The sequence below is a fragment of the Flavobacterium petrolei genome, from assembly GCF_003314435.2.
Classification (GTDB): Bacteria; Bacteroidota; Bacteroidia; order Flavobacteriales; family Flavobacteriaceae; genus Flavobacterium; species Flavobacterium petrolei.
In genome coordinates, this window is record NZ_QNVY02000001.1 from 1,384,114 (window position 1) to 1,441,784 (window position 57,671).

50 protein-coding genes and 2 riboswitches (2 of these 52 only partly in view) are annotated in these 57,671 nt (G+C 34.5%); of the genes, 27 read left to right on the plus strand and 23 right to left on the minus strand.

Features of this window, described 5'->3' with window-relative positions:
• The 3 genes from lpxB to surE all read right to left on the minus strand — a co-directional run.
• Positions 1-913 carry the 5' portion of a lipid-A-disaccharide synthase gene (lpxB, locus tag DR871_RS06010; RefSeq protein WP_113665422.1) on the minus strand. It extends 200 nt beyond the left edge of the window, so 913 of the gene's 1,113 nt are visible here — the first part of the coding sequence; the start codon lies at positions 911-913; its stop codon lies beyond the left edge, outside the window.
• An 82-nt stretch (positions 914-995) separates the two neighbouring features.
• Complete coding sequence (locus DR871_RS06015; protein WP_113664410.1) at positions 996-1,268, minus strand: hypothetical protein; 273 nt, start codon at positions 1,266-1,268, stop codon at positions 996-998.
• Positions 1,261-2,040 carry a 5'/3'-nucleotidase SurE gene (gene surE, locus DR871_RS06020; protein WP_113664409.1) on the minus strand — a complete coding sequence of 260 codons (780 nt, stop codon included), beginning with the start codon at positions 2,038-2,040 and terminating at the stop codon, positions 1,261-1,263. Before surE ends, DR871_RS06015 begins: the two co-directional genes overlap by 8 nt.
• Before the next feature lie 207 nt (positions 2,041-2,247).
• Here surE and DR871_RS06025 point away from each other — a divergent pair, with 207 nt between their 5' ends.
• Both DR871_RS06025 and DR871_RS06030 read left to right on the plus strand, forming a co-directional pair.
• A complete protein-coding gene (locus tag DR871_RS06025; RefSeq protein WP_113664408.1) occupies positions 2,248-4,428 on the plus strand; it encodes a carboxy terminal-processing peptidase in 2,181 nt (726 codons plus the stop codon).
• Positions 4,429-4,603: 175 nt separating this feature from the next.
• The gene (locus DR871_RS06030) at positions 4,604-5,455 is read left to right on the plus strand and encodes a DNA/RNA non-specific endonuclease (protein WP_113664407.1); all 852 of its coding nucleotides are present in this window, start codon (positions 4,604-4,606) and stop codon (positions 5,453-5,455) included.
• A gap of 143 nt (positions 5,456-5,598) precedes the next feature.
• Here the strand turns inward: DR871_RS06030 and rodA are convergent, their stop codons facing one another.
• The 6 genes from rodA to purH form a co-directional block, all read right to left on the minus strand.
• A complete protein-coding gene (gene rodA / locus DR871_RS06035; RefSeq protein WP_113664406.1) occupies positions 5,599-6,834 on the minus strand; it encodes a rod shape-determining protein RodA in 1,236 nt (411 codons plus the stop codon).
• 5 nt (positions 6,835-6,839) lie between these two features.
• The gene (gene mrdA, locus DR871_RS06040) at positions 6,840-8,792 is read right to left on the minus strand and encodes a penicillin-binding protein 2 (RefSeq protein ID WP_113664405.1); all 1,953 of its coding nucleotides are present in this window, start codon (positions 8,790-8,792) and stop codon (positions 6,840-6,842) included.
• Complete coding sequence (locus DR871_RS06045; protein ID WP_113664404.1) at positions 8,789-9,295, minus strand: rod shape-determining protein MreD; 507 nt, start codon at positions 9,293-9,295, stop codon at positions 8,789-8,791. Before DR871_RS06045 ends, mrdA begins: the two co-directional genes overlap by 4 nt.
• Positions 9,288-10,112, minus strand: a complete 825-nt coding sequence (gene mreC, locus DR871_RS06050) for a rod shape-determining protein MreC (RefSeq protein WP_113664403.1) — start codon at positions 10,110-10,112, stop codon at positions 9,288-9,290. Before mreC ends, DR871_RS06045 begins: the two co-directional genes overlap by 8 nt.
• A 92-nt stretch (positions 10,113-10,204) precedes the next feature.
• Positions 10,205-11,233: a rod shape-determining protein gene (locus DR871_RS06055; RefSeq protein WP_113664402.1), complete on the minus strand. Its 1,029-nt coding sequence runs from the start codon at positions 11,231-11,233 to the stop codon at positions 10,205-10,207.
• 54 nt (positions 11,234-11,287) lie between these two features.
• Positions 11,288-12,814 carry a bifunctional phosphoribosylaminoimidazolecarboxamide formyltransferase/IMP cyclohydrolase gene (purH, locus tag DR871_RS06060; RefSeq protein WP_113664401.1) on the minus strand — a complete coding sequence of 509 codons (1,527 nt, stop codon included), beginning with the start codon at positions 12,812-12,814 and terminating at the stop codon, positions 11,288-11,290.
• A gap of 194 nt (positions 12,815-13,008) precedes the next feature.
• Here purH and DR871_RS06065 point away from each other — a divergent pair, with 194 nt between their 5' ends.
• Entirely contained in the window at positions 13,009-14,259 is a 1,251-nt protein-coding gene (locus DR871_RS06065) for an ABC transporter permease (RefSeq protein WP_113664400.1), read from the plus strand.
• A gap of 162 nt (positions 14,260-14,421) precedes the next feature.
• Here DR871_RS06065 and accD read toward each other — a convergent pair whose 3' ends face one another.
• From accD to tamL, 3 genes are all read right to left on the minus strand, one after another.
• The gene (gene accD, locus DR871_RS06070) at positions 14,422-15,276 is read right to left on the minus strand and encodes an acetyl-CoA carboxylase, carboxyltransferase subunit beta (RefSeq protein WP_113664399.1); all 855 of its coding nucleotides are present in this window, start codon (positions 15,274-15,276) and stop codon (positions 14,422-14,424) included.
• Positions 15,277-15,350: 74 nt separating this feature from the next.
• A complete protein-coding gene (fbaA, locus tag DR871_RS06075) occupies positions 15,351-16,418 on the minus strand; it encodes a class II fructose-bisphosphate aldolase (protein ID WP_113664398.1) in 1,068 nt (355 codons plus the stop codon).
• Between the two features lie 60 nt (positions 16,419-16,478).
• Positions 16,479-19,046 (minus strand): translocation and assembly module lipoprotein TamL, encoded by a 2,568-nt coding sequence (gene tamL, locus DR871_RS06080; RefSeq protein ID WP_113664397.1) that lies wholly within the window; start codon positions 19,044-19,046, stop codon positions 16,479-16,481.
• Between the two features lie 37 nt (positions 19,047-19,083).
• Here tamL and DR871_RS06085 point away from each other — a divergent pair, with 37 nt between their 5' ends.
• Complete coding sequence (locus tag DR871_RS06085; protein ID WP_113664396.1) at positions 19,084-19,809, plus strand: TrmH family RNA methyltransferase; 726 nt, start codon at positions 19,084-19,086, stop codon at positions 19,807-19,809.
• 52 nt (positions 19,810-19,861) lie between these two features.
• Here the strand turns inward: DR871_RS06085 and porT are convergent, their stop codons facing one another.
• The 4 genes from porT to DR871_RS06110 all read right to left on the minus strand — a co-directional run bounded on the left by porT (position 19,862) and on the right by DR871_RS06110 (position 22,719).
• Complete coding sequence (gene porT, locus DR871_RS06090; protein ID WP_113664395.1) at positions 19,862-20,566, minus strand: type IX secretion/gliding motility protein PorT/SprT; 705 nt, start codon at positions 20,564-20,566, stop codon at positions 19,862-19,864.
• 1 nt (position 20,567) lies between these two features.
• Complete coding sequence (ubiE, locus tag DR871_RS06095) at positions 20,568-21,299, minus strand: bifunctional demethylmenaquinone methyltransferase/2-methoxy-6-polyprenyl-1,4-benzoquinol methylase UbiE (protein WP_113664394.1); 732 nt, start codon at positions 21,297-21,299, stop codon at positions 20,568-20,570.
• Between the two features lie 592 nt (positions 21,300-21,891).
• A complete protein-coding gene (locus tag DR871_RS06105; protein ID WP_113664393.1) occupies positions 21,892-22,374 on the minus strand; it encodes a dihydrofolate reductase in 483 nt (160 codons plus the stop codon).
• A 9-nt stretch (positions 22,375-22,383) separates the two neighbouring features.
• Complete coding sequence (locus DR871_RS06110; RefSeq protein ID WP_113664392.1) at positions 22,384-22,719, minus strand: 2TM domain-containing protein; 336 nt, start codon at positions 22,717-22,719, stop codon at positions 22,384-22,386.
• 238 nt (positions 22,720-22,957) lie between these two features.
• Between DR871_RS06110 and DR871_RS06115 the strand changes: the two genes are divergently transcribed.
• The gene (locus DR871_RS06115) at positions 22,958-23,254 is read left to right on the plus strand and encodes an isoamylase early set domain-containing protein (RefSeq protein WP_113664391.1); all 297 of its coding nucleotides are present in this window, start codon (positions 22,958-22,960) and stop codon (positions 23,252-23,254) included.
• 25 nt (positions 23,255-23,279) lie between these two features.
• Here DR871_RS06115 and DR871_RS06120 read toward each other — a convergent pair whose 3' ends face one another.
• From DR871_RS06120 to DR871_RS06135, 4 genes are all read right to left on the minus strand, one after another.
• Positions 23,280-24,104, minus strand: a complete 825-nt coding sequence (locus tag DR871_RS06120; RefSeq protein WP_113664390.1) for a thymidylate synthase — start codon at positions 24,102-24,104, stop codon at positions 23,280-23,282.
• A gap of 69 nt (positions 24,105-24,173) precedes the next feature.
• Positions 24,174-24,803 carry a bifunctional nuclease family protein gene (locus tag DR871_RS06125; RefSeq protein WP_113664389.1) on the minus strand — a complete coding sequence of 210 codons (630 nt, stop codon included), beginning with the start codon at positions 24,801-24,803 and terminating at the stop codon, positions 24,174-24,176.
• A gap of 138 nt (positions 24,804-24,941) precedes the next feature.
• Entirely contained in the window at positions 24,942-25,910 is a 969-nt protein-coding gene (locus tag DR871_RS06130; RefSeq protein ID WP_113664388.1) for an electron transfer flavoprotein subunit alpha/FixB family protein, read from the minus strand.
• Positions 25,911-25,993: 83 nt separating this feature from the next.
• The gene (locus tag DR871_RS06135) at positions 25,994-26,740 is read right to left on the minus strand and encodes an electron transfer flavoprotein subunit beta/FixA family protein (protein ID WP_113664387.1); all 747 of its coding nucleotides are present in this window, start codon (positions 26,738-26,740) and stop codon (positions 25,994-25,996) included.
• 290 nt (positions 26,741-27,030) lie between these two features.
• Between DR871_RS06135 and DR871_RS06140 the strand changes: the two genes are divergently transcribed.
• The 5 genes from DR871_RS06140 (at position 27,031) to DR871_RS06160 (ending at position 34,577) form a co-directional block, all read left to right on the plus strand.
• Entirely contained in the window at positions 27,031-28,011 is a 981-nt protein-coding gene (locus tag DR871_RS06140; RefSeq protein WP_113664386.1) for a pyruvate dehydrogenase complex E1 component subunit beta, read from the plus strand.
• Positions 28,012-28,137: 126 nt separating this feature from the next.
• Entirely contained in the window at positions 28,138-30,624 is a 2,487-nt protein-coding gene (locus DR871_RS06145; protein ID WP_113665420.1) for a DUF5686 and carboxypeptidase-like regulatory domain-containing protein, read from the plus strand.
• Between the two features lie 141 nt (positions 30,625-30,765).
• Positions 30,766-31,368, plus strand: coding sequence for a DNA-3-methyladenine glycosylase family protein (locus DR871_RS06150; RefSeq protein WP_113664385.1), 603 nt, complete (start codon positions 30,766-30,768; stop codon positions 31,366-31,368).
• Positions 31,369-31,475: 107 nt separating this feature from the next.
• Positions 31,476-32,006, plus strand: a complete 531-nt coding sequence (locus tag DR871_RS06155; RefSeq protein WP_113637499.1) for an inorganic diphosphatase — start codon at positions 31,476-31,478, stop codon at positions 32,004-32,006.
• 111 nt (positions 32,007-32,117) lie between these two features.
• Positions 32,118-34,577, plus strand: coding sequence for a sodium-translocating pyrophosphatase (locus DR871_RS06160; protein ID WP_113664384.1), 2,460 nt, complete (start codon positions 32,118-32,120; stop codon positions 34,575-34,577).
• 83 nt (positions 34,578-34,660) lie between these two features.
• Here DR871_RS06160 and DR871_RS06165 read toward each other — a convergent pair whose 3' ends face one another.
• Complete coding sequence (locus DR871_RS06165) at positions 34,661-35,275, minus strand: deoxynucleoside kinase (RefSeq protein ID WP_113664383.1); 615 nt, start codon at positions 35,273-35,275, stop codon at positions 34,661-34,663.
• A complete protein-coding gene (locus DR871_RS06170) occupies positions 35,275-36,066 on the minus strand; it encodes a hypothetical protein (protein ID WP_113664382.1) in 792 nt (263 codons plus the stop codon). Before DR871_RS06170 ends, DR871_RS06165 begins: the two co-directional genes overlap by 1 nt.
• 114 nt (positions 36,067-36,180) lie before the next feature.
• Between DR871_RS06170 and DR871_RS06175 the strand changes: the two genes are divergently transcribed.
• A complete protein-coding gene (locus DR871_RS06175; RefSeq protein WP_113664381.1) occupies positions 36,181-37,080 on the plus strand; it encodes a GLPGLI family protein in 900 nt (299 codons plus the stop codon).
• Between the two features lie 26 nt (positions 37,081-37,106).
• Positions 37,107-39,857: a carboxypeptidase-like regulatory domain-containing protein gene (locus tag DR871_RS06180; protein ID WP_113664380.1), complete on the plus strand. Its 2,751-nt coding sequence runs from the start codon at positions 37,107-37,109 to the stop codon at positions 39,855-39,857.
• 72 nt (positions 39,858-39,929) lie between these two features.
• Here the strand turns inward: DR871_RS06180 and metK are convergent, their stop codons facing one another.
• On the minus strand, positions 39,930-41,180 hold the full coding sequence (gene metK, locus DR871_RS06185; RefSeq protein ID WP_113664379.1) for a methionine adenosyltransferase: 1,251 nt from the start codon (positions 41,178-41,180) through the stop codon (positions 39,930-39,932).
• 748 nt (positions 41,181-41,928) lie between these two features.
• Between metK and DR871_RS06190 the strand changes: the two genes are divergently transcribed.
• The 15 genes from DR871_RS06190 to DR871_RS06260 all read left to right on the plus strand — a co-directional run.
• Positions 41,929-42,138, plus strand: coding sequence for a hypothetical protein (locus tag DR871_RS06190; RefSeq protein WP_129752528.1), 210 nt, complete (start codon positions 41,929-41,931; stop codon positions 42,136-42,138).
• 232 nt (positions 42,139-42,370) lie between these two features.
• Positions 42,371-42,478: riboswitch (SAM riboswitch) on the plus strand.
• 78 nt (positions 42,479-42,556) lie between these two features.
• On the plus strand, positions 42,557-43,519 hold the full coding sequence (locus tag DR871_RS06195) for an alpha/beta fold hydrolase (protein ID WP_317125673.1): 963 nt from the start codon (positions 42,557-42,559) through the stop codon (positions 43,517-43,519).
• An 18-nt stretch (positions 43,520-43,537) separates the two neighbouring features.
• Positions 43,538-45,952 carry a bifunctional aspartate kinase/homoserine dehydrogenase I gene (thrA, locus tag DR871_RS06200; protein WP_129752530.1) on the plus strand — a complete coding sequence of 805 codons (2,415 nt, stop codon included), beginning with the start codon at positions 43,538-43,540 and terminating at the stop codon, positions 45,950-45,952.
• 178 nt (positions 45,953-46,130) lie between these two features.
• A complete protein-coding gene (locus DR871_RS06205; protein ID WP_113664377.1) occupies positions 46,131-46,556 on the plus strand; it encodes an OsmC family protein in 426 nt (141 codons plus the stop codon).
• A 66-nt stretch (positions 46,557-46,622) separates the two neighbouring features.
• Entirely contained in the window at positions 46,623-47,795 is a 1,173-nt protein-coding gene (locus DR871_RS06210) for a trans-sulfuration enzyme family protein (protein ID WP_113664376.1), read from the plus strand.
• A gap of 73 nt (positions 47,796-47,868) precedes the next feature.
• Positions 47,869-48,279: an RrF2 family transcriptional regulator gene (locus DR871_RS06215; protein ID WP_113664375.1), complete on the plus strand. Its 411-nt coding sequence runs from the start codon at positions 47,869-47,871 to the stop codon at positions 48,277-48,279.
• A 115-nt stretch (positions 48,280-48,394) separates the two neighbouring features.
• The gene (locus tag DR871_RS06220) at positions 48,395-49,297 is read left to right on the plus strand and encodes a sulfite exporter TauE/SafE family protein (RefSeq protein ID WP_113637740.1); all 903 of its coding nucleotides are present in this window, start codon (positions 48,395-48,397) and stop codon (positions 49,295-49,297) included.
• 15 nt (positions 49,298-49,312) lie between these two features.
• A complete protein-coding gene (locus DR871_RS06225; protein ID WP_113664374.1) occupies positions 49,313-50,014 on the plus strand; it encodes a phosphoadenylyl-sulfate reductase in 702 nt (233 codons plus the stop codon).
• Between the two features lie 110 nt (positions 50,015-50,124).
• The gene (gene cysD / locus DR871_RS06230; protein ID WP_113637736.1) at positions 50,125-51,024 is read left to right on the plus strand and encodes a sulfate adenylyltransferase subunit CysD; all 900 of its coding nucleotides are present in this window, start codon (positions 50,125-50,127) and stop codon (positions 51,022-51,024) included.
• A 179-nt stretch (positions 51,025-51,203) separates the two neighbouring features.
• The gene (locus DR871_RS06235; RefSeq protein ID WP_113664373.1) at positions 51,204-52,448 is read left to right on the plus strand and encodes a sulfate adenylyltransferase subunit 1; all 1,245 of its coding nucleotides are present in this window, start codon (positions 51,204-51,206) and stop codon (positions 52,446-52,448) included.
• Positions 52,449-52,477: 29 nt separating this feature from the next.
• Positions 52,478-54,568: a nitrite/sulfite reductase gene (locus DR871_RS06240; RefSeq protein WP_113664372.1), complete on the plus strand. Its 2,091-nt coding sequence runs from the start codon at positions 52,478-52,480 to the stop codon at positions 54,566-54,568.
• Positions 54,561-55,334, plus strand: a complete 774-nt coding sequence (gene cobA, locus DR871_RS06245) for a uroporphyrinogen-III C-methyltransferase (RefSeq protein WP_113664371.1) — start codon at positions 54,561-54,563, stop codon at positions 55,332-55,334. The genes DR871_RS06240 and cobA overlap by 8 nt, the downstream gene beginning before the upstream one ends.
• A 2-nt stretch (positions 55,335-55,336) precedes the next feature.
• Positions 55,337-55,927 carry a precorrin-2 dehydrogenase/sirohydrochlorin ferrochelatase family protein gene (locus tag DR871_RS06250; RefSeq protein ID WP_113664370.1) on the plus strand — a complete coding sequence of 197 codons (591 nt, stop codon included), beginning with the start codon at positions 55,337-55,339 and terminating at the stop codon, positions 55,925-55,927.
• A 110-nt stretch (positions 55,928-56,037) separates the two neighbouring features.
• Complete coding sequence (locus tag DR871_RS06255) at positions 56,038-57,090, plus strand: NAD(P)/FAD-dependent oxidoreductase (protein ID WP_091173268.1); 1,053 nt, start codon at positions 56,038-56,040, stop codon at positions 57,088-57,090.
• Between the two features lie 92 nt (positions 57,091-57,182).
• Positions 57,183-57,301: riboswitch (SAM riboswitch) on the plus strand.
• Between the two features lie 308 nt (positions 57,302-57,609).
• Positions 57,610-57,671: the beginning of a homocysteine S-methyltransferase family protein gene (locus DR871_RS06260; protein WP_113664369.1), read on the plus strand. It continues 940 nt past the right edge of the window; 62 of the gene's 1,002 nt are visible here — the first part of the coding sequence; it begins with the start codon at positions 57,610-57,612; the stop codon falls past the right edge of the window.

The following is a 57,671-nucleotide window of genomic DNA, read 5'->3' on the forward strand; positions in this document are numbered from 1 at the left end:
AATTTACTAATGAAATGTATTTCAGCGTGATAATTCGTTTCGCAATTTGATAGGAAGCCCAACTGCCTTTATAACAAACTACTTCAGGAACTTTGAATAATGCGGTTTCCAGTGTTGCAGTTCCGGATGTGACTAGCGCTGCAGTCGCATTTCGTAATAAATCATAGGTTTTATTAGAAATGAATTTTATATTTTCCTGAGTGATAAAATTTTGATAAAAAGAAAATTCCTGACTTGGAGCACCCGCAATTACAAATTGATACTCCGGAAAATCTTTTACAACGCTTAGCATTACGGCTAACATTTTTGTAATTTCCTGTTTTCTGCTACCCGGTAAAATAGCGATAATTGGTTTGTCGTTTAATTGGTTTTCTTTTCTGAAAAGAACCGGATCAACTGCTGGTTGGTTATGAATAGCATCAATCAGTGGATGACCAACAAATTCCACGGGAAATTTATGTTTCTCTTCGTAAAACTTTTTTTCGAAAGGCAAAATCACATACATTTTGTCAATATCGCGCTTGATGTCTGTTATCCTGCTTTCTTTCCAAGCCCAAATTTGTGGAGAAATATAGTAATGAGTTTTCATTCCCAATGCTTTTGCCCATTTAGCAATGCGCAAATTAAAACCAGGGTAATCAATAAAAATAAGTACATCAGGCTGAAATTCAAGAATGTCTTTTTTGCAGATTTTGATATTGTTCAAAATCGTTTTTAGATTGAAAATCACTTCAATAAAACCCATAAATGCTAGCTCACGATAGTGTTTCACTAAAGTTCCGCCAACATTTTTCATTAAATCACCACCCCAAAATCGGATATCAGCAGTTGGATCTTTTTTATACAGCTCTTTCATTAAATTAGAACCATGCAAATCACCAGATGCTTCTCCTGCAATTATATAATATTTCATTTTTTTTCGATTTGGAATTTTTACAATCAAACAGATAAAATCATTTTCGCTGCAATCATTGTATTCTGTTGCAAAGATAAACTTAAATAAATATAGTAATAATCGCCAAGGCAATGACTGCCAAAACCACACCGCGAGCCATCATTTCTTTATTCATTTTAAGTAAAATTCCAAATGCTATTAATGTCAGAATAGATCCTAATGTGATTATTTTGCCCAAGTTGCCTTGTGATTTCATGATTTGAATACCGGCGATAAATCTGAACTCCGTAAAAAAGCTTATAAAAATATATGACCCAAGCAGCGTAGCTGCAATCCCTATTAAAAATCCGAGTAATAAGTCTTTTTTATTCATTCCATTTCCAGGTATTAAGTTGTTGTATGGCGTGGTGTGCGGTCAAGTCAAATTGAACAGGAACTACGGATATAAACCCATTTTCTAAAGCCCATTCATCTGTATCTTCTCCTTTGTCTTGGTTTACAAATTCTCCCGCAAGCCAGTAATAGTCTCTTCCCTGCGGCGTTTTTCTTTTATCAAATTTCTCTACCCAGATTGCTTTCGCTTGACGACTAATGCGAATCCCTTTGATATCTTCTTCTTTTAATTTTGGAAAATTGACATTCAAAACTACGCCTTCCGGAAGTCCGTTTTCTAAAACTTCCATTGAAATTTTGCGGATAAAAGATTTTATAGTGTCAAAATCGGCATTCCAATCGTAATCCAATAACGAAAAACCAATGGCGGGGATTCCTTCGATTCCAGCTTCGACAGCCGCGCTCATTGTTCCAGAATAAATCACGTTTATCGAAGAATTTGAGCCGTGATTCACACCGGAAACACACAAGTCAGGTTTTCGTTTTAAAATTTCGTTAACGGCTAGTTTTACACAATCGACGGGTGTTCCGGAACAACTATATTCCAGAAAAGGATCGTTGTCTTTTGAAATTTTATTGAGGTATAAAGTGCTGTTTATAGTAATAGCATGGCCCATTGCGCTTTGTGGAGTGTCTGGTGCGACCACTACGATTTCTCCCAGTTCAGCCATTACAGATATTAATGCTCGAATTCCAGGCGCTGAAACACCGTCATCATTCGTTATTAAAATTAAAGGTCTATTTTTTTTCATTAGTAATATGGCAAAAAAAGGTTGGTTTTATGATTTTGATGGCAAATGTAATGACACAGAATGGGAATTAGTAAACAAAAGATAAAAATATGTTATCTTGATTCATTTAGGATATGATAGAAAAACATTTTTTATATCTTTAACAAAAATTTATGGGGTCTCTGCTGCTGTTGGCATAGTTTTTACCATAACTTAGAATAAAAATTCATGAATACTATTCTTAACTTTATGAAAAGAAATTATAAAATTATAGTTGTTGTCGTATGTATTTCGGTGACATTATTTGCATTTAAGATGAATGCATCGAAAGCAAATGATCCGGAAAAAGACAAGTTACTTTTGGAGTTGTTAACTTTTGTTATTGAAAAAGGGCATTACAGTCCAGCACCAATCGATGATACTTTTTCGAAAGGTATTTACAAAGATTACATAGAAGCTTTGGATCCTTCAAAACGATTTTTTTTGCAATCGGATATTGATGAATTTTCAAAATTTGAGCTGCAATTGGACGACCAGTTATTGAATAAAGATTTGTCTTTTTTCAATTTAACATATGAGCGTTTAATGAAAAGAATGGATGAAAGTACTAAAATTTATAAGGATGTTTTAAGCAAACCTTTTGATTTTAATACAGATGAAAGTTTCAATATTGACTATGAGAAATCTCCTTATCCAAAAAATGTTACGGAACTAAATGATAAATGGCGTAAACAAATCAAATTGTCTGCTTTGTCTTCATTAATAGATAAACAAAAATTAGAAGAAGATAAGAAGAAAAATGAAGCTAATTATGTTGTCAAATCTTTTGATATTTTAGAAAAGGAAACTAGAGAAAGCTCACGAAAATCTTTGGATGAGTATTTTGGATTTATAAAAGATTTGGACAGGAATGATTGGTTTTCTGTTTATATAAATTCTATAACGGCACGTTTTGATCCGCACACAAACTATTTTGCTCCAGAGGAAAAAGAACGTTTTGATGTAAGTATTAGCGGTAAACTAGAGGGAATAGGTGCGCGTTTACAAAAGAAAAACGATTTGACTGAGATTTCAGAGCTAATCTCTGGTGGTCCGGCATGGAGAGGAAAACAACTGGAAGCTGGAGATTTAATCATGAAAGTGGCCCAAGGTAATAGTGAGGCAGTAGATATAGTTGGGATGCGTTTGGATGATGTTGTTAAGAAGATCAAAGGGCCTAAAGGTTCAGAAGTTCGTCTTACCGTTAAAAAAGTAGACGGAACCATTAAGATAATTTCTATTATCAGAGACATTGTAGAAATAGAAGAAACCTATGCAAAGTCCAGTATTGTAGACAGAAACGGATTGAAATATGGTGTAATTTATTTGCCAAAATTCTATATTGATTTTGAAAATGCAAATGGTAGAGATGCCGGAAAAGATATCGCTTTAGAAGTAGACCGATTGAAAAAAGCAGGAGTGAACGGAATTGTTCTTGATGTTCGTGATGATGGTGGTGGATCTCTATCGACTGTTGTTGATATTGCAGGTTTGTTTATTGAACAAGGGCCAATTGTTCAGATAAAATCCGCAGGCAAAAAGAAGGAAGTCCTGTACGACAGAGATTCAAAAATTGAATGGGACGGGCCGTTGGTCATTATGGTAAATAATTTTTCAGCTTCAGCTTCTGAAATTTTGGCTGCAGCAATACAAGATTACAAAAGAGGAATTATCATTGGAAGTAAGCAAACCTATGGTAAGGGAACGGTACAAAATGTATATGATTTGAACACTTTTGTACGCAGTAGTTCTGTTGGAGATTTAGGAGCAATAAAGACAACAACTCAGAAATTTTATAGAATTAACGGAGGGTCTACACAATTAGAAGGTGTACAGAGTGATATTGTTATGCCAGACCGTTATGCTTATTTAAAAATGGGAGAGCGTGATGTTGATAATGCTATGGCTTGGGATAAAATTGACCAAGCGGATTATCAAGTATGGAATAACAACACTAACTTTAATCAGGCAATCACTAACAGTAAAAGTAGAATTAGTAAAAATACTCAATTTCAATTGATTGAGGAAAATGCGAAGTGGATTGATAGCAGAAGTGAAGAGAATGTTTACAGTTTAAACATTGATAATTTTAAAATGGCTCAAGCTGAAATTGAAGAGAAGGCGAAAAAATATAAACCAATTCTAGATTATAAAAATTCGTTGATATTTACTTCGTTACCTTATGAAGCGGACGCTATGAGTAAAGATATTACTTTGAAAGAAAAAAGAGAGAGATGGCATGAGGCATTATCAAAAGATATTTATGTGGAAGAAGCTCTTAATGTATTAGATGATTTACAATCAAAATCCGTTTCAAAGCAAAATATGCCAGTTAAAATAAAAAAGGATAAGTTGGCTTCAAAGTCATAAATTACTTTTTAAATTAATAATCGTATTTAAATAAACGCTTCAAATTTTTTTGAAGCGTTTATTGTTTTAAGTTGTAGTGTATGCTTTTCGTGTTGCTTAGTATACTTTGGTTGTCTTGTTATTATGGATTAAAAGACGTTATTTTAGCAATGTTTAATTCAATTATCTCAAGTTTATGAAAAATAGATTTTTATATTCCTCTTTGGTTTTATTTTTAACAATTAGTATTTGCTCTTCCTGTAGAAATAATCAGGAGGTAGATAAGTCAAATTCTACTTTTATAAACAATTCGGTTTCTGTCAACAAGAAAGAAAACAAGGGTCGATTTAATTTACCCGATAATGCACAAGGATTTGATTTTTTGCCATCTTCTACAACAAATCAAGTTGTCAGTCACAAGTATTATACTTTGTCCTATCATGAGGAGTTTGAACAAGCGGAATGGGTTGCTTATGAATTGAAGAAATCATTTTTGAAGAATAGCAATTTTAGGAGACCATTTTTTATTGAGGACTCTAAAGTTAGTTCGGGTTCAGCCAGCTGGAGAAATTATAAAACGTCTGGTTTTGATAAAGGGCATTTGTGCCCGGCAGGTGATATGGAATTTTCAGAAGAAGCATATAATGATACGTTTCTTACTTCAAATATAGCGCCACAGACGCATGATTTTAATAATGGAGTTTGGAATAGGTTGGAGCAAAAAGTGCGCTATTGGGCAGGTCTATATGATGGGATTTATGTCGTTACAGGAGGAGTTTTGAACAAGGATTCACAAACAATTGGCAAAGAAAATGTTTCAGTTCCAAAATTTTTTTATAAGATATTGTTAGACTATAATAATGGTGATTTTAAAATGATTGCTTTTTTAATCCCAAATGAAAAGAGTAATAAACCTTTATGTAGTTTTGTTGTTTCGGTAGATCTTGTTGAAAAGATGACAGGTATAGACTTTTTTCCAAAATTAAAAGATAATGTCGAGCAACAACTGGAAAAAAATAGTGATTACAAAAACTGGAGCTTTAAGTAATGTCTAAAAAAATGAAAGCTTTTTTTAAGTATGCCTGATTACTGCCTTTTTGAATAAGCATGTGTAGTTGTGTAAAAAGTTTTACATTGATATTGTGTGCGAATGTTTAGATTTTTATAGGATTAAGCAAGGGTCAATTACTTCTACCATTCATTCACCTTATTCGCGTCCATTTTTATAAATATAAATAACAATATTGTAAAACCCCATAGTCCAGATCCTCCGTATGAAAAGAAGGGAAGCGGAACACCAATTGTTGGAAAAATCCCGACAACCATGGCGATATTTACAAAGAAGTGTGTGAATAAAATCCCCGCAACACAATAGCCGTACACTCTGCTAAATTTTGTTTTTTGTCTTTCGGCTAAATAAATTATTCTAAGAAACAAACCAGTAAAAAGCGCAATTACCACTAATGAACCGGCAAATCCCCATTCTTCGCCTACAGTAGTAAAAATGTAATCCGTATGTTGTTCTGGTACAAAGCCACCTTTCGTTTGTGTTCCTTCCAGAAATCCTTTTCCTAACCAACCTCCAGAGCCAATCGCAATTTCGGATTGATTGGTATTGTATCCAATGCCTTTCATATCAACAGTTTTTCCTAAAAGGATATTGAAACGGTCTCGGTGATGTTGTTTAAATACATTGTCAAAGACATAGTCTACAGACAAAACAAATCCTGAAAGTAGCACGAAAAGAATACTACTCAAAACGATATTCCTGTCGGCTAATCTAGATTTGAAGTGTATTATCAAAAAAACCAATAAGCCGATGAGGATGACATATTGTGGTTCTAATACCAGTGTTAATACAAACAGGAGAATGGTTACAAAACCAGTCCAAACGTACCAAGCTGGAAGCCCTTCACGATACAAAACAATTATAAATATACTATAAATAAGTGCACTTCCCGGGTCAGGCTGTGGTAAAATTAATAATACAGGTAGTATAATTATTGCTAGTGCCTGCCATTGACGGGTCACCTCTTTTAGATTAATTTGCGTGTCGCTTAGATATTTTGCCAAAGCTAAGGCCGTAGCTGCTTTTGCAAATTCAGACGGTTGAATGGTAAAACTTCCTATTGCATACCAACAACGCTGACCCGCTATTGTTTTACCAAACAAAAACAGACCTGCCAATGATAATAGAGAAATCCCAAAAATGATAGTTGCATATTTTTCGTAAAATTTCCCATCCACTGAGAGTACTATGAAAATTAAAGGAATGGTTAGTATGATGAATATCAGCTGCTTTTCATAAGTATCTTCCATAGAAGACAAAGACGAGGAGTAGATGTTTAGCCATCCCAAAATAACCAGTAGGGCATAAATGATTATGCTGATCCAGTCAATGTTGTTTGATACACTTTGGTTTTTCATCGGAATTAAATAGCTTGTTTATTCTCCTTAGTGGAATCAATTTTCACTTTCAAAACTGGAATTACGGTTTTCTTTTTTAAAAGAGAATCACTAATTCTTAATTGTAATTTTACTGCTTCCGAAAGGCCCCCTAATTTTGCATATCGCCCTTGTAAACTTGTTGCAAGTATTCTTTTTTCTAAATCTAGTCTTGTTATTTTCTGTCTGAGATATTTTTCGATCATCAAACTGGCAATTGGCCCTGCTATTGTTGCTCCATAACCTCCGTTTTCTACCATAACAGCTATCGCAATTTTTGGATTGTCTTTTGGTGCAAAAGCTACAAATATGGAGTGATCTTCCATTTTTACTCGTACTCCTCCAATTTTAGTGAAATTTTCAGCAGTTCCGGTCTTGCCACATATGTCAATTCCTTCCACTTTTAGGGATCTCGCAGTTCCTAAGTTATATACGTCAAATAAGCCACTGATCATAGGCTTAAAGTGCCTTTTGTCAATTGTGGTCACATGTTTGGTGGTGAATTTTTTATCTATAGTATGGCCTTCGATTCTTTTGATGATGTGAGGGGTATAATAATAACCTTCATTAGCAACTGTTGCCATCATGTTAGCCAGCTGAATCGGAGTCATTAAAACTTCTCCTTGCCCTATAGAGTTTGAAACAATTGTAGTGCTTCTCCACCCACCGTTAGGATAAATTCGTTTGTATGTTTTTGAGTCGGGTATGTTTCCTCTTTTACCAGTTGGTAAATCATATCCCATAAATTGTCCAAGACCAAAACTTTTAACATGATTACTCCACACATCAACCGCTTGAGCTGGTTTAGCATATTTATTAATTGTTTGCATGTAAGCCGTTGCGAAATAAGAATTACAAGACTCAAATATCCCTCTGTGCAATTGAAGCGCACCACCATGACAGTGACATCCCATAAAACGTCCTCTGGCATAACTGAAACCGCGATTACAAAATACAGTTGTATTTTCATCAATTACACCTTCTTGCAGTGCAACAAGACCTGTTAAGATTTTGAAAGGTGAACCTGGAGGATATTCGGCTAGTAATCCTCTATCATATAGTGGTTTTGCAATGGAGTCCCGGTATAATTCAGTATAATTTTTAGATCGTTGTCTTCCTACCAATATTCCAGGGTCATAAGAAGGAGCAGTCACAAGTGCTAATATTTCGCCGGTTCTGGGTTCAATAGCAACAATTCCACCTCTTTTATTAATCATTAATTCTTCTCCATATTTTTGGAGTTCGGCATCGATAGTAAGGTTTATGTCTTCTCCTTGAACGGCGATAGTGTCATATTTTCCGTCTTTATATGAACCAATTTCACGGTTGTATTTGTCTTTCTGAAAATATTTCACTCCTTTTACGCCTCGCAAAAGATCTTCGTAACTCTCTTCGACTCCTTGTCGACCAATCAAATCACCACTATTGTAGTATGGGTTTTTGGCGACTAATTTTTCATTGACCTGAGTAATGAATCCAAAAATATTAGCGCCAAATGCAACTTCATAATCACGAAGAGAGCGCTTCTGAAAATAAAAGCCTTCGTATTTTCGTATTTTTTCCTGAAAAGCAGCAAATTCACTTTTGTTTAATTGTGATAAGAAAACAGAGGGTAATCTGGGGCTATAAACTTTAGCTTTTTCAATTTTTTTTATAAAATCTTCTTTGGTGATATTCAATAATTGGCAAAACTCTAAAGTATCTGTTTCTTTAACTTCTCTTGGTACTACCATAATGTCATAAGAGGCCTGATTGGCTACTAATAACTTTCCTTTTCGATCATAGATGTAACCTCTTTCAGGATACTCGTATTTTTTTTTAATGGCATTATTTTCAGATTTTAACTTTAATGTATCATCAACAACCTGCAAATAAAATATTCGCATTACAAGTAAAGAAGTAGCAAGAATGATTAAGGAAGGCAACAAGACTTTTCTCATCTTTTGTTAGGCTTAATAATATATATTATAATAATGCAAATAATGATTGTGAATAGTGTACTTAATAATGTTGTAATTAGAGTGTCTAATATGAAACTCAATTGGAATGCCTCCAATAAAAATAAAGTAAAGTGGTGAATTACAACCGACAATAATATAAAAGAAAATCGTTGGGGTGTTAGGACATCATTCAGTTTTATGGTTTGATATTCATAACTTAAACCAAATGCAAACTTAAAAATTGAAGGTCTGAAATAGGCTAAAACTAAACAAGCTGTAGCGTGCGTTCCTCCAGAATTACTAAATAAATCCATGATGATCCCAAGTAAAAAACTAGCAGCTACTAAGCCTGATTTGTTACCATTTACCGGATAAAGGATAATAAATAAGATATATGGAAATGGGCTTATATAACCCAAAAAATTCATATTATTGAATATGATAATCTGAATTGCCAATAGCAGAATAAATCGGGAAATATTGACGAACAAGGTGCTATTCATCTTTTTTTCTTTTTTCTAAATTAATGATTTCTTCACGATCTTTCCTTTTTATGATGTACACATGTCCTAAATTAGTCATGTCGTTAAAGAGTTTAATGTCTAAAGTATAAAAATTGGTTTGCTTGTCTCTGTAGATTTTTGCGATAGTTCCAATGTTGATGTTTTCTGGAAAAATAACTGACTGCCCTCCTGTGACAATAGTGTCTCCTATCTTTATCAATGCTAATCTTGGTAAATCTGTCAATTGAACAAAACCCGTGCTTTTGCCGTTCCAGTTCAATGAACCAAAATGGTTTGACTTTTTAATTTTCGCATTAATTTGAGTTCTTTTATTCAAAATACTGATTACCGTCGAATATTTTGGAGAAGTGTTTTCAATAATTCCGACGATACCTAAATCGTTTATGACTCCCATGTCAGGTTTAATACCGTCTTTTTCGCCTGAATTTAATGTCAGATAATTTTCATACACATTATAGGAGTTATGTATTACCTTAGAAACAACTATGTCATCCGGTTTCACACCTTTTAGGCTGTCTAATTTTTTAACCGCAGTAGTGTCTTTTTTACTAAATAAGAGACTTTTAAGTTTTGCATTTTCCAGTGCAAGCGCTTCGTTTTGAGTTTTTAAATTCAAATACTCATTTAGATTGTTTACTCTTTCATAAACACCGCCACTTAAAAAGTTTGCAGAACTAATTATTTTACTTCTATGGAAAGAATGTGATTGTATTGTTAACGATAACGAAATACCCAAAAGCAGTAAAAACAGTAATCTATTACTGTTTTTATACATAAAATTAAATATTTGCTGCATTTCGTATTTTATTATTTCAAATTAAGTTACAACTTTATTGTTTTATCACAACTTTTTTAAATTTTCAGTCGCTGCTAAAATTACTAGTTTTATTATTTTATTAATATACTTTTAAATTTAGGGATATTTTTAAGTGCCATACCAGTTCCTCTGACAACAGCTCTTAATGGATCCTCGGCTATGTAAACAGGTAAATCTGTTTTTTGAGAAATTCTTTTATCAAGACCTCTTAACATTGATCCTCCACCAGCAAGATAAATACCTGTATTGTAAATATCTGCAGCTAATTCTGGAGGTGTTTGAGATAATGTTTCCATTACTGCATCTTCAATACGTTGTATTGATTTATCTAATGCTTTTGCAATTTCTCGGTATGAAACTTCAACTTGTTTTGGTTTACCTGTTAATAAATCTCTTCCTTGAACGGACATGTCTTCAGGAGGAGTTTCTAAATCTTCGATAGCAGCACCGATTTGAATTTTTATTTTTTCAGCGGTAGTTTCTCCAACAAAAAGATTGTGTTGTGTACGCATGTAATACACGATATCATTTGTAAATACATCACCAGCAATTTTTACTGACTTGTCACATACAATCCCACCTAATGCAATTACTGCGATTTCAGTTGTTCCACCACCAATATCAACAATCATATTTCCTTTAGGTTGCATGATGTCAATTCCGATACCTATTGCGGCAGCCATAGGTTCGTGTATCAAATAAACTTCTTTACCATTAACTCTTTCACATGATTCTTTTACCGCTCTCATTTCCACTTCGGTAATTCCAGAAGGAATACAAACCACCATTCTTAGTGCGGGAGTAAACATTCTTTTCTTTAATGCTGGAATGCTTTTTATAAATAAGCTTATCATTTTTTCTGAAGCATCAAAATCAGCAATTACACCATCCTTCAAAGGTCTAATCGTCTTAATGTTTTCATGTGTCTTACCCTGCATCATGCTGGCTTCTTTACCTACAGCAATGATTTTTCCCGAAATTCTATCGCGGGCAACTATTGAAGGGCTGTCAATTACTACTTTATCATTATGTATGATTAAAGTATTAGCGGTACCAAGGTCTATCGCAATATCCTCGGTCATGAAATCAAAAAATCCCATAAGTTTTTTAAGGGTTAAAATGTTATAAATTTGAAACGAGCAAAGTTAAACAAATTAATGTTTAAAATGACGCGTTCCCGTAAATACCATTGCAACTTTATTTTCATTACAATAGTTAATGCTCAATTCATCTTTAATAGATCCACCAGGTTGAATTACCGCTGTTATTCCTGCGTTTTTAGCTATTTCCACACAATCTGGGAAAGGGAAAAAAGCGTCACTTGCCATTGAGGCTCCGTGCAAATCAAATCCGAAATTTTTAGCTTTTTCAATAGCTTGAAGCAAGGCGTCAACTCTTGATGTTTGTCCAGTACCAGAAGCAATAAGTGTACCGTTTTTTGCAAAAACAATCGTGTTAGATTTTGTATTTTTACAAATTTTTGAAGCAAATATTAAATCTTGAATCTCTTGTTCTGAAGGTGTAGTTATAGTAACGGTTCTTAACGCTTCTTTATTGTCAGTGATGTTGTTTCTTTCCTGAACTAAGATTCCGTTTAAGCACGTTCTTACTTGTTTTTGTGGCAAAGCAACCTCATTTTGCACTAATATAATTCGGTTTTTCTTTTCTTGTAAAATCGCGGTGGCTTCAGCATCATATTCTGGAGCAATTACAACTTCGCAAAACAATTTGTTTATTTCAGTAGCAGTTGCTACATCAATTTTAGTATTGGAAATCAAAACACCTCCAAAAGCTGAAGTTGGATCACACGCTAATGCCGCTAAGTACGCTTCATTAATTGTAGCTCTTGTAGCTAAACCACAGGAATTGTTGTGTTTTAATATGGCAAATGTAGGCCCATCATTCTTAAATTCATTAATCAAATTTACGGCAGCATCTACATCTAATAAATTGTTATATGATAATTCTTTTCCGTGAACTTTGTTGAACATGGCATCAAAATCACCAAAGAAAAATCCTTTTTGATGTGGGTTTTCGCCGTATCTTAAAACTTGTCCATTTGCAATACTTTCTTTGTAAATGGTTTCATCTGTGTTGAAATAATTAAAAATTGCAGTGTCATAATGAGAAGAAACATGAAATGCTTTGGTAGCTAGTAATTTTCGGTCTTCTAATGTAGTCGCGCCGTTTTGTTCTATAATTAAATCCAAAAGTAAACTGTATTGATCAACCGAAGATACAATTACTGTATCCTTGAAGTTTTTTGCAGCAGCACGAATTAATGAAATCCCACCAATATCTATTTTTTCAATGATATCTGCTTCACTTGCTCCTGAAGCTACCGTTTTTTCAAAAGGATATAAGTCAACAATTACCAAATCAATTTGGGGTATGTTGAATTCAATCATTTGCTGCACATCACTTTCATTATCTTGACGATTTAGTATTCCGCCAAAAACTTTTGGGTGTAATGTTTTTACTCTTCCACCCAAAATAGATGGGTAAGAGGTCACATCTTCAACGGGTATTACAGGGATTCCTAAGTTTTTTATGAAATCCTCTGTGCCACCTGTAGAATAAAGTGTAACATTTTGACTGTTTAGTTGTCTTACTATAGGTTCCAATCCTTCTTTAGAAAAGACGGAGATTAATGCAGATTGAATTGTTTTAGTTGTGCTCATTATGTAGTTATAGTTATAAAGTGCAAAAATAGTTTTTTAATGTTAAAATTAAGCCATTTGAAATTGAGATAATTATAATTTTTACTGCTATTTCAACAAGAGGCATAAAATAATGGCGCATCGCTGGAACGAAATGATTTTTCATTAGGTTTTTGAATAATATTTATAGAATTTTACTTAAACAAATAGATTGTATGTTAGTTTATCTTCGATTATTAAAAGAGAGTTTTGGGTTTGCAATGAATGCGTTGCGAAATAATAAATTAAGAACCTTGCTTTCTTTGTTAGGAGTGACGATAGGTATTTTTTCGATTATTGCAGTTCTGGCTGCTGTAGATTCTTTGGACAAAAAAATTAAAAAGGATTTGAGTAGTCTGGATAAAAATACCATTTATTTGATGCGCTTTTCTTTTGGTCCATCCGAAATTCCGCAATGGAAAAGAGAGCAATTTCCGGATGTTAAATACGATGAATACGAGTATCTGAAAAGTTCTATGAACGATTTAGACCAGATGGCGTATCAGTTTTTTGTGGGTAGAGAATCCCTGAAATTCGAATCGGAATCCGTAAGTGATGTGAATATCGTTCCGGTATCGCATGAATTCATAGAAATCCAAGGTCTTGAGTTTGAAAAAGGAAGGTTTTATAATGAATCTGAATCTAATTCTGGTGCTCCGGTTATTGTTCTCGGCTTTGATATTGCTAAAAGTCTTTTTGGCGAAAGCGAACCAATTGGAAAAAACATTCGTCTTTACGGGCAGCGTTTCACAGTTATTGGAATGTTGAAAAAGCAAGGAGAAGGAATGTTTGGGGATAGTAATGATACATCAGCTTTCATTCCGGTGAATTTTTTAAGAAGGTTGTACGGCGATAATAATGATGCGTTGACGCCGGTAATCCTTGTAAAGCCTGACAAAGGAGTTGATATGGATGCTTTTAAAGCGGAACTTGCTCAGAAACTAAGAAATTATCGCGGGATGAAAATAGATGAAATTGATAATTTTTTCATCAATGTTCTTTCCGGATTTACAGATTTATTAGATGGAATTATTAGTGCCATGCGTGGAGGTGGAATTTTGATTAGTGTCTTTTCGTTCTTAGTTGGAGGATTTGGAGTAGCTAATATCATGTTTGTTTCAGTAAAAGAGCGTACTAATTTGATTGGGATTCAAAAGTCATTAGGGGCCAAAAATAGATTTATCCTTTTTCAATTTCTATTTGAAGCTATTATTTTATGTGTTATTGGTGGAGCTATTGGTTTACTGATAGTTTGGTTGTTATCCCTGCTTTTAACTAGTGTGTTGGATTTTGAATTCGTTTTGAGCTTTTGGAATATTTTAATTGGCTCCGGATTGTCAATTGTTGTAGGTGTGATTTCAGGAATTCTTCCAGCCATTTCAGCGTCTAAATTAGATCCTGTTGAAGCAATTAGAACAGGAATGTAATGATGTACTATTCTAAATCTAACTGAAATTTGAATTGCTTCCAGTGTTAATAATTTTAGATATACGATATATAAAAAAGCAGCTTCCAAAATTTTTTGGAAGCTGCTTTTAGTTTGTATTTAATCTATAAAAAAAAATATCCCGATTGCTCGGGATATTCATTTATCTAATAGTGTTATTTTGGATCAAATCGATATACAAGTTGATCTTGTCTTTCAATTCTTTTCTTGGTGTAATAAAGTCTAAGAAACCATGTTCAAGAAGAAACTCTGCAGTTTGAAAACCTTCCGGTAAATCTTTACCTGTCGTGTCTCTTACAACTCTTGGTCCTGCAAATCCTATTAATGCTCCTGGTTCAGAAATGTTGATGTCACCCAGCATTGCGTAAGAAGCAGTTGTTCCTCCGGTTGTTGGGTCTGTACACAATGAAATGTAAGGAAGTTTTGCTTCGGCAAGTTGAGCGAGTTTTACAGATGTTTTTGCTAATTGCATTAAAGAATAAGCCGCTTCCATCATTCGTGCTCCACCTGATTTAGAAATCATTATGAAAGGCATTCTGTTTTTGATAGCGTGATCAATTCCTCTTGCAATTTTTTCTCCTACAACTGCACCCATAGAACCACCAATGAAGGCGAAATCCATACAGCAAATAACCACGTCTTTTCCTTTGGATTTTCCAACTCCAGTGCGCACGGCATCCTTAAGTTTAGTTTTATCCATAACGTCTTTCAAACGGTCTGCATACTTTTTTGTATCCACAAAATGCAAAGGATCTTTAGAAGTCATATTCTTGTCTAATTCAACAAACTCATTGTTGTCAAATAAGATTTGAAAATATTCAGCACTTCCTATTCTAACATGAAAACCATCCTCGGGACTTACAAATAAGTTACGAGCTAGTTCATCGGCATCAATAATTTTTCCAGTTGGAGATTTGTACCAAAGTCCTTTTGGAATATCCATTTTGTCTTCGGTAGCAGTAGTAATCCCTTTTTCTTTTCTTTTAAACCAAGCCATATTTATTGTTTTTGTTGTTTCAGGTTTAAAGTTTAAAGTTTTGAAACCTGAAACCTGAAACTTTAAACTTTTTATTATAATGTATTCACGTTGTTCAAGTCAGCAAATGCTTGTTCCAATCTTGTGTTGAAAGTAACTTCACTTTCACGCAACCATTTTCTTGGGTCGTAATATTTTTTGTTTGGAGCATCAGCACCTTCTGGGTTTCCAATTTGAGTTTTCAAATAGTCGATATTTTTTACCATGTAATCACGAATGCCTTCTGTAAAAGCAAATTGTAAATCAGTGTCGATATTCATTTTTATTACACCGTAGCTGATACCTTCTCTGATTTCTTCTAATGTAGAACCTGATCCACCGTGGAAAACGAAATCAACCGGATTGTGTCCTGTGTTGAATTTATTTTGAACGAAATCTTGAGAATTTTTTAAGATTTTTGGAGTCAATTTTACATTTCCTGGTTTGTAAACTCCATGAACGTTTCCAAAAGCAGCTGCAATTGTAAATCTTGGGCTTACTTTAGAAAGTTCTTCATATGCGTAAGCAACCTCTTCTGGTTGTGTGTATAATTTTGAACTGTCAACATCAGAGTTGTCAACACCATCTTCTTCACCACCTGTAATTCCAAGTTCGATTTCAAGTGTCATTCCCATTTTGCTCATTCTTTCTAAATAGCCTTTGCAAATTTCGATGTTTTCTTCGATTGGCTCTTCAGATAAATCAATCATGTGAGAGGAAAACAAAGGTTTTCCGGTTCTAGCAAAATGCGCTTCTGAAGCATCTAACAAACCATCAATCCAAGGCAATAATTTTTTTGCGCAATGGTCAGTATGTAAAATTACAGTTGCTCCGTAAGCTTCCGCCAAGGTATGAATGTGCAGTGCACCAGCGATTCCACCAGCGATTGCTGCTTTTTCACCTTCATTTGAAAGTCCTTTTCCAGCGTTAAATTGTGCTCCTCCATTTGAAAATTGAATAATTACTGGAGCATTCAGTTTTGCTGCTGTTTCAAGAACGCCATTGATAGTATTTGATCCCGTAACATTTACTGCCGGAAGTGCAAATCCTTTTTCTTTAGCATAATTAAAAATTTCCTGAACCTGATCTCCTGTAGCTACGCCTGGTTTTATGTTGTGTGCCATTGTACTTTTTTTAGTTATTTTTTTAGTTTTTAGTTTTGCAAAAATAAGAATTAATTAGCATTAGAACGGATAATTTATTCCAAAATTTAAAACTGAGTTCGCAAAGTTGTATTCTCTAAACCATCTTTTGTTGGTTTCATTGGCTGGATTGTAGGTTTTAAATCCTAAATCAAAACGAATTACGAAAAAACTTAAGTCATATCTAATTCCAAATCCCGTACCCAAAGCCATATCTTTTAAATCGCTCAAACTTGTAAATGTTGATTTCTCATCCACAACATTATCCAATGTATTCCAAATGTTTCCGGCGTCAGCAAAAACAGCTCCTTTAAGATTTCCTAAAAGTTTGAATCGAAATTCTGCACTGATGGCAATTTTCATGTTAGCTTCGTTGAAATCGTCCAATGCACCGCTACTTCCCGGGCCTAGTCCATAAGGTTGCCAGGCTCTGTTATCATTGGAACCACCAGAAAAATAACTTCTCGAAAAAGGAATGTAATTTGAGTTTCCAAACGGTATGGCAATTCCAAAAAAGGATCGGAATGCAACGATTTTTTCCTTAGATAAATCCCAATGTTTGATGTAATCGAATTCGGTTTTTATATACTCAGAATATTCCAAATTAAATATTTCATAATTTCCATTGCTGTTTTTTTTCTGATTTGAAGTTTTTGCAAAAGCAGACAAAATAGTTCCTGCTGATTCTATTTTTGTTCTGAAAAGATAGAAATTATTATCTGTTAAATCTTTTTTTGTTGTTTTTGAAAAAGTAAAACTGGTGGCTAAAATGAAATCATTTTCTGTAAGTCTCAGTCTTCGCTCTTCAATACTTTTTACGGATTCGATATCAGCAGCTTCTAAAGGTTTCAAAAAATTAGCATTACCGGTAAGGACATCGTTTGTAAAACCTGCTGTCCCTTGTTCAATAAGCAAGTCTTTGTTAATATCATTGTTGTAATAGGAAGGATTTGCATTGTACTCTTTGCTTATTTCATTTAAAGCATTGTAAGAAGATCCGTAAACATTAAAATAATTTTTAGGATTTAAATTCCGAACAAACTGAGTGTTGAAAAGATCAAATTTAGCCGTGTGATTTATTTTTGGAGTCCAATTGTAGGAAAGCCCTCCCGTGAAGTTCTCTTTGTCGAGCCCTATATTTCTTTGTTTTGCAAAACCTACAGTAATCAGCGTGGATGGAATCATGCTTTTGGCAATAATTCTATCCGTGTTAAACGGCATTAGAATTCGCGGAATGTTTAGTTTTAAATCCAATCCATATTCTGAAACGTTGAAAAAATTGTTTTTGGGATTTGCTAAATCTTTTGACGAACCAATATTTCCACGCGCTGCGATTTCAAGTGTTTCCGCGCCATTGAACACGTTTCTAATTGTTTCGGAAACGCTCAGTCCTATACCAAAATCCTGAATATTTGAATGTGTGACGTCTAATGTGGTTCCAAAACTATATTTTTTTCTTGGTGTTAAATATACTTTGGCAATCAATGATTGAGCTGTTGAGTCTCTTTTGTCGACCTCATATTGTATAGACGGATAATTGAAAATCTTCAGATTATTCAAATAACGGGTCGTCAAAACGGTTTTGTTGTCTGCATATAAGCCTCCTTTTGTAATAAAAATAGCGTTGGTAATGGCTTTTGGTTTGTATTTTAATTTTTCCTGACTATAAAGATTAAAATTTTTATAAGTCGTACTGTCTGTGATATTTAAGGCGTTGTTACTCGGAGAATAATCAGTGTAAATATTTACGTCACTAATTTTATATATCTTGAAAGGTTCGGTTCGCGTTGAATCGCCATCTTGATAGGAATAATTATTAATCATCAAGGTGATATTTGCCTGATTCACTTTTTTGATAGTATCAATGTCAAAAGTAACATAATTGGATTGAAAATAATAAACTCCATTGTTTCTGAAATGTGTGGTAATCCGGTTTTTTTCATTTTCAAAATCATCAGTTTTGTATTGATTCCCTGATTTGATGAACGTGGTTGTTTTATTTGTTTGATATAATGAATCGAGCGCAGGTGTTAATATTGTCGCTCTTAAAGAGTCTAAAAAATAAGCATTTCCTGGAGTTATGGCATATTTTATTTTAGCTTTTTTTATAGCCAATGTATCTACATTATAAGTAGCATTTACATTAAAAAATCCATTGTTAAAGTAATAATATTTCAGTCGTAATAATGATTTATCTGCTTTTTCTTTGTCAATAATTACCGGAGGTTCACCAGTTCTTTTCAGAAAATCGTGAATTCCGTGGTACCAAAAAGATTTTCCAAGACGGTTCACTTGTTTTTCTGACAACCATTTTGATTTACGTTTGAATTTTTCCGGATTATTAGCAAACTTGGCTTGGTATGTTGAATCAGGATTTAGGTTTGCTAAATTGTAAAGATTTAATCGCAAACGGTAGCCCAGCAAGGTACTGTTAGGTTTTTGATACAGCTGATTAATCACATTTTCATCCTTGATCACTTTATCATTTATTGTAATTTCATTTTTTGTAAGCAGTAGTTTCCCGTCTGGAACTCTTTTTACAGCGTTACATGCGCAAATTAGTATTGCAATTACAATAAATGCAGTTATTTTTGTGGAGATTTTTTTCAAGTGTTCTAAAATATTTAATTCAAAAGTACATTATTTTATGGTTAGTAAAAACCAAATAAAGCTTATAACGAGTTTGCAGCAAAAAAAATATAGAATTGCCAATAAATTATTTTTTGCCGAAGGTGTAAAAGGTATTCAGGAACTTTTGGATTCTGATTTTGAATTGGAGCATTTGTATACCACACAAAATGATTTTGATGAAGTTTTCAAAGAAAAGAAAACTATTATATCAGAAAATGATTTGAAGAAAATCACGGCATTGGCAACGCCTAATTCCTGTTTAGCCGTCTTTAAAATGCCTCTTGAAAAACAAATTATCGAAACGGGTCTAATTATAGCACTTGACTCAATCAGAGATCCCGGAAATTTAGGCACTATTTTACGCTTATGTGACTGGTTTGGAATACAGCAAATTCTGTGTTCTAAGGAAACAGTTGATGTTTATAATCCAAAAGTGGTGCAGGCAACAATGGGTTCTATAGCCAGGGTGAATGTTAATTATATGGATTTGAACACTTTTTTGGCAACGACAAAACTACCGGTTTTTGGCACTTTTATGGACGGATCCAATATTTATAAATCGGAGTTACCAAAACAAGGGGTTATAATTATGGGGAACGAAGCCAACGGAATTTCAACGGAACTTGAAAAGTTAGTCACCAGCCGACTCACAATTCCTCGTTTTGGAAATCTTCAAAAAACAGAAAGCTTGAATGTAGCTACGGCAACTGCCATTGTTTTAAGCGAGTTTTGTCGCGGTTAGTTTTTAGTCATAGGCTGGCTATGAGGATTGAAAACTGTGACTGAAAACTATTTTAGTGGAAAGAAAAATTGATGAATACAGCTCTTGTTTTCATAGAAGCGATATTGCTTGTCCAAGGACTGTTAGGATCGTTGTCTCTAATTAATTCATCGTTAATTCCAAAAACTCCTCTTATTGATGGTGAAAATATAAAATATTCTGAAAATATATCAATCCCAAAACCCAGTTCGTAATTTGTAGTCCATGATTTTACTCGAAAAAGTTGTTGAAAATTGTCATCCTTTAATTTAGAATTACTCGCCAAGTTCAATGTAGATGATATTCCTCCTAGAGCATAAGGGCGAATATTTCCGGTTCTTAACGAAGAAAATTTTAATAATAAGGGAAAGTGAATGTAGGTGCTATTTACTTCTCTTAATGCATCGCTGCTGTTAGTAAAATTCGGATAATACAAATCCCTTTTCGTGATATAAAGTCCGGGTTCAAATCGCAAGTTGATGTATTTCTGTAGTTTTAAATCTCCAATAATCCCCACATTGAAACCGGTAGTTTTTTTAATGAGGATATCAGGAGTTTCCGACTTATAATCAATCTTGAAATCGTAGGAATTAAATCCTAAATAGAAACCATAATAGATTTTTTTTTGCTGAAAATTCTCCAAATTAATAATAGGGTCTCTACTAAATATATTTTTAGAATTTTGAGCATATCCATTTAGAATAAAAGCAAAAAACAGAAAGACAATTAATTTTTTCATGTTATTTTTTAGAAGCTGAATAAATAGTAGCAACCCCAAACGTTTGTGGTAACGCTACAACATCTATAAACCCAGTTTTTCTCAAAATATTGTTTAGTGCTTCGCCATACGGGAATGCAGCTGCTGATTCAGATAAATATCCGTACGCAACATCATCCTTAGAGAACAGTTTTCCTATGAGTGGTAGTATGTTTTTGCTGTAAAAATTATATCCTTGTTTGTAAGGTGTCTTGTCTGGAACGGAAGTTTCTAAAATTACAAAAACGCCATTTGGTTTCAAAACTCTTAATATTTCAGCTAGGCCTTTTTCTAATGTTTCAAAATTACGGACACCAAAAGCAACAGTGATTGCATCAAAGTAGTTGTCCTCAAAAGGCATGTTTTCCGAGTCGCCTAAAATCATTTCAATGGTATTGGAAAGATTTTTAGCTGCAATTTTTTGAACGCCTACTTCCAGCATTCCGGCAGAAATATCTAAACCAATTATTTTTTCAGCATTGGTTTCTGCCATCAAAATTGCTAAATCTCCAGTTCCTGTTGCAATGTCTAGAATGATTTTTGGATTGGATTTGGCGACCATTTGCAGCACTTTTTTACGCCATTTTATATCAATTCCAAAGGAAATGACACGATTTAAATTATCGTAATTTCCGGAAATAGTATCAAACATTTGTGCAACTTGTTCTTTTTTGCCTAAGGCAGAATCTTTATAGGGAGTTATCTTTTCTGACATTTTTTTAATTTGTACAAATATAACACAAACTTGATGAACTTAAAATGAGTTTTAAGAAATTGAGTCAAGTTTTATTTTACTTTAAAAATGGATTTTGAATTTGATTTACTGAGTTTTAAAAAATTTTATATTTTTTGAAATATCACTAAAAGTGGGTATTGTGTGTCCAGTTTTTATTGTACAAATTTGTTGTTCAAGAAATAACCATATTAAATGATTAAAAGAGAGTCTGTGAACCAAATCAAATGGATATTTTGTGCGTTAATTATCTCATTTGTTCTTGTTAGCTGTTTTGAAAGTGCTGTTTTACATAGTAGTACAGTAGCTAAAACGCAACATACGTTCTTAGGATTAAATTTGTTTTTGGAAATTTTAATTTTTTTCGTCTTTAGTACCTTCGTGGTATTTGGTATTAAAGGCTTTTTTGAGATGTATTCTCAAAAAACATCAAATATTATAATCTCCATTTCTGGAGTATTATTAGTATTTGTAATTTTTATTTTATGTTATCAAACACTCTTTCAAGAGTAGTTCATTTCTCTTAATCAATGGTTTAAAAAAAAACATCCCGTAAAAAGGATGTTTTTTTGTTTTATTTTCTAATCAACGTTTGGAAAGTATAATCATAAAGATGTTTTTCATCTTTTTCATTAAATTCGGATAGTATTAGTTGCCATTCTTTAGGATCTATTTCAGGAAAATAGGCGTCCGCTTCAAATTCTTGGTGAACGCGGGTAATATCTATTTTATCCGCATAAGGCATTCCCAGGTTGTATATTTCTCCGCCCCCTATTATGTAAGAATCCTCATTTTTTGGGCAAATTTCAAGAGCTTTTTCAATACTGTCCACAATTATGCAACCTTCAGCTTGGTATTCTTTTTGTCTGGTAATTATAATATGAGTTCTGTTTGGCAATGGCTTTGGAAAACTTTCAAATGTTTTTCTGCCCATGATAATATGATGGCCAGAGGTAAGAGATTTAAATCTTTTGAAATCATTTGGCAAATGCCAAACTAATTCATTGTTTTTTCCTAACGCATTATTCTCGGCAACAGCCGCAATCATTATTATCATGATGGTCTACTATTGTTTAAGTTCATCGTTAGTTATTTGAGTTTGCAATTGCTCCATTTTCTTTTTTTGCAAAGTGACAAGTCTGTCAATTTGTTCTCTTTCCCAATCTTTATTCATAAATCGATCAGTGATGAAAATTTTTATAAAATGTAGAATAAAGAGAAACAACCATATTGTAATAATCCAAAGATACCAATCGGTAACTACGGTGCTGTCAAGAAATTTGTGGGCGACAAACAGTAGTAAACTTCCTAAAACGAAGAGGACGAAATGATAATACAATCGTTTCTTTTGTTTTATTCTTCTTCTTGCATACTCATATTGTTCGTGTAATTCTTTTTCCATCGATCTAATTTTAGATTATAAAGGTAAAATTTATTTCGCAAAGTCGTTGTTTTGCGTAGGGATAATTTTGGGAGAAAACGTTTTCTGATTTTTGAATAATAAATTTACAGTGCTTTAAAATGTTAAATTTATCAAAAATTAACATTGTTTATCATATTCCATTAAATCTTTATAGTGCTTATTGAAACTTCAATATGTTTTGTTTACTTTGTTTCATAAATCTATAAATGAATGTGTTATGGCAATTAAGAAACAGTTTGTAAAAACAAAACCAGTTTGTAAAGTTACTTTTTCAGTAGCGGCAAAAGAGGCAAGTCAAGCTTCCGTTGTTGGTGATTTCAATAATTGGAGTCTTGAAGATGGTGTCTTAAATAAATTAAAAAATGGTACTTTCAAAGGAGTTTTCGATGTCAATAAAGATGCGGCCTACGAATTCAAATACGTAATCGACGGAGTATTTGTCAATGAGCCCGAAGCAGATTCTTTCAAATGGAATGAGTTTGCAGGAAATGAAAACGGTGTTTTAGTAGTTTAACTAAAACACCGTTTTTTTTATTGGATTAGACCGCAACACTACCTTTTATCAAGGCATGTGGTTCGTAGCCTTCGAGCGTGAAATCGTCAAAATCGAATGCGAAGATGTCTTTTATATTAGGATTCAAAATCATTTTTGGTAATGGTTTTGGCTCACGGGACAATTGCAATTCGAGTTGTTCAAAATGATTGTTGTAAATGTGTGCGTCACCAAAAGTGTGAATGAATTCGCCGGGCTGTAAATCGCAAACCTGAGCAATCATCATAGTGAGTAATGCGTACGAAGCAATATTAAAAGGCACGCCTAAGAAAATATCAGCGCTTCGCTGGTACAACTGACACGATAACTTACCGTCAGAAACATAAAACTGAAAGAAAGCGTGACAAGGAGGCAAAGCGGCTTTATTGTTAGCTACATTCTCGTCAAATGATTTTGTCGTGTCTGGAAGAACTGAAGGATTCCATGCCGAAACCAGCATTCTGCGACTGTTAGGATTGGTTTTTAGTTCTTTAATCAATTCAGAGATTTGGTCAATTTCTTCACTATTCCAGTTGCGCCATTGGTGTCCATAAACAGGTCCCAAATCGCCATTCTCATCGGCCCAAGCATCCCAGATTTTAACGCCGTTTTCCTGAAGGTATTTTATATTGGTATCGCCTTTTAAAAACCAAAGCAATTCATAAATAATAGATTTTAAGTGCAGTTTTTTGGTGGTAACCATTGGGAAACCTTCATTCAAGTCGAAACGCATTTGGTATCCAAAGACACTTTTTGTTCCTGTTCCTGTACGATCTCCTTTTTGACAACCGTTTTCCATAACGTGTTGCACTAAATCTAAATATTGCTTCATTTTTGGTGGGTTCGGTGATTTTTTAATTGGTTATTTGCAATCAAATTATCAAATAACTGAAATTTCAATTTACGATTCTCTTTTTGAAATTTCATCTCTAATCTTTGCGGCTTTCTCATAATCTTCATGAGAGACGGCTTGATCTAATAACTCATTCAATTCTTGTAAACTGTGTTTCGAATAGGTTTCTCCAGATTGATTGCTTTCTTCTTCTCGTCCAAAAGTGTCAGGATTAGAAAGCACATCATCAATTTCCTGAGAGTCTTTGTTAGGATCTAAAGGATTTGACTTCAAATAAATTCCAGCTTTGTCCAGAATGTTTTTATATGTAAAAATAGGAGCATTAAAACGCAATGCCAACGCAATGGCATCTGAAGTTCTGGCGTCAATAATCTCTTCAATTTTATCTCTTTCGCAAATGATACTTGAATAAAAAACACCATCAACTAATTTATGAATAATGACTTGTTTTACGACAATATCAAAACGTTCTGCGAAATTTTTGAACAAATCATGGGTCAAAGGACGTGGTGGTTTTATTTCTTTTTCCAAGGCAATGGCGATGGATTGGGCTTCAAAAGCACCAATGACAATGGGTAATTTTCTTTCGCCGTCAACCTCATTCAAGATCAAAGCGTAGGCTCCGTTTTGAGTTTGACTGTATGAAATTCCTTTTATGGATAATTTAACTAAGCTCATAATTGTTGTTATGGGAAAGTACAAAGTACTTTTTTTGATAAAAATTAAGCAGCAATTTCAAAAAAGAAATGCTACTTAAAAGCAAAGATACAAATATCTTGTTTTTAAGTAGCATTTAAATTAATGGTATGCTATAATTTATGAATTCTGAGCTTTGAAAGCTTTAAATTTTTCAATTAATTGTGGAACAATTTCAAACGCGTCACCTACAATTCCGTAGTCAGCCACTTTGAAAAATGGTGCTTCCGGATCGCTGTTGATTACCACTTTCACTTTAGAGGAGTTGATTCCCGCAATGTGTTGTATTGCTCCAGAAATTCCAATCGCAATATAAAGGTTTGTAGCAACCGGTTTTCCAGTTTGTCCTACGTGCTCTCCGTGAGGTCTCCATCCTAAATCAGAAACTGGTTTTGAACAAGCAGTTGCTGCTCCAAGAACGGTTGCCAATTCCTCTACCATTCCCCAGTTTTCCGGACCTTTCAATCCACGACCAGCTGAAACAACAATATCAGCATCTGCAATTGAAACTTTTCCAGAAACTTTTTCAACTGATTCTACTTTTACACCAAAATCATTTTCTCCAATAGTTGGATTAAAATCTTCTTCCGTTAATGTTGAAGGCGTTTCAAAAATCCCATAAGAGTTTTTTGCAAGTCCAAGCACTTTTACGTCTGTTGCAATTTCAGTAATATTGAACGCTTTGTTTGAAAAAGCATTTCTTTTTACTTGAAAAGGCGAAGTTGAAACTGGTAATCCAACCACATTTGAGGCGTAGCCAGCTTCTAAAGCCACTGAAACAAGTGACGAAAGATAAATACTGTCTGTAGTTGAAGAAAGTAAAACTAATTTCACGTTTTCTTTTTGAGCCGCTTGTTTGATGACATCAGCGTATGCTTTTGCAGTAAATCCGGATAATTTATCGTTGTTTACTTTTAATACTTTGTCTACTCCGTATTTTGATAATTCCGAAACATCACCAGCATTTACAGTTACTGCTGTAACGGTAGTTCCTAAACTTTCAGCTACTTTTTTCGCATAAGAAGCCAATTCGAATGCTACTTTTTTAAATTTACCTTCTGCGTATTCCGCGTATATTAATATTGACATGATTTTTTGTTTTAAATGTTGAATTATAAATTTTAAATGTATTTGAGAACGTTAATTCACAATTTAAAATTCATAATTTAAAATTATATTACTTTAGCTTCGTTGTGTAATAAATTGATTAGTTCATCTAAATTGTCAGCAGCAATTAATTTTACGGCTGATTTAGGAGCTGGTTTTTCAAATTTTACTGCTTTTGTATTTACAGTAGCGTCAACTGGCTCCAGAATTGTCAATGCTTTTGTTCTTGCAGTCATAATTCCTCTCATGTTTGGAATACGCAAGTCTTTTTCTTCTACTAATCCTTTTTGGCCACCAATGATTAACGGCAAAGTAGTAGCAACAGTTTCTTTTCCACCATCAATTTCGCGAACTGCTTTTACATTAGTTCCATCAACAGTAAGACTTGTGCAAGAATTAAGGAAGTTGTATCCTAAAATTCCGGCAATCATTCCAGGTACCATTCCACCATTGTAGTCTAAAGATTCTTTTCCAGCGATAATTACATCGTATGCTCCGTTTTTGATTACTTCAGCAAGTTGTTTGGCTACAAAAAATCCATCAGTAGGATTAGCGTTCACACGAATTGCTTCGTTAGCGCCTATTGCTAATGCTTTTCTTAAAGTAGGTTCTGTTTCTGGTCCTCCAACATTTACAACAGTTACTGTTGCGCCTTGTTGTTCTTGGAACCAAATGGCACGGGTTAAACCAAATTCATCATTAGGATTGATTACATATTGTACTCCATTGGTGTCAAATTCAGAATCACCGTTGACAAAGTTAATTTTTGAAGTAGTATCAGGAACGTGACTGATGCAAACTAATATTTTCATACTTATATATTTAATTATTCGTAATTTCTTTTACAAATTTAAAATATTAATTCGAATAATATACTATGCACGCATAATATTTTTTGTTACTATTTCGATTTCGTAGCCCGGATAGCAGCGGCATCCTTCCTGTGGCTCCTTTAGCCACAGGAAGATACAGCGGAGAGCCGGAAACAGCTCCTGAAAATTATCGTAGTAAATCCTGAATTAATTTAGCGTGATTTATGCTTTTAAGTGATATAAAATATTTATTTTTGCTTTTCGAAAAATAGACACATACAACATATAATATGAGAACGATACAATTTAGAGAGGCCATTTGCGAAGCGATGAGTGAAGAAATGCGTCACGATGAGTCCATATACTTAATGGGTGAAGAAGTTGCAGAATATAATGGTGCTTACAAAGCATCTAAAGGAATGCTTGCTGAATTTGGCGAGAAAAGAGTTATTGATACTCCTATCGCTGAGCTTGGTTTTACTGGTATTGCAGTAGGATCAGCTATGAACGGATGCAGACCGATTGTGGAATACATGACATTCAATTTTTGTTTAGTTGGGATTGACCAAATTATAAATAATGCTGCCAAAATGCGTCAGATGACTGGTGGACAATTTAATGTGCCTATCGTTTTTCGTGGTCCAACAGCTTCGGCAGGACAATTAGGAGCGACACACTCACAAGCATTAGAAAACTGGTTTGCGAATACTCCGGGTCTTAAAGTAGTAGTTCCATCTACGGTTTATGATGCTAAAGGTTTGTTGAAAGCGGCTATTCGTGATAACGATCCTGTGATTTTCATGGAATCAGAACAAATGTATGGCGATAAAGGAGAAGTTCCAGATGGTGAATATGTAATTCCGTTAGGAGTTGCGGATATCAAACGAGAAGGTACGGATGTAACGATTGTTTCTTTCGGAAAAATTATCAAAGAAGCACATATTGCTGCTGACGAATTAGCCAAAGAAGGAATTTCTTGTGAAATTATCGATTTGAGAACCGTGCGTCCTATGGATTATGAGACGATTTTAAAATCGGTTAAAAAAACAAACAGATTAGTGGTTCTTGAAGAAGCTTGGCCTTTTGCAAGTGTTGCTTCTGAAATCACCTATATTGTTCAAGAACGTGCTTTTGATTTTCTTGATGCTCCAATTCAACGTATCACAACGGCAGATACGCCTGCGCCTTATTCTCCGGTTTTATTGAAAGAATGGTTACCAAATGCTGGTGACGTAGTAAAAGCGGTTAAAAAAGTAATGTATAAAAAATAGATCAATTAGATTGCTAGGCTTCTTGGATTGTAAGATTTCAATCTCAGAACGCTCACAATCTAAGAAGTCTAAACTTAATAACTTCATCAATTATTTAATTTGATGAAGTTTTTTTTTTGAATGATTATGAAAAAGAATTTCTTGTTTTCCCTGCTTTTGTTGTTGGTATCAGCAACTGCTGTTTTTGCGCAAACAAAAGTGAGTGGTGTTGTGGTGGATAAATTGAATCAGCCGATTCCCTTTGCGAATGTCGTTTTCAAGAATTCAAGTGAAGGAATTGTTGCTAATGAAGACGGTAAATTTTATCTGGAATCTACTAAAACGTATTCAGTATTGTTGATCTCATCTGTTGGGTTTTCTGAAAAAGAAATTACGTTAGAAAAATTAGTCAATTACAATTTAAAAATTCAGCTAAACGAAGCGGAGAGTTTAAATGAAGTTGTAATCTTTACCGGAAAAACGTCTAAAAAAAATAATCCGGCGTTGGATATTCTTCGAAAAATCTGGGAAAGAAAACGTCAAAACGGGTTGTATTTGTTTGACCAATACCAAATGGAGAAATATGAGAAAATAGAATTTGACATGAATTCTATTGATAGTGCTTTCATGAAAAGTAAACTTTTCAAAGGGATGGAGTTTATCTTTAATCAAATGGATACTTCAAAAATCACGGGTAAAACCTATTTGCCCATTTTTGTAAACGAAACACTGAATGATGTTTACGGAGACAATAAATTGAAGAAATTAAAAGAGAAAATTAAAGCCAGTAAAACTTCTGGATTTAATGGAAATCAACAGATTTTGACATTTGTGAAAGATTTGTATTCCAATTACGATATCTACAATAATTACTTAACCTTTTTTGATAAAAGTTTCACCAGTCCGTTATCTAAAACTGGGATTGATGTTTACAATTATGTATTGAAAGACAGTGCTTATATTGATGATAAATGGTGTTTTAATATTGTTTTCTATCCAAGGCGCAAAAACGAATTGACTTTTAAAGGAGATTTTTGGGTCAATGATTCCACATTTGCCATCAAGAAAATCAATATGGCGGTGACCAAAAGTGCTAATATCAACTGGGTAAAAGACATTTATTTAGAGCAGGAATTTGAGGTGGTCAGCGATTCAGTTTTCTTATTGACAAAGGATTATTTGATGTCCGATTTTGCTTTAAACAAAAAAGAAAAATCAAAAGGCGTTTACGGAAAACGAACTACTTACTATAGGAATCATCAGTTCAATAATGAAAAACCAGTTGCTTTTTATAAAGATGAGGTCAATTATATGGATGCCGATGTCTATAATAAATCAGATGAATATTGGGACGAAAACCGGTTTGAGAATTTGACCAAAGACGAATTAGGGGTATATAAAATGCTGGATACGTTGCAAACAGTCAAAAAGTTTAAACAAATTTATAGTACGGTTCAAGTATTGGCAAGCGGTTTTTTACAGTTTGGAAATTTTGATTACGGTCCTATTTTCTCCACATTTGGTTATAATGAAGTAGAAGGTGTTCGATTGCGAGCTGGAGGACGAACGTATTTTGGTACCAACGACAGTTGGCGTATACAAGGTTATACAGCGTATGGATTTAAGGATGACAAATTCAAATATGGTTTTTCCGGAAAATGGATGGTCGATAAGAAAAAAAGAATCATTTTGTCCGGAGGAAACAGGCGTGATATAGAGCAAATAGGTGCGAGTCTGACTACGACTTACGATATTTTAGGCCGAAGTTTCGCTTCGTCTTCTGTATTTTCATCGGGGAGTAACGGGAAATTGACAAACATTAATTTAAGCAATGTTGCGGTAGAAATTGAACCTGTTAAAAATTTGATTTTCCAAACGGGAATTTCTTATCGCACACTCGAATCTGCATCACCAACTTTCAGTCTGGATTATTACACAGATATTGCAAATGGTGTTACAAAAAGCGATGTGAAACAATCAGAAGTTAATTTTCAGGTTGAATACACTCCTAAAAGAAAAACAATTGGATTTGCTGTTGAAAGAGAAAATGTAGACAGTCCGTACAGTCGCTTTTTTGTTAATTACAGTCATGGTTTTAAAGGATTATTGGATAGTGATTTCAAATATGATAAATTACAGTTGTACTACAAACAACCCATTATTATAGGACCTTTAGGGAGAACTAATATCATCATGGAAGTGGGAAAAACTTTTGGAACCGTTCCTTTGGGACTCATGAGCGTGATCCCGGGAAATCAAACTTTTTTCATACTTGAAAATACCTTTAGTAACCTTAATTTTTATGAATTTGTTGCAGACCAATATGCTACTTTGCAGTGGAATCACAATTTCAACGGCCGGTTATTCTCTAGAATTCCGTTTATGCGCAAACTCAATTGGAGAGAAATTGTATCTGTAAAAGGGGTTTATGGTAGTATTTCTGATGAAAACAGAGCGATTAATGCCTCAGGATTGGTGTACAATGCACCGGAAAAAGGCTATTGGGAATACAGCGCCGGAATTGGGAATATCTTCAAAGTATTCCGTATCGATTTTGCTTGGCGAGGGAACTATCTCAATGTGCCGGAAACGAATCGTTTTACAGTAAAAGGATCGTTCGGGTTTAATTTTTAGGAGCTATTCCGGCTATTCGTTACAATCTTTTATCCCGTTAAAAAACGAGATGAAAGGATTTTCATTTCAAACGAAGTTCACTAAACTCCTATTAAAAATAGATGTTAAGTGAAGTAATCCGGGCTAAAAAAACATCAGATTATGCAAGAAGCAATCGATTATCTTTTAGAAAAAGATGCCATTTTCAAGTCAATCATTGAAGAATACGGAATGCCAACTATTCCCAAAAGACCACAAGGTTTCGAGACTTTGGTATTATTGATTTTGGAACAACAAGTTTCTATTGATTCGGCGAAAGCGACTTTTTTAAAAATAAAAACTACTTTAAAATCGGTAGTACCCGAAATTCTTCTTCATGTATCGGATGCCGAATATAGGAATCTTGGCGTAAGCCGTCAAAAAACGTCCTATATAAAAGCTTTGGCGACAGCCATATTAAATAAAGTTTTAGATTTAGAAACTTTGCCAAACAAAACGGCTCAGCAAGTGCGCGAAGAACTGATCAAAATCAAAGGAATAGGCAACTGGACTATCGATATTTATTTGATGTTTTGCTTGCAAGCACCGGATTTATTGCCTTTGGGAGATATAGCAGTGGTAAATACCATCAAGGAATTGCTGGATATTCATGATAAAGACGAGATGGAAATTCATGCAAAAAAATGGAGTCCGTATCGTTCCTTTGCAACTTATCTTTTGTGGCATCATTATTTAAAGAAACGAAATAGAACAGTGGTTTACTAAAGTACTCACCCTTAAAATTTAATCAAGAGATAACATGAATTTTTTATTGTGAAAAGGGATACTTTCCTTACTTTTGCACCCATAAATATAGAAAAGAAAAAACTAAAATGACTGCAGACAAATTAACAACTTTCGATGTCTTAATCGAAATACCAAGAGGAAGTAGAAATAAATACGAATATGATTTCGAAATAAAAAGAATGCGTTTTGACAGAATGTTATTTTCTTCAATGATGTATCCTGCTGATTATGGATTTATTCCGGAAACATTAGCCTTAGACGGAGATCCATTAGATGTTTTGGTTTTGGTAAATGAACCAACTTTTCCTGGATGTGTAATGGAAGTAAAACCAATCGGTGTTTTCCACATGGCAGATGATAAAGGTCCAGATGAAAAAGTAATTTGTGTGCCGGTTTCAGATCCAATCTGGAACTCTCTAAACGATTTGTCAGACATGAATCCACATTTACTAAAAGAAATCGAACATTTCTTTCAGGTTTATAAAGATCTTGAAAACAAAACAGTAGATGTTGGTGGTTGGGGCGATGTGAATGAAGCGTATGCCATTATCAAAGAATGTACAAAGCGTTTTAATGATATTGAAAACAAACCAGAAGGATTATTTAGTATTAAATAATTTTACATCATAATTTTTACAAAAAAAGCAATATTCTGTTAAGAGTATTGCTTTTTTGTTTAAATTCGTTTTGTTACACTATTAATTTTAACCAAAAACCAAACCAAAATTATGAATACAATAATGATTTATTTGCCAATAGCCATGGCATTTATTGGACTGGCATTTATGTTTACAAAGCGTGCATGGGTTTTAAAACAAGATCCCGGTGACGGCAAGATGAAAGAGATTTCAGATTATATTTATGAAGGAGCTTTGGCTTTCCTGAAAGCAGAATATAGGTTATTGACTTTCTTTGTAATTGGAGCAAGTGTTGTTTTAGCCGGAATTTCATTTGTCGTTCCTACGACACATATATTAATAGTGGTTGCTTTTATTTTTGGTGCTTTTTTCTCGGCTTTAGCGGGGAACATGGGGATGAAAATAGCAACAAAAACAAATGTTAGAACTACGCAGGCTGCACGTACGAGTTTGCCGCAAGCACTCAAAGTTTCTTTTGGCGGTGGAACCGTCATGGGATTAGGAGTTGCGGGTCTAGCCGTTCTAGGATTGACCACTTTTTTTATTTTCTTCTTCCACTTTTTTATGAATGGAGTTTGGACTTCAACAGAAGATATGACTATTGTATTAGAAACATTAGCTGGATTTTCTCTTGGAGCAGAATCTATTGCTTTGTTTGCCAGAGTTGGAGGTGGGATTTATACCAAAGCTGCCGATGTTGGTGCTGATTTAGTTGGAAAAATAGAAGCAGGAATTCCTGAGGATGATCCTCGTAATCCGGCTACAATTGCGGATAATGTAGGTGATAATGTGGGTGATGTTGCCGGAATGGGTGCCGATTTATTTGGTTCTTATGTAGCGACAGTTTTAGCAGCGATGGTTCTTGGTAATTATGTTATCAAAGATATGGGTGGAAATATTCAAGATGCTTTTGGCGGAATAGGGCCAATATTATTACCAATGGCAATTGCAGGTTTTGGGATTTTATTTTCGATTATCGGAACGATGGTTGTGAAAATTACAGATGATAGTGCAAAAGAAGCGCAAGTGCAAAGCGCTTTGAATAGGGGAAACTGGCTTTCAATAGGATTAACTCTTATTGCCTGTTATTTTTTAGTACAATACATGTTGCCGGAAACCATGAAAATGGATTTCTTTGGTGAAGGGACTAAAGAAATTTCATCGATGCGTGTTTTTTATGCTACGATTGTTGGATTAGTAGTTGGAGCTGTTATTTCATCGGTTACGGAGTATTACACAGGATTAGGTACAAAACCAGTTATGGCCATTGTACAAAAATCTTCAACTGGAGCAGGAACAAATGTAATTGCAGGTTTGGCTACGGGAATGATTTCTACGTTTCCAACTGTACTTTTATTTGCAGCAGCAATCTGGTGTTCTTATGCTTTAGCAGGATTTTATGGTGTTGCTTTGGCTGCTTCAGCGATGATGGCAACAACAGCAATGCAATTGGCAATCGATGCTTTTGGGCCAATATCGGATAACGCAGGAGGAATTGCAGAAATGAGCGAATTACCAAAAGAAGTTCGTACCCGTACCGATATTTTAGATTCAGTAGGAAATACAACTGCAGCAACCGGAAAAGGATTTGCAATCGCCTCGGCGGCATTAACTTCTTTGGCATTATTCGCAGCTTATGTAACGTTTACGGGAATTGACGGAATTAATATTTTCAAAGCACCAGTTTTAGCGATGTTATTTGTGGGCGGAATGATACCGGTAGTTTTCTCGGCCTTGGCCATGAATTCTGTTGGAAAAGCAGCGATGGATATGGTGTATGAAGTACGCCGCCAGTTTAGGGAAATTCCTGGAATTATGGAAGGAACAGGAAAACCGGAATATGCAAAATGTGTCGATATTTCTACCAAAGCCGCTTTGCGCGAAATGATGTTGCCAGGAATTTTGACTATTGGTTTCCCAATCGCGATTGTTCTTTTGGGCAAATTAGTATATTCAGATAATAACCAATTAATTGCAGAAATGTTAGGAGGGTATATGGCTGGAGTTACTGTTTCTGGTGTGCTTTGGGCTGTTTTCCAAAACAATGCCGGAGGTGCTTGGGACAACGCCAAAAAATCTTTTGAAGCAGGAGTGATGATTAATGGTGAAATGACATATAAAGGTTCTGATGCGCATAAAGCGGCCGTTACCGGAGATACTGTTGGAGATCCGTTCAAAGATACTTCTGGACCATCAATGAATATTTTGATTAAATTGACGTGTTTGATAGGTCTTGTAATTGCCCCTATTTTAGGAAATGGAAGTCATACAATTTCTGATACAGCTAGTTGTTGTGTTGCTTCAGGAAAATGCACCTCGATGTCAGCGGAGGAATGTAAAGCAAAGGGTTGTACAAATAAAACTTGTGAACATATGAATGCAGCTGCAATGCCAAATCATATGATGTCTAAAGAAGTTTCTATTGAAAAAACTAATGTTGACGGAAAAGTAAAAGCCACCATTAAAACAAATATTAATGGGAAAGTTACTGTTCAAAATTTTGAAGGAACCGATAAAGAAGTTCAGGCAAAAATTGATAATCTGAATTAATTAAAAGTTTTGTAAATAAAAAATGCCTCGCAATTGTGAGGCATTTTTCTTTACGAAAATCTGTAGTAATTTGTGAAATCTGTTTAAAACAACCCGTTCAATTCGGCATCAATTCGGTTAAAAATATTTCCTAAATCTTCAGGATTATCAACAAAATTTATGTTGTCAACATCAATAATTAATAATTTTCCTTTGTCGTAGGTTTGAATCCAACCTTCATATCTTTCGTTCAATCGACTCAAATAATCAATAGATATTGAGTTTTCGTATTCACGACCACGTTTGTGTATTTGTCCCACTAAATTTGGAATTGAACTTCTTAAGTAAATCAATAAATCAGGCGCTTTAACTGTGGATTCCATCAATTCAAAAAGGGAAGAGTAATTCTGAAAATCGCGATTGGTCATCAAACCCATTGCATAAAGATTGGGCGCAAAAATATGTGCATCTTCATAAATAGTTCGGTCCTGAATGATTTTTTTGCCGCTTTCGCGAATTTGCATTACCTGACGGAAACGGCTATTCAAGAAATAAATTTGTAAATTAAACGACCAACGTTCCATTTGGTGGTAAAAATCATCTAGGTAGGGATTGTCGACAACATCTTCATAATGCGGTTCCCACTTGAAATGTTTCGCTAACAAGCGTGTTAAAGTTGTCTTTCCAGAGCCTATGTTTCCTGCTATTGCTATGTGCATTACGGTATTATGATTTTATAATTTGTAATTCCTTCGGATGTAAAAATAGATAAAATTTGGTCTTTGTAATAAAATTTTTTAAAGCTTTTTTCTGCAATTTTAATCTCCGTTTTTTGATCTTTTTCTAAATCCTGAAAAATTAAACTTCCGTTTGTTGAATAAATAAACTGATTTTTATTTATAATTTCAATTGATTCAAAATCAGGAACTTTTCCGTTGTTTGTAATTCTTCCAAAAATATCACAAGCGTACCAATTGTTTTTGTTGTCAATCCAATAAAATGCATTAAAATCTGAAAAATAATTCTTAATATTTTCCGCAGAAGGAACTGAAATAGTCTTGTAAATAGTGTTCAGATAATCATATAATCCTAATTGCTGATTCATACTGTTATAAATCCAAAGCTGATTTTGGGACGCAATCCCAATTGCTGAAACCACAATAGGAATTGTACTTTCTGAAAAATTGATTTTTTGGATTTCATTCAGTTGATTGTCCAAAAGGATAACGGTGTTGAAATTTTCGTAAAATAATACGATTTTAAGCGGGTTTTGGAGGTCTACTTTGGTGATTTTACCCAAAGAAATATTCTTGTATTCTAAAGTGTCTCGCGTATTAATTTTAGAAAAGGCATTGTTTTTTATGGTGTAATAAAAACCAAAGGGATCATATCCCAGAAATTGATCACCATCAAAACGGATGGAATCCATTAAAACAGCATTTTGCTTTAGATTTTGAGAAATCATTATTGAAAATGAACTTATTAATAGCAACAGTATTACTTTTTTCATGAAAGCGAAATTACAATTAAACCTTTTATAATTATTAAGGTCTTACTGTTATTTTAACAGAATGGTTGTAACAAAAATAGTATTTTTCACTCTTATTTATCAAAATCCAATAATATGTATAAAGTAATTTTCACATTAGTATTAGCAGTTGCATCATTTATGGGACTTCAAGCTCAGGAATTTCAAGGAATGGCGGTGTATGAATCAAAAACCAGCACTTCCGATTTTAAAACCCGAATGGAGGGAAACAAAAATATGACTCCGGACATGCAGAAAATAATCGAGGAAAGAATGAAGAAGATGTTCGAAAAAACATTTATCCTCAACTTTAATAAAACAGCTTCTATTTATAAGGAAGAAGAAAAGCTAGAAGCGTCAACACAAGCCGGTGGAGGATTCCGAATGATGTCAAGCTTTGCTGGCGGCGGCGGTACCTTTTATAAAAACGTAAAAGACAAACAGTACAGTAATGATAAAGAGTTTATGGGAAAAGAATTTTTGGTTAAAGATTCGCTTACGAGTCTAGCTTGGAAAATGGAAGCTGAAACAAGAGTAATTGGAGGATATACTTGTTATAAAGCCACGGCTGTAAAAAAACCTAGCGCAACTGATTTTAGAAACATGAGACCGCGAAAAGAGGATGCGGATAAAAAAGAAGGAGCAAAACCAGCGGATGATAAAAAAACAAATTTTTTAGATGCGGTTGAAGTGCCTAAAGAAATAGTAATTACTGCATGGTATACCCCTGAAATACCGGTGAGCCAGGGTCCAGAAGGATATTGGGGTTTACCGGGATTAATTTTGGAAGTGAATGATGGCAGAACAATCATTTTATGCTCTAAGATTGTACTGAACCCAAAGGATAAAGTAGAAATTAAATCCGTAATCAAAGGAAAAGTAGTTTCTCAAAAAGAGTATGACGAAGCCGTAATGAAAAAAATGGAGGAATTCAGAGAGATGAATCAAGGTCGTGGCGGCAGAGAAGGCGGCATGCAAATTCGTTTTGGAAATTAATACCTGTAGTTATACACCCAATTAAAATGAGAAAAATTCTAGTTCTGATCGCCCTTGTGGTGGTTCCTATTTCCTATGCTCAAAATATCCGTTTGGAAGGATTGGTTCAAGACAAAGGAAAACTGCCTTTAGAAATGGCCAATGTCATGGCGGTGAACCAAACTACTAAAGCTATGGATGCCTATGCCATAACGACTGATAAAGGAAAATTTATGTTGAACCTTAAACCCAATACGGCTTATGTAATTAAACTGAGTTATTTGGGTATGCAAAATAAAGAAGTTACCGTTACTACGCTAGCCGAAAATATGGTGCAGAATATTACCATGGAATCCGGTGGAATCGAACTTGATGGCGTGGAGATCGTACGCGAAATGCCAGTGTCTATAAAAGGAGACACTATTGTTTATAATACGGATTCGTTCAAAACAGGCGAAGAGCGTAAACTTGAAGACGTGTTTAAAAAACTGCCAGGGTTTGAAGTAATGGCGGACGGTCAGGTGCAAGTAGAAGGAAAAAAAGTAGCAAAACTATTTGTAAATGGCAAACCATTTATGGAGGGAGATACTAAATTGGGCTCAAAAAACATTCCTTCGGATGCTGTTGATAAAGTACAAGTGCTGCGAAATTTCAATGAAGTGTCGCAAATGAAAGGCCTTGAAAATAACAACGATGATATTGCGATTAACATCAAACTCAAAAAAGGAAAAGATAAATTTTGGTTTGGTGATGTAAGTGCTGGCTTAGCTAATGACAAGGGCTATATTTTCAATCCAAAAATATTTTATTACTCCCCAAAAACCAGTATCAATTCTATCGTTAATTTGAATAATATTGGAGAAGTATCTTTGACTTCTGCAGATTTTTTCAGAATAACAGGTGGAGCAAGAAATACTATTGGTCGTAATGGGACAACACTTACGCTTAATCGAAACTTTTTTGGTTTGTCTGGCGGCGATAATGTGGCCAAAGCAAGTGACAAATTTGGGGCACTCAATTTGAATCATTCGGTTTCAAAAAAATGGACATTATCCGGTTTTGCGGCTTATTCGTCAACCTTCAATCAGTCTATTACTAATTCAGAAAGAGGGATTTTTGAGCCTAACACTACTAATATAGCCACCTTAGAAAACAGAAAAAACAAAACGGATTCTAAAAACAATGCATTTATTGCAAAATTTGGTTCTAAATATAAAGCCAATGATAATTTTCAATTGGATTATGATGCGTTCTTTAGAAAAAATGATCAACAAGATGTAGATAACAGCCAAACTAATTTTAGTACAATGAACAATGGTTCAATGGTCTCTAATTCTAATACGGTTATCGCTTTTCAAAAACAAGCACCAGCCTCATTCAATCAGAGTTTAAATTTGTTTTTTACACAAAATCCAAAATCTACTTGGGTACTCGAAATGCAACATCAATACGAGGACGAAGATCCATTTTATAATCCGCAACTTTCAGTCAATCCGTATCAAAACGCTACTTCACAAAATCCAAATGATCCAAGTGCGGTTTTTGTCAATGAAAACACATTGAATATCGAACAATCTAGATTTGTAAAAACCAATAAGCTGGATGCAAAAATCGATTACTTTTACCAAATTTCGAATAAAAGTATATTGAATTTGACTGCAGGAAATACGAACGCTTTTCAGTCGTATAATTCGAGTATTTTACAAATTTTACATGATCAAACCGTTAATCCTGTTGAGCAAGCGGCATATAATAACGATGTGCGTTACCGTTTTAATGATGCGTTTTTGGGATTGCATTATAAATTTATTGCAGGCAAGTTTACATTTAACCCTGGTTTCTCTGTTCATCAATACAATACTACTAATGAGCAATTTGGCAATCCTTTCAAACTTAATTTTAACCGATTATTGCCGGATATGTTTGCGCGTTGGGATTTGAAAAAATCGGAAAATTTAACGTATAACTTTAATGTGAAAAATGGTTTTAATGATGTAAATGCGTTGGTCGAAGGGTATGTTTTTACTAATTTTAATAGCATTACGCGCGGAAATTCACAATTGGAAAATTCACTCGTAACTAGTCACAGACTGAATTACTCAAAGTATAATTTGTATAATTTCACTACAATTTTTGCAAACATCAGTTATACAACTACCAAAGATCCGGTAGTTAATGGAGTTTCTTTTCAAAGTATTTATTCAACTTCGGACCGTTTGAATTTAGATGCTGAGAACGAAAATTTAAACGGAAATTTGTTCTACTCTAAAAGCTTCAAAAAGTATTACAAAGTTACTGCTGGCGCAAATGCAGGATGGAACCGCAATTTTGTACTAAACAGAAGAGTTACTAACGGTGCTACTCAAGAGTTCATTCAAGGAATTGAAAATGTAAATCATTCGTACAATTTGGCTTTTGCAACGCAGTTCAAAAAATATCCCAACGTAGATTTGGGTTACCGTGTGAATTTCTCAGAACAAGCATCTAATAAATTCACCACACAAACACCAACTGTAAAGCTGAATTATTATTTCTTGAATGGTTTGAATGTTAATTGGGATTATGCCTTTAACCGATTTAAAAATGAAACCAACGGTGTGACAAACGATTTTAAAATCATGACGGCTAGTTTGAATTATATTAAAAAGGATGCCAAATTTGAATACAGAATTCAGGCCAATAATTTATTAAATACAAGGTCTAGATTGAATAACTCTTTTAGCGTGAATGGTTTTAATGCCAATGAAAATATTATCCTGCCTCGATTTGTAACCCTTATTGTAAAGTACAATTTATAAGAGGAAGTTTGGAGATAAAAAAAGGGGATTTTGCAGATGCAAAATCCCCTTTTTTATATTATAAATGTTGTATTACAATCCAAATGCAGTTTTAACTTGGTCAACGAAATCTAATTTTTCCCAAGTAAACAATTCAACAGTAACTGTTTTTTCATTTCCACCTGGAGCAGAAAAAGTTTTAGTAACTGTTTCTGGAGTACGACCCATGTGTCCGTAAGCAGCAGTTTCGCTATAAATTGGATTTCTTAATTTCAAACGTTGCTCGATAAAGTAAGGACGCATATCAAAAATAGCTTCTACTTTTTTTGCAATTTCGCCATTGGTCAAATTCACTTTTGAAGTTCCGTAAGTATCAATAAAAATACCCATTGGTTTTGCTACACCAATAGCATACGAAACTTGTACTAAAATCTCGTCAGCAACACCCGCAGCAACTAAGTTTTTAGCGATATGACGTGTTGCATAAGCAGCACTTCTATCTACTTTACTTGGATCTTTTCCAGAGAATGCACCACCACCGTGAGCACCTTTTCCACCGTAAGTATCAACGATAATTTTTCTTCCTGTCAATCCAGTATCTCCATGTGGTCCTCCAATTACGAATTTTCCAGTTGGGTTAATGTGGTATTGGATTGCATCGTTGAATAAATGGGCATGCGTTGGATTTTTTGCAATAATCCTTGGAATTAAAATTTCAATGATGTCTTTTTTGATTTTTGCAAGCATTGTAGCTTCTTCGTCAAAATCATCATGTTGTGTCGAGATTACAATAGCATCAATACGAGTTGGCTTGTTGTCATCGCTGTATTCTAAAGTCACTTGAGATTTAGCATCAGGACGCAAATACGTAATTTCGTTATTTTCACGTCTTAAAATAGCTAATTCCTGCAATAATTTATGAGATAAATCAAGTGCCAATGGCATGTAATTTTCGGTTTCATTAGTGGCGTAACCAAACATCATTCCTTGGTCACCAGCGCCTTGCTCTTCAGGATTTTTTCTGTCAACACCCTGATTAATGTCAGCAGATTGTTCGTGAATAGCAGAAAGGATTCCACAAGAATTGGCTTCAAACATGTATTCGCTTTTTGTGTAACCAATTTTTCTGATTACATCACGAGCGATTTGTTGTACATCTAAATAAGTATTTGATTTTACTTCTCCAGCCAAAATTACCTGGCCAGTAGTTACTAAAGTTTCGCAAGCTACTTTTGAATCAGCATCAAATGCCAAAAAATTATCAATTAATGCGTCCGAAATTTGATCTGCAATTTTGTCTGGATGTCCTTCGCTTACAGATTCTGACGTAAATAAATAGGCCATAATAGTTATTATTTTTAAATTAAGCGAGAAAAAATAATTGCTGAAAAGGACTAAAGGAGGGTTCCTGCTTTAGCATTTTTTCTACTGAAAAATTTTCAGCATCCATAATGAATTTGTTTCATTATGAAGAGGTTGCAATCAGTTCAAATTTTTCCTCTTGTATTCGGGTGCAAATGTATGAAACCATTTTGAATTGCAAATTAATCTTAACTTTTTTTTGCGGATAATTCTTTTTTCAGGTTCTCTTGCTTGCCAAAATTAATAGTGGTAGGATTTCGATAAATATTTTTGAAAATTATTTGGATTTTTAAAAAATTATTTGCAAATTTGGTTTTAGAAAAAAATAAAAGATGAAATTTAATATTTGTAATATGTTTAAAGTCGCGCAGGATAATTCCTGAGGGTCGCTTATTGCATAATTTTAAATTAAATTATATAGCAAAAGCTTCCCAGATAACGGGAAGCTTTTTTTTGAATACAACAGAGATAATAGCACAGAAATAAAAAATATAAATGAATAACCTAAAATTCCAGTTTACAAATAATTCAACTGTCAATACGATGATTGCTGCAAATGCCATTATGTGTATTTGCGTCTGTTGATTCCAAAAGTATAAGTTTACAAACAACTTAAAACCCTTTTGGATATACATCTAAAAGGGTTTTTTATTTTAAGAATATATTTTAATTTTAAAAAGCATAATGCGAATAAAACCAACAACGAATTATAAACCTAACATCTAAAATTATGAGCACAACTAAGTATTTTCCAAAAACATTCCAATTATTAGAGAGGATTAATAACATGAATAAAAAACAAGAGGAGAACAATCCAAAAAATGAATTGATTCATCCTAGATTTGAAATTTCCAAAAATGATGCTTTGGCACAAAAAATAGTGCCTAATTCATTACTTTTTCTAATGTATTCACAAGAGAATGAAGCGCTTTTTATCTAAGAAATCCGAATTCATTTTCGGTTTTGAGATTTTCAAAAAAGTATTTAAAATTGTTGTTTTGACGAGGTGAGAACTGTAATTTGTTTGTAATGCTTCGTCAAAATAACATTTGTATGTTTATTGTTTTCAGGTTTTTATTTGAACCATACAAAGAAATCGATTGCGTATAAAAATTTGGTTGTTAAAAAAATTAGTGGTTAATTTGCAATCATAAGTTCACAAACGTATTGAAATGTTATAAAGAAAGGCAGAGGGATTAGACCCGATGAAGCCTTAGCAACCCTTCGATTTATCGAAGAAGGTGCTGCATTCTACCACGCTCATCGTGGAAAGATAACACTAAGAATTTGTCTAGATAACTCCTAGCTTTCTTTCTAATATTTCCAAACACAAGTCAAAAATCATAAAAGATTTGCAATTGGAAAATAAACATACATCCATTATATTACAAAATTTCACCACCGAAAGTGGCGCTTTTTATGCTGTCTTAAACTTAAGTTTTCAAGTTTTTGGACCTGAATTGCATACTGCTCCAATCGTTTTGGTCAATCATGCTCTAACCGGAAATTCACAAGTTGTGGGGGAAAATGGTTGGTGGAATGATTTAATTGGCGCTAATAAAACTATAGATACCACAAAATATACGATACTCTCTTTTAATGTTCCCGGAAATGGCTTTGATGGTTTTATCATCGAAAATTATTCGCACTTTAATGCCAGAGATATTGCTAGAATTTTTATAGAAGGTATTCGGTTTCTTGAAATTAAACAACTATATGCTATTATTGGCGGTTCTGTTGGCGGAGGAATTGCTTGGGAAATGGTCGCTTTAGAACCAAAAATCACACAACATTTAATTCCCATTGCAACCGATTGGAAATCCACAGACTGGTTAATTGCAAACTGTTTTTTGCAGGAACAAATTTTGAAAAATTCTTCGAAACCTATTGAAGATGCACGAACTCATGCTATGCTTTGCTATCGAACACCAGAGTCTTTTGCTGCAAAATTTCAGCGAACCACCAATGAAGAATTAGCCATTTTTAATGTGGAAAGTTGGTTGCTGCATCATGGCGAAAAATTACAGAAACGTTTTCAAATCTCCTCTTATAAAATGATGAATCAACTGTTGAAGACGATAGATATTACCAGAAATAGTGATTCATTCGAAGAAATAACGTCAAAAATTGAAGGTGAGATTCATATTATTGGAATCAATTCAGACTTGTTTTTTACTGCAAATGAAAATAAAGCTACTTACGAGGAATTAAAAAAATATAAAAACAAGGTCAGTTATCAAGAAATTGTTTCCATTCACGGACACGACGCTTTTTTGATAGAATACAAACAATTACACAATTTGCTTCAGGATATATTCTAAGCCAAAAAACACAACACAATGAAAATATTAAAATTTGGAGGTAAATCTTTATCGAATGGCGATGGAATAAATAAAGTGGTTGCTATTATTACTGATAAAGTAAATCAAGGAGAGGAAATTGCAATTGTGGTTTCAGCAAGAGGAAATGCCACAGATGAACTGGAAGAAATTTTAAAGGTTGCGGCTACTAATAAGGATTATAAACTGCTTTTTGAGGGTTTTAAAAAATACCAACAAGATGAATATGAGAACGTGGATTTGTCTGAGGAATTCAATGTTCTGGAGAAATTATTTGAAGGCGTAAGTTTAATTGGGGATTACAGCAACAAAATTAAAGACCAGGTTTTATCTAAAGGAGAATTACTTTCTGCAAAATTATTGACGGCAATCTTAATTGAAAACGGAATAAATGCCCGTTTTGCAGATACTCGAGAATTGATTAAAACCGATTCGAAATTTGGTGATGCACAACCTTTGGAACAAATTTCGAAGAAAAACGTAATCAATTATTTTAAGGAGAATAACGGAACAACCGTGAATATTATTACAGGTTTCATCGGTTCTAATAATAATAATGACACGACCACTTTAGGAAGAAACGGCAGTAATTACACCGCTTCGTTGATAGCGAATTACTTGAATGCTGAAGAGCTTCAAAATTACACTCATGTAGACGGAATTTATACCGCGAATCCGGATTTAGTTCTTGATGCGAAAAAAATTGATCATTTGTCGTTTAATGAAGCCAATGAAATAGCCAATTTTGGTGCGACGATTCTTCATGCCAAAACGATAATTCCTTTATTGGAAAAAAACATTCCTCTTCGTATTTTGAATACTTTCAACCACGAAAATAAAGGAACATTAATTACTTCTAATTCTAATAAAGAAGGCATTAAAACACTTTCGGTACTTGAAAATGTGTCTTTAGTGAATCTGGAAGGAAGAGGATTATTAGGAAAAACTGGCGTTGATGCCCGTATTTTCAGAGTGATGGGTGACAATGATATTAGTGTGAGTATTATTTCTCAAGGTTCTTCAGAAAGAGGAATTGGTTTAGTGGTAGCTGCTGATAAAGCGACTAAAGCCATGATTGAACTAGAGAAAGAATTCGAAAATGATTTCTATTCTAAAGATGTGAATAAAATCACGGTGACCGATGATGTTTCGGTAATTTCTATCATTGGACAGGATTTGAGTACGTTTCACAAGCCTTATACGGCGTTGATAAAAAATAAAATTGTCCCGATTCTTTTCAATAATACGGTTACAGGTAAAAACGTGAGTTTGGTGGTGAAAAAATCGCAACTGAACAAAGCCTTAAATGTGATTCACGGTGAGATTTTTGGAGTTTCAAAGAAAATTAATATCGCTATTTTCGGACATGGTTTAGTAGGGGGAACGTTGATTAACCAAATATTGGAATCAGCAGCAACCATCGAAAAAAGAAAAGACATCAAACTGAATGTTTTTGCGATTGCCAATTCTAGTAATGTACTTTTAAATAAAAATGGGGTTACTCCAAATTGGAAAAATGAAATTCAAAACAATGGATTTTCTTACACTATTGATGATGTAATTGCTTACGCGAATGAGCATCACTTAGAGAATTTGATTGCGATTGATAATACGGCAAGTGCCACATTTGTTGAAAATTATATTCCTCTAGCAGAAAGTAGCTTTGATTTGATTTCATCTAATAAAGTCGCGAATACATTAAGTTATAGTTTTTATAAAAAATTACGAAAAGTGCTAGCAGATAATCAAAAGAGTTATCTTTATGAAACGAATGTTGGAGCGGGATTACCCTTGATCGATACGATTAAATTATTGCACCTTTCAGGTGAAAATATTACTAAGATTAAGGGTGTTTTCTCTGGGACATTGAGTTATTTGTTCAATAATTTTTCTGCAAAAGACGCTCCGTTCAGCGAAATATTAAAAGAAGCGATTGAAAACGGATATACGGAGCCGGATCCAAGAGAGGACTTGTGCGGGAATGATGTAGGTAGAAAATTATTGATTTTGGCCAGGGAATTGGACTTGCAAAATGAATTTGAAGAAATTGATATTCAAAATTTAATTCCAGAACATTTGCGTGAAGGTGATGTTTCTGATTTCTTGAATAAATTGACGGAGTTTGACCCGATTTATGCTAAAATAAAAGCCGATCAAAAGCCAAATCACGTATTGCGATACATAGGCGAATTGTCAGGTGATTTGCAAAATGATAAAGGAAATCTGGAAGTGAAATTAGTTTCGGTGCCATCAGATACGGCGTTGGGCGGATTGAAAGGTTCTGATTCTTTCTTCGAAATTTACACAGAGTCTTATGGAGACCGACCTATTGTGATTCAAGGCGCAGGCGCAGGATCAGCAGTGACCGCGAGAGGAGTTTTTGGCGATATTTTGAGGTTGTCGGATAAAGGGTAAAGATTTAAGATTGCGGATTAACGATTTTTGATTGCAGATATATAAAACAAGAATCCGTGTGTTTTTGCGTTAGCAAATCCATTTTATCTGCGTCTAATAAAATATAAATTATAAAAAAAAGGGACTGCCTCCAGTCTTGGCTCCCTTCCCTTCGGGGAGGGTTGGGGAGGGGAATAATATGAAAATAACATTAAACAGAATAAACGACAATTTCCATTTCGAATTAAAAAATGAAAGAGGACATATAGTTAACGTTGATAGCCGACCAGAGTTTGGCGGAAATGATATGGGCGCAAGTCCAATGGAATTAGTATTGATGGGTGTTGCGGGTTGCAGTGCCATTGATATGATTTCAATTTTGAAAAAACAACGTCAGGAAATCACTTCTTTCAAAGCTGAAGTAGAAGGAGAACGCGTACAAGTTGGAGAAGCGAAACCATTCAAGGATATTCACATTGTGTTTTATTTGGAAGGGCCAATAAACGAAGAAAAAGCAGCGAGAGCCGCACAACTTTCTTTCGAAAAATACTGTTCGGTTTCTAAAACATTAGAGCCAACGGCAACTATACATTATAAAGTAGTTTTGAATAATAAACCATTGTAGTTTAAGCAAAGTGATTGGATTTATTATTCCAACAACTTTAAGCCTTAAACCTTAAACGATAAAAAAATGAACAATCAAGAATTTGGTTTTGAAACCCAAGCCATACGCAACCAACTACAAAGGACACAATTTTTAGAGCACTCAGTGCCTTTGTACTTAACGTCAAGTTTTGTATTTGAAGATGCCGAAGATATGCGTGCTTCTTTTGCCGAAGAAAAAGACAGAAATATTTACAGCCGTTATAGTAACCCAAACACCAACGAATTTGTTGATAAAGTTTGTGCTATGGAAGGTGCTGCAGCTGGTTTTGCCTTTGCATCCGGAATGGCTGCGGTGTATTCAACCTTGGCGGCTTTATTGAAATCTGGAGATCATATCGTTTCTTCCAGCAGTGTTTTTGGAGCCACACATTCGTTGTTCATTAATTATTTTCCAAAATGGAATATTGAAACTTCCTATTTTGATATTAACAAGCCGGAAACTATTGAAGGTTTGATTACGCCCGATACTAAGATTCTTTTTGCAGAATCACCTACCAATCCAGCTGTTGATATTATCGATTTGGAACTTTTAGGTGCAATTGCTAAAAAATACAATTTGATTTTGGTTATTGATAACTGTTTTGCAACGCCATACTTGCAACAACCTATAAAATGGGGTGCGCATTTAGTAGTACATTCTGCGACAAAGCTAATGGATGGTCAAGGGAGAGTTTTAGGCGGAATAACAGTTGGTGATGTAGATTTGATTCAGAAAATCTATTTATTTTCTCGATTGACAGGACCTTCTTTATCACCTTTTAATGCGTGGGTATTGTCTAAGAGTTTAGAAACATTAGCGATTCGTTTAGATAGACATTGCGAAAATGCCATGAAAGTAGCGGACTTTTTAGAAAGTCATCCTCAGGTTAATAAAGTAAAATACCCCTTTTTAAAATCGCATCCACAATACGAAATTGCTCAAAAGCAAATGAAGCTGGGCGGTAACATTGTAGCTTTTGAAATAAAAGGTGGTCTTGAGGCAGGAAGGGCGTTTTTAGACAAAATAAAATTATGTTCTTTGTCACCAAATTTGGGCGATACCAGAACTATTGTTACGCATCCAGCGTCAACTACACATAGTAAGTTATCAGTTGAAGAGCGTTTGGCAGTGAGTATTACGGATGGTTTGGTACGTGTCTCAGTTGGATTGGAAACGGTGAAAGATGTAATTGCTGATTTAGAGCAGGCTTTGTCTTAATAATTTTTGATTTGGGATTAACGATTTTAGATTGTAGATTTGATATCAAGAAAAAGAAAATCAAACATCAATTATGCTGTCTAAAAAAACAAAATACGGAATAAAAGCTCTTACTTTTTTGGCGCGCCAAAAAGACAATTCTCCTGTTCAAATAGCAGAGATAGCCAAGAGCGAGACTATTTCGATCAAGTTTTTAGAAAGTATTTTATTATTACTGCGCCATTCCGGTTTTTTGGGTGCCAAAAAAGGAAAAGGTGGAGGATATTATTTGATAAAAGATCCCAAAGACATCAATATGGCTCATGTGTATCGCATTCTTGAAGGTCCAATTGCATTACTTCCTTGTGCCAGCCATAATTTTTATGAGCCTTGTGTAGACTGTTCAGATGAAGCTACTTGTGCGGTTCGGAAACTGATGATTGAGGTGCGCGATAATACACTTAAAATCTTAGAAAGTAACACCTTGGCTGACATTGCCTTTTAAAGAATATATCACAAAATAAATTTTGTAGTTAACTTAAATTATTTACTTTTGCATAATAATCTACTATTCCGATAGGGCAATAGATTTAAGCTTAAAAAAATTGAATTAAAAAAGTATGAGTAAAGAATTGAAAACCATTGCGATAAATGAAAAATCGGAAACTAGTTTTAAAGAACGCTTGTGGGTTATTATTCCCGTTGTCTTACTAGTAGGATTAATTTCTACATTGGTTTACAATCATCATGCTGAATTTTCTTGGAATGGTCTAATAGCAGGCTTTAATCAGGAATTTTTAATCTTTTTCTGTATTGGTGTTTTTGCACAATTAGTAGACGGAACTTTAGGAATGGGGTATGGAGCAACTTCTACTTCTTTTTTATTGGCTTATGGAATTCCACCAGCGATAAGCAGTACAGGAGTTCATGTTGCTGAAATGTTTACAACAGGAGCTTCGGCTATTTCTCATCATCGCTTTGGGAACATCAATAAAAAACTAGTGAGACATCTATTGATTCCGGGTGTTTTAGGTTCTATTGCAGGTGCTTATTTATTGTCGGATGTAATTGATGGGGATGCGATAAAGCCTTTTATTGCGGTATACATGATAGGGTTGGCAATTATAATCATCAGAAAAGCAATGCAGAAAAACATCATTAAAAAGAAAACCAAGCGACTGAATATTTTAGCTTCTTTTGGAGGTTTTATGGATGCTGTTGGCGGCGGTGGCTGGGGGCCAATTGTGACTTCGACCTTATTAGGGCGCGGTAGAAATCCAAGATATACTATTGGTTCTGTCAATGCAGCGGAGTTTGCGGTAGCTTTTGCAAGTGGTGTGACTTTCATGCTTTTTGGAGGAATACAAGGATGGCAAGTGATTATAGGGTTGATTTTGGGTGGTGTGATTGCTGCTCCAATTGCCGCAATTTTAGTCAATAGAATAAAGAGAAAGCCTATGATGATTTTGGTAGGCGTTTTAATTATTGTTTTGAGTTTAAAAACACTGTCTAAATTATTATAAAAGAGAAACGAAATTATGAGCATAGCGATAACAAATACTTTATTAGAAAAAACAAGAAGCTTATCTATCGAGGAAACGCTTACTTTTTTGGCTGATGAATTTAATGACAAAGTAGTTTTTTCTACTTCTTTTGGACAGGAAGACCAAGTGATTACGGCTTTAATTGGAAAAAATAATTTACCTATTACCATTTTTACTTTAGATACGGGAAGATTATTTCAAGAGACTTATGATGTTTTTCATAAGACTTTAAAAAAGTATCAAATAGATATTAAAACTTATTTTCCGGAAACAAGTGCGGTTGAAGAGTTATTAAATCAAAAAGGCCCAAATAGCTTTTATGAATCAGTAGAGAATAGAAAAGAATGTTGTTTCATTCGAAAAGTAGCGCCTTTGACTAAAGCTTTAAAAGGAAATTCGATTTGGATTACCGGTTTGAGAGCGGAGCAATCCGAAAATAGAAATGATTTAGACCTTTTTGAATACGATGAAAAATTCGATATTATAAAATTCAATCCGTTATTAAAATGGACATTAGAAGAGGTTCAGAAATATTTAGACGATAATAATGTACCACAAAATGCCTTACACAAACAAGGTTTCATCAGTATAGGTTGCGCACCTTGTACCAGAGCAATTGTCCCTGGAGAAGATATCCGAGCAGGCAGATGGTGGTGGGAATCTAGTCACAAGGAATGTGGTTTACACCAAAAATAGAAAACAGAGGTTAGAATAAAGAGAAAAGAAAAAATAATAATAGTTAAGAGATTTTAGATGAGGTTTCAACAACCTTAAACTTTAAACTTTAAACTTTTAAACTAATAATAATGAGTACCATATTAAAAACAAACGCATTAGAAAGTGAAGCGATATACATTTTTAGAGAAGTAATTTCTCAATTTGACAAACCGGTATTGCTTTTTTCTGGTGGAAAAGATTCGATTACATTGGTGCGTTTAGCACAAAAAGCATTTTTTCCTGCAAAAATTCCTTTTCCATTGTTGCACGTGGATACAGGACATAACTTTCCGGAAACTATTGCTTTCAGAGATAAATTGGTTGCTGAATTAGGATTAGAGTTAATCGTTCGTAATGTTCAGGATGCTATTGACGAAGGTAAAGTGGTTGAAGAATCTGGGAAATATTCCAGCAGAAACAGTTTGCAAACAACTACACTTTTGGATGCCATCGAAGAATTCAAATTTGATGCTTGTATTGGTGGTGCGCGTCGTGATGAAGAAAAAGCAAGAGCTAAAGAACGTATTTTTTCCGTTCGTGATGATTTTGGTCAATGGGATGAGAAAAACCAACGTCCGGAATTATTCGATATTTTAAACGGAAAAATCGAAAATGGTCAAAACGTTCGTGTTTTCCCAATTTCGAACTGGACAGAGCTTGATGTTTGGAGTTATATTGAGCAAGAGCAAATCGAAATTCCATCGATTTACTTTTCACACAAACGTAAAGTATTCTTGAGAGACGGTATGATTTGGTCCCATTCTCCATTTGTGTACCAAGAAGAAGATGAAGAAATTGAAGAAAGAATTGTTCGTTTTAGAACTGTTGGAGATATGAGTTGTACTGCAGCTGTTGATTCTTACGCAGCAACAATTCAAGAAGTAGTAGGAGAAATCAGATCTTCGACTATTTCAGAAAGAGGAGCCAGAATTGATGACAAACGATCTGAAGCTGCGATGGAAAAAAGAAAACAACAAGGGTATTTTTAGAATCCCCACCCCACCCCAGCCCTCCCCGAAGGGAAGGGAGCCCAAACTGGATTAATGCTGGTTTTGAGTTTGGGAAAAGAAATTAGAAAATAAAAAGTAGAGAAGTAATAATAAAAATATACCAGACTCGTCTCCCTTCCCTTCGGGGAGGGTCGGGGAGGGGAAAATATAACGGTAATATGGAAGTTTTAAAAATAGCAACAGCAGGAAGTGTAGATGACGGAAAGAGTACCTTAATCGGGAGATTATTATACGATACAAAATCATTGACTACAGATAAAATTGAAGCAATAGAAAAAAGCAGCAAGCAAAAAGGATACGATTATTTAGATTTTTCTTTGGCTACCGATGGTTTGGTTGCGGAGAGAGAACAAGGAATCACGATTGATGTGGCGCATATTTATTTTTCGACAGCCAAGAAAAGTTACATAATTGCCGATACTCCGGGTCACGTAGAATACACACGTAACATGGTTACGGGAGCTTCGACTTCGCAAGTTTCTATCATTTTGATTGATGCTCGTAAAGGAGTTATTGAGCAAACGTACCGTCACTTTTTTATCAATAATTTATTAAGAGTAAAAGAGGTAATTGTTGCGGTAAACAAAATGGATTTGGTTGATTATTCGGAAGAAGTTTACAACAAAATCAAAGCTGATTTTCAAGCGCTGAACAGCAAAAGTTCATTCAAAGAGCAAAACGTAAGTTATATTCCTTTGAGTGCTATCAATGGAGGTAATGTTGCTGATAAATCAGAGAATATGCCTTGGTACACTGGACAAACGGTTTTGGAACATTTAGAAGCGTTAGAGCCAGAAGATGTTTTTGAAACAGGAAAAGCACGTTTCCCGGTTCAAACAGTTATCCGACCAAAAACGGAAGAGTATCATGATTTTAGAGGATACGCCGGAAAATTATACGGGAACAATATCAAAGTTGGCGATGCAGTAACGGTTCTTCCTTCTTTGACAGAATCTAAAGTGACTAATATTCACTTTTTTGATCAGCAATTTGATGAAGCGACTGCAGGTTCTTCGATTACTTTGGAACTGGAAAATGATATCAATGTGACAAGAGGAGACATGATTGTAAAATCGAATGAGTTGCCTAAAATTGAAAAAGACATCAATACAACGATTTGTTGGATGGACAGCAAAAAGTTAGTTCCAGGGGCTAAATATTTGGTACAACACAATACCAACAGGGTTTTGGCAAAAATTGAAAGCGTGAAAAACGTAATCGCTACAGATTATTCTGGAGTTACACCAGCGACTCAATTGGCTATAAATGAAATAGGCGAAGTAAATATTAAATTAAGCAAAGCTTTGTATTTTGATGCCTACAATGACAACAAATCAAACGGCGCTTTTATTTTAATTGATGCTGCAACCAACACAACTGCTGGAGTTGGATTTATAAACTAAATTTAACTTTTGCCAAAAACAACACACAGATGGAAAGTTTTAGAACCGAAATAGAAAACCCGATTGTCCAAAAAGACATTATCGATTTAGAAAGAAAAATTGCTTTATTCCGTGACGGTAAAATTGATGATGAGCGTTTCCGTAGCCTTCGTTTAGCGAGAGGAGTGTATGGTCAGCGTCAGGAAGGCGTACAAATGATTCGTATCAAATTGCCTTTTGGTAAAGTGACCAGCGAACAACTGACTCGTATTACCAAAGTTTCCGATGAATATTCTACCGGACGTTTGCACATTACAACGCGTCAGGATATCCAGATTCACTATGTAAGTTTGGACAGAACACCACAACTTTGGGCTGAATTAGAGAAAGATGATGTTACACTTCGTGAAGCTTGCGGAAACACCGTAAGAAATATTACGGCTAGTGAAACAGCTGGAATTGATTCAGAAGAACCTTTTGATGTGTCGCCTTATGCGCATGCTATGTTTCAGTTTTTCTTAAGAAATCCGGTTTGTCAGGAAATGGGACGTAAATTCAAAATTTCATTTTCTTCTTCGGATAAAGATACGGCCTTGAGTTATTTACATGATTTAGGATTTATTCCAAGAATTGTAAATGGCGAAAGAGGATTTAAAGTAATGTTAGGAGGAGGATTAGGTTCTCAACCAAGTCATGCCGAATTATTGTCAGAGTTTATTCCGGTAAACCAAATTATTCCAACAACAGAAGGCGTTTTGAGAATTTTTGATCGCTATGGCGAAAGAGCGAAACGTTTGAAAGCGCGTATGAAATTCCTAATCAAAGATATTGGTAGAGATGAATTTTTAAAATTGGTGGATGAAGAGAAAAAAGCATTGTCTCACCAAACAGTTGAAATAGATACGACAGCTTTTGATGCTGAAATTCCAGCACCTTTATTGGAAGTACCAAAAGTAGTTATCGAAGATGCAGCAGCTTTCGAAACTTGGAAAAAATCAAATGTAATTGCGCAAAAACAAGCGGGTTATGTAGCGATTGGAATCAAAGTTTTATTGGGTGATTTTTATACCGATAAAGCAAGATTATTAGCGGATTTGATTAAAAATTATGCGGCTAATGAATTGCGTTTTACATTGAGACAGGATATTTTAATTCGTCATGTAAAAGAAGAAAATTTGCCTTTTTTCTACCAAGAATTAGCCAAATTAGATTTTGTAGCTCTAGGTTACAATACCATTTCGGATATTACGGCTTGTCCGGGAACAGATACGTGTAATTTAGGAATTGCAAGCAGCACCGGAATCGCAGTAGAACTGGAAAGAGTTTTAGAAACAGAATATCCACAATACAGCAACAATCAGGAAATCACGATTAAAATCAGTGGTTGTATGAATGCTTGTGGACAACACAATATGGCCGAAATTGGTTTCCAGGGAATGTCAATCAATTCAGGTAAATTAGTGGCGCCAGCGTTACAAGTTTTATTAGGCGGTGGAAATTTAGGAAATGGAAACGGAAGATTTTCGGATAAAGTAATCAAAATTCCAAGTAGAAGAGGCCCTGATGCTTTGCGTTTCATCTTAAATGATTTTGAAGCAAACGGAAACGGACAATCATTCTTGAATTATTATGATGCTAAAGGCGAGAAGTATTTCTATGAATTTTTGAAACCATTAGCTGATTTGACTAATCTTACCGAAGCTGATTTTGTAGATTGGGGAAATGCTGATAACTACGTAAAAGCTGTTGGAGTAGGAGAATGCGCTGGTGTTGTTATTGATTTAGTGGCTACCTTATTATTGGAAGCCAAGGACAAATTAACTTTTGCAAAGGAAGCTTTTGATGATGCAAAATGGGCTGATGCAATTTATTTGGCATACGCAGGATTTGTAAATGGATCCAAAGCATTATTATTGGCTGAAAACCAAAAAACAAATCACCAAGCTGGAATTATCGATTTGTTTGATACAGTTTTCGTAGCAACGAATATCATTCAATTGAAGTCAACATTAAGAGATTTAGTATACCAAATCAATCAGAATGAACCTTCTGCTGAATTTGCACAAAATTACATTCAAGATGCAATTGTCTTTTTTGAAGCAATTGAATCATACAGAGAAAAAGACTTAGCCGATGCTTAAAAAGATACAACCAATAGTAACGCTAGTGGGTGCGGGTCCAGGTGATCCTGATTTACTGACAATCAAAGGGGCAAAGGCACTGGCTGAGGCCAATGTCGTTTTGTATGACGCTTTGGCAAACGAAGAAATTTTAAGTTATGCTCCTAAAAAAGCAATTAAAATATTCGTTGGAAAAAGAAAAGGCTGTCATGAATACACGCAAGACCAAATCAACCAATTAATTGTAGACAACGCGCTTACCTACGGTCATGTGGTTCGGTTAAAAGGTGGTGATCCATTTATTTTTGGTCGTGGCGGTGAGGAAATAGACTTTGTAGAAAGTTTTGGGATACCTACATTTGTAGTGCCTGGAATCTCATCTTCGATTGCTGTTCCTGCTTATCAAGGGATTTCGTTGACCAAAAGAGGTGTTTCGGAAAGTTTTTGGGTAATTACAGGTACAACGTCTGATAAAAAATTATCAAATGATGTGGCTTTAGCAGCGCAATCATCGGCAACAGTTGTGATTTTGATGGGAATGAGCAAACTGTCTCAGATTATTGATTTGTTCCAAAAAGAATCTAAAGGCGAAACTCCCGTTGCGATTATTCAAAACGGAACTACTGCTCAGGAGAAAATTGGTGTTGGAACAATTAATACAATTCAACAGGTTGTAACGGAGCATAAATTAAGTTCGCCTGCCATAATTGTCATTGGAGAAGTAGTAAAAGAAAGTAATAAATTGAAAGGATTTTACGAAGAATTCATATCAAAAGAAATAAAGTAGCATTGGAAAGGAACGAATTATATCCAATATTTTTAAAATTACACAACCTCAACGTACTTATTGTGGGTGGCGGAAATGTGGGTTTAGAAAAGTTATCTTTCATGTTGAAATCGAGTCCAAACGCCAATGTTGAGGTGGTGGCGCCAAAGTTTTTACCAGAGCTGGAAAGCCTCGCTGCAAAACATCCTTCGGTACAATTGACGTATAGAAAATTCAATCGATGGATGCTTCGCAATCGCCACATGGTTATTGCCTGCACCGATGATTTGAAAGTGAATAAAAGGATTTATGATTTGTCCCGAAAAAGATATTTGATTTGCAATATTGCGGATACACCGCCATTATGTGATTATTATTTGGGTGGAATTGTAACCAAAGGAAATGTAAAAATCGCCATTTCAACCAACGGAAAATCACCAACAACTGCCAAAAGATTACGGGAGTTTTTTGAAGAAATCATTCCGGACGATATTAATAAAATGGTCGAAAACTTAAATGAATATCGCAAAACATTAAAAGGGAATTTTGAAGAAAAAGTGCAGAAGATGAATGAAATCACCGAGTCGTTGAAGAATAAAGAACCAAGAGAATAGCATAAAGAACAAAGAATCCGACTGATATTTATCATTTAAAGTAATAAAAATCAATCGTTCATTTGCAATTAAATAGTTTAGCACAATTACATTACATAAAGAATAAAAAAATGATTAAAACAGACATACTTATAATAGGAGCCGGACCTACGGGTTTATTTGCAGTTTTTGAAGCAGGATTGTTAAAATTAAAATGTCATATTCTGGATGCTTTGCCACAAGCGGGCGGACAATTATCTGAATTATATCCTAAAAAACCTATTTATGATATTCCAGGTTTCCCGGAAGTATTAGCGGGAGATTTAGTAGATAATCTAATGGAGCAAATCAAGCAATTCGAACCGGGATTTACTCTTGGTGAACGTGCTGAAACAATTGAAAAACAAGAAGACGGGACTTTTATTGTGACTTCAAATAAAGGAAAAAAATTCCATGCTCCTGTAGTAGCAATCGCAGGTGGATTGGGAAGTTTTGAGCCAAGAAAACCATTAATCGAAGACATCGAATTTTACGAGGATAAAGGAATTAAATACTTTATCAAAAATCCGGAGAAATTCAGAGACAAAAAAGTAGTAATCGCTGGAGGAGGAGATTCAGCTTTAGACTGGAGTATTTTCTTGTCGAATGTAGCTTCTGAGGTAACGTTAATTCACCGTAGAAACGAATTCAGAGGTGCTTTAGATTCTGTAGAAAAAGTACAGGAATTGAAAAATTCCGGTAAAATAAAGATGATTACGCCTGGAGAAGTTGTTGGCTTGAAAGGTGCTGAACATCTAGAAGGAGTTGTAATCGAGGAAAATGGCGCACACCGAACAATTGAAACGGATTATTTTATTCCGCTTTTTGGATTAACTCCAAAGTTAGGTCCTATCGGAGACTGGGGATTAGACATTGAAAAAAATGCCATCAAAGTAAATAATGCTTTGGATTACCAAACGAACATTCCTGGAATTTTTGCTATTGGTGACGTTAATACCTATCCTGGAAAATTAAAATTGATTCTTTGTGGTTTCCACGAAGCAACATTAATGTGTCAGGCAGCCTACCAAATCATCAATCCGGGTAAGAGATATGTATTGAAATACACTACAGTTTCCGGTGTTGATGGATTTGACGGAACTCGTAAAGAAGCTCCAAAAGCCGTGGTGAAAGCAATAGTTTAACAACTTAGTCCAAACTAGTTAAAAAATTAAGCGCTAATACTTGCAAGTATTAGCGCTTTGTCTTTACTTTGCACTGTTCCTATATTTATTGAAAGTTATCACGAAAGGCGGAGGGAAAGACCCAATGAAACCTTAGCAACCCTTTATCTTTAAAGAAGGTGCTACATTCTACTTTATACTGAACATTTTCAGTATCTAAGATAGATAACACACGAATACTCACTTAGTATTTCTCAAACCTTTTCTTGACAACATATATTTTTAGCCTGCTGAATTAATTTCAGTATCAGGAGCGAACAATTGGCACTTTTTTGCCAGTACCGTTCCCGCTTTCCGTTGCAATCTTTTACTTTTTTAAACAAAAAAAGTAAAAGGATTTTCACTGCAAACAAAGTTCACTGAACTCCTATGAGAATAGAAATTAAGTGAAGTAATCGGGGCTAAAGAGCTTAAATAGTGAACTTTTGTAATTAATAATAAGCGCTTAATACTTAGTGTTTTGCGAGAATAAAACAAAAGATGTCAACAATTCAAGAAGCCATTAAAAAAAACATACTCGTACTCGATGGAGCTATGGGAAC

Excerpts from the sequence above, each read along its gene's own strand:
- DR871_RS06015 (WP_113664410.1), bottom strand. The coding sequence starts at position 1,268 with ATGAATAAAAAAGACTTATTACTCGGATTTTTAATAGGGATTGCAGCT.
- surE (WP_113664409.1), bottom strand. The coding sequence starts at position 2,040 with ATGAAAAAAAATAGACCTTTAATTTTAATAACGAATGATGACGGTGTT.
- DR871_RS06025 (WP_113664408.1), top strand. The coding sequence starts at position 2,248 with ATGAATACTATTCTTAACTTTATGAAAAGAAATTATAAAATTATAGTT.
- DR871_RS06030 (WP_113664407.1), top strand. The coding sequence starts at position 4,604 with ATGAAAAATAGATTTTTATATTCCTCTTTGGTTTTATTTTTAACAATT.
- rodA (WP_113664406.1), bottom strand. The coding sequence starts at position 6,834 with ATGAAAAACCAAAGTGTATCAAACAACATTGACTGGATCAGCATAATC.
- mrdA (WP_113664405.1), bottom strand. The coding sequence starts at position 8,792 with ATGAGAAAAGTCTTGTTGCCTTCCTTAATCATTCTTGCTACTTCTTTA.
- DR871_RS06045 (WP_113664404.1), bottom strand. The coding sequence starts at position 9,295 with ATGAATAGCACCTTGTTCGTCAATATTTCCCGATTTATTCTGCTATTG.
- mreC (WP_113664403.1), bottom strand. The coding sequence starts at position 10,112 with ATGCAGCAAATATTTAATTTTATGTATAAAAACAGTAATAGATTACTG.
- DR871_RS06055 (WP_113664402.1), bottom strand. The coding sequence starts at position 11,233 with ATGGGATTTTTTGATTTCATGACCGAGGATATTGCGATAGACCTTGGT.
- purH (WP_113664401.1), bottom strand. The coding sequence starts at position 12,814 with ATGAGCACAACTAAAACAATTCAATCTGCATTAATCTCCGTCTTTTCT.
- DR871_RS06065 (WP_113664400.1), top strand. The coding sequence starts at position 13,009 with ATGTTAGTTTATCTTCGATTATTAAAAGAGAGTTTTGGGTTTGCAATG.
- accD (WP_113664399.1), bottom strand. The coding sequence starts at position 15,276 with ATGGCTTGGTTTAAAAGAAAAGAAAAAGGGATTACTACTGCTACCGAA.
- fbaA (WP_113664398.1), bottom strand. The coding sequence starts at position 16,418 with ATGGCACACAACATAAAACCAGGCGTAGCTACAGGAGATCAGGTTCAG.
- DR871_RS06085 (WP_113664396.1), top strand. The coding sequence starts at position 19,084 with ATGGTTAGTAAAAACCAAATAAAGCTTATAACGAGTTTGCAGCAAAAA.
- porT (WP_113664395.1), bottom strand. The coding sequence starts at position 20,566 with ATGAAAAAATTAATTGTCTTTCTGTTTTTTGCTTTTATTCTAAATGGA.
- ubiE (WP_113664394.1), bottom strand. The coding sequence starts at position 21,299 with ATGTCAGAAAAGATAACTCCCTATAAAGATTCTGCCTTAGGCAAAAAA.
- DR871_RS06105 (WP_113664393.1), bottom strand. The coding sequence starts at position 22,374 with ATGATAATAATGATTGCGGCTGTTGCCGAGAATAATGCGTTAGGAAAA.
- DR871_RS06110 (WP_113664392.1), bottom strand. The coding sequence starts at position 22,719 with ATGGAAAAAGAATTACACGAACAATATGAGTATGCAAGAAGAAGAATA.
- DR871_RS06115 (WP_113664391.1), top strand. The coding sequence starts at position 22,958 with ATGGCAATTAAGAAACAGTTTGTAAAAACAAAACCAGTTTGTAAAGTT.
- DR871_RS06120 (WP_113664390.1), bottom strand. The coding sequence starts at position 24,104 with ATGAAGCAATATTTAGATTTAGTGCAACACGTTATGGAAAACGGTTGT.
- DR871_RS06125 (WP_113664389.1), bottom strand. The coding sequence starts at position 24,803 with ATGAGCTTAGTTAAATTATCCATAAAAGGAATTTCATACAGTCAAACT.
- DR871_RS06130 (WP_113664388.1), bottom strand. The coding sequence starts at position 25,910 with ATGTCAATATTAATATACGCGGAATACGCAGAAGGTAAATTTAAAAAA.
- DR871_RS06135 (WP_113664387.1), bottom strand. The coding sequence starts at position 26,740 with ATGAAAATATTAGTTTGCATCAGTCACGTTCCTGATACTACTTCAAAA.
- DR871_RS06140 (WP_113664386.1), top strand. The coding sequence starts at position 27,031 with ATGAGAACGATACAATTTAGAGAGGCCATTTGCGAAGCGATGAGTGAA.
- DR871_RS06145 (WP_113665420.1), top strand. The coding sequence starts at position 28,138 with ATGAAAAAGAATTTCTTGTTTTCCCTGCTTTTGTTGTTGGTATCAGCA.
- DR871_RS06150 (WP_113664385.1), top strand. The coding sequence starts at position 30,766 with ATGCAAGAAGCAATCGATTATCTTTTAGAAAAAGATGCCATTTTCAAG.
- DR871_RS06155 (WP_113637499.1), top strand. The coding sequence starts at position 31,476 with ATGACTGCAGACAAATTAACAACTTTCGATGTCTTAATCGAAATACCA.
- DR871_RS06160 (WP_113664384.1), top strand. The coding sequence starts at position 32,118 with ATGAATACAATAATGATTTATTTGCCAATAGCCATGGCATTTATTGGA.
- DR871_RS06165 (WP_113664383.1), bottom strand. The coding sequence starts at position 35,275 with ATGCACATAGCAATAGCAGGAAACATAGGCTCTGGAAAGACAACTTTA.
- DR871_RS06170 (WP_113664382.1), bottom strand. The coding sequence starts at position 36,066 with ATGAAAAAAGTAATACTGTTGCTATTAATAAGTTCATTTTCAATAATG.
- DR871_RS06175 (WP_113664381.1), top strand. The coding sequence starts at position 36,181 with ATGTATAAAGTAATTTTCACATTAGTATTAGCAGTTGCATCATTTATG.
- DR871_RS06180 (WP_113664380.1), top strand. The coding sequence starts at position 37,107 with ATGAGAAAAATTCTAGTTCTGATCGCCCTTGTGGTGGTTCCTATTTCC.
- metK (WP_113664379.1), bottom strand. The coding sequence starts at position 41,180 with ATGGCCTATTTATTTACGTCAGAATCTGTAAGCGAAGGACATCCAGAC.
- DR871_RS06190 (WP_129752528.1), top strand. The coding sequence starts at position 41,929 with ATGAGCACAACTAAGTATTTTCCAAAAACATTCCAATTATTAGAGAGG.
- thrA (WP_129752530.1), top strand. The coding sequence starts at position 43,538 with ATGAAAATATTAAAATTTGGAGGTAAATCTTTATCGAATGGCGATGGA.
- DR871_RS06205 (WP_113664377.1), top strand. The coding sequence starts at position 46,131 with ATGAAAATAACATTAAACAGAATAAACGACAATTTCCATTTCGAATTA.
- DR871_RS06210 (WP_113664376.1), top strand. The coding sequence starts at position 46,623 with ATGAACAATCAAGAATTTGGTTTTGAAACCCAAGCCATACGCAACCAA.
- DR871_RS06215 (WP_113664375.1), top strand. The coding sequence starts at position 47,869 with ATGCTGTCTAAAAAAACAAAATACGGAATAAAAGCTCTTACTTTTTTG.
- DR871_RS06220 (WP_113637740.1), top strand. The coding sequence starts at position 48,395 with ATGAGTAAAGAATTGAAAACCATTGCGATAAATGAAAAATCGGAAACT.
- DR871_RS06225 (WP_113664374.1), top strand. The coding sequence starts at position 49,313 with ATGAGCATAGCGATAACAAATACTTTATTAGAAAAAACAAGAAGCTTA.
- cysD (WP_113637736.1), top strand. The coding sequence starts at position 50,125 with ATGAGTACCATATTAAAAACAAACGCATTAGAAAGTGAAGCGATATAC.
- DR871_RS06235 (WP_113664373.1), top strand. The coding sequence starts at position 51,204 with ATGGAAGTTTTAAAAATAGCAACAGCAGGAAGTGTAGATGACGGAAAG.
- DR871_RS06240 (WP_113664372.1), top strand. The coding sequence starts at position 52,478 with ATGGAAAGTTTTAGAACCGAAATAGAAAACCCGATTGTCCAAAAAGAC.
- cobA (WP_113664371.1), top strand. The coding sequence starts at position 54,561 with ATGCTTAAAAAGATACAACCAATAGTAACGCTAGTGGGTGCGGGTCCA.
- DR871_RS06255 (WP_091173268.1), top strand. The coding sequence starts at position 56,038 with ATGATTAAAACAGACATACTTATAATAGGAGCCGGACCTACGGGTTTA.